Here is a 57,671-nt window from a genome sequence, read left to right on the forward strand (position 1 = left end):
TGACTTCGATCCACGGAGAAGGCAGACGATCCTTTTCGTCGTAACCAGTGGGAGAATTCCAGTGGTAGTTCACGTCGAAGCTGCCGCGGAGGCTATCCTGGCTAGGATCGGTGAATTCAGTAGCATCAGACCAGAGAATCGTTGCGAGGTTACCACCCAAGCGAACATAGTCACCCACGTGAGGAGACTGGCCACCACGGAGGAACAACAGCTTGACACGGCCATTGCCGTTCTTGTCGGTGCTGGTCACCGGAGCAGCGTTTGCTTCGATAATGGTAGAAGAACCACCGATTGCAGAGGCAAAACGATCCGTTTCAGCAAGTTCAATAGCGGAGTTCAGGTAGAAGTCCATCACGTTCTTGGTGTTGGCAACGCCTTCCAGGAGCTTGACAGGTTCAGACATGGTAATCACAAGGCTATCGAAGTCAGCCAAGGTACCATCCTTGTTCTTAAGAGAACGAACTTCGGCAGACAGAGGAATCGGGGCGATACGGTCAACAAGAGCGCCCTTGAAGCCCTGCTTAACTTCCTTGTTCTTGTCCTTGAACACGGCGTAGGAGTGAACGAAGCCGCTACCATAGGTCTTGGGAGAAACAGAGAGCTTTACATCGCTTACGGTAACAACCTGAGAGCAATAGCCATCGGCATCAGCTTCGCCAGCGGAGAACTTGGTGGTATAGGCGTTGCAGAGCAGTTCGGTATCCTTTTCCTGGTTAGAGAAGCCGAGCTCAACCGGGTTGATCTTTTCTGCAGAAGTGGAATCCCACAAGAAGCAGATCATGGTGGGCAGGGAGTCCTTATGGATGGGACGGTCGTAGTAGATTGCTACGGAGTCTGCAATACCATCCAGGTATTCCTGGCTCATGCTAAAGTAGGGAGACGGAATATTGAATTCGTATGCCGGAGTGGAGCCCTTGGTATCGAAGATATCAGCAAACTGCGGGAACGGTACAGGCGGCTTACGGAAGTAGACCGGGCTGAACACAGCCTTCATCAAGGGGTTTTCACCGACGATGACGATGCTTGCCGGATTGTGGATGGCAGGATCGGTATCCCAACGGAATTCCTTCTTGGAAGAACGGATGGAAATCTGAGCCTTACCGTCTACAAAGACCAGTTCTGTACCGGTCTGGGCTTCAAGACCTTCAGAGGTTTCAGAACCCAGAGAGAAGGTGAAGTTACAGCTAGAACCGCAGCTAGAGTAGGTACCATCAGCATTGGGCTTCAAAGCTTCCAAGTAGAAGTTGTAGTAGGTACCAAGCCAAAGTTCTGCATCGCCAAGGTAGGATTCCTTGAAGGTGCCATCACCGTTCGGTTCCATACCGCCAAAGGAATTGCCTTCTTCATCGACAAAGCTCAAGGTCGGCAAGAAGATGTTGATGTTTGCAATCTGGGCACCGCCGGTAACCTTCACAGGGAAAGTCTGGATCGGAGTGCTAAGAACCATGAGAGACACGTAGGCAAATACGGTATCAACACCGGTCTGTGCGCTAATGGAAAGCTTTTCGCCCGGAGTAACCATGACCAGGTTACCAGCATCATCCTTCTGGTAGATTGTCATGCCTTCGGGGATATCCAAGGTATAAGTCATGCCAGTAGCATCATCGGGCTGCATAACCCAGTTGCCGTTCTTATCCTTGTCGCCAGTAATTGCAGAAACATAGATAGGTACCATGTCATCGATAGTGGGGCTACCCGGCATACCCATGGCAGTACCCACAAAGGTGTAGGCGCCACCCGGAAGTGCAACACCAGCGGTATCGTATGCTACAGCATCACCCGGGACAACGTCAACCTTACCCTTGGTACGGAAGGTCTGAATCTTCTTATGCTTGCCATCGATAACAACGTACAGAGTATAGGTACCCTGACCAAGAACCAGCTTTTCTGCATAAATCTTGGGAGAGGTGGGGTCGGTCAAGTCAATGCCACCGAGGTTCATCTGGCCCGGAGTCAATTTACGACCGGCTTCAGCATCAAAGGCAGTTCCCTGGATAAGGAGATACTGGGTCTTTACACCGCATTTGGTTTCAATTTCAGAGCCACAGCAAGTGACGGCTTCGTCTGTGCCAGTCATTGCAGAAGCGCAGGAGCCATCGCCAGACTTGGTGTAGCACATTTCATAAATCTTGCCACCCTTAGGATCGTTGGGATCCGGCTTAGCCTTGGCCGTAATGTCCACCTTCTGCATGATGTACATGTTTGTCTTGATACGGACGTTAGACATGGTAGTACGACGGTCGCAGAAGAAAATGTCGAGGTCGTATTGATTACCCGTTTCCAGCTTACCGCTAAGGCCTTCAAAGTTATCCAGGTCAACATAGCCAGGAGCAGCAAGATGGGTACCACCCAGGTCCACAGCCAGCTTGTTATCAATAAACACCCAAATGTCATCGTCACCGCGGAAGTTGAACTTCAGGCCCGGCTTCTGGGTGAACTTAGCATGGGATTCAAAGCAGTAGTGCTGGTTACGCATACCGGACCAACGAGGAGAACCGGAAGCCATCTTGATCTGAGTGCTAGCCTTATAGAACTGCCAACCCTTGGGGGCTTTATCCGGGCAAGACCAACCAATAACGCATTCTGCAGCAGGATATGCCGTCTTAATGAAGGCATCAGTAGCATCACCATCAGCAAAGATACCAGAGCAGTCATAACCGCCCTTCCAGCCGGGGCCATTGCAAAGAAGGTCGATTACAGGAATGCCTTCCTTGGGATCATTTTCACGAAGTACCGGACCATAGAAGATTGCGCCTTCTGCAGCACGCTTAGTACGAGCGGCAGCAACCGGAGTCTGCGTGGGGTCAGCAGCCAAGATAGATTCGTCGGTGCTGTTTTCTACCGGGTAGAAACCACCAGCAAGAGAATCCGTAGCTGTTGCAGAAATCTGAATCAAGGTCTTGTTGAAGTCGGAGTCAAATTCCCACTTGCCGTCGGAAGAACGACTGAAAGGCATGTCATAGCAGCTCTTTTCGTTCACACCCTTGGTGTAATTGAACAAGGAGTTGAACAAATCATCGTTAATGAAGCACTGCTTACCGAAAGTACTCAGCTTAGGCTTACGCAGCTGCTGGGGAGTAGCAGGATCCAAAGTCGGTTCCACAATACCCGGAGTAACACCGATACAACGGTTAACCGCAGCCACAGCAGTAGCCTGATCAACACCAAGGGCACCAGTCTGGCAGCCTTCGTCACCCTGAGAGTAGCAGGAGAATGCCGGATGAAGCTTGGCATCGGTATCGTAAATAATAGCAGCCATGGTGTAAGAGCAGGTACCTTCTACACCTTCGGGGTATTCCATATACCAGCCTTCGTCGGCAGGGTCAAGCCACTGATCCACGTCAGGCACGAAGTACAGGGTGTTTACGCCATAGGTTTCAAAGAAGGTATTCAGAGGAATGGGGGTAGCCTCATCTTCAGAATTACCATAAAGACCAATCATATCGAGACGATCCGGGTCGTCGTCACGGAAAAGAACCACGTTATCAGAAATTTCTTCGTTGAACCATACGTAGGTATACCACCCACACTTGTCCGCATCTGCAGCTAAAGGCTTGCCAGTAACACCGCCATCCATACTAATCATGGGAACAGAAGACATCCAGTCTTCCTTATCGGGTGGAACCATTACGTACAGGTACTTGGCGTTAGGAGGATTGTTGCCATAAGCGGTCTTACCCGGAGTGGTGGGATCTTCGTAGATGTAAAGATCACCCTTTTCGAGGTCTTCACAGGTGAATGCATCGGTATTCAAACTTTCGTTATTGGCAATATCGTAACCACGACGGTCAATCCACTGAGCGGGGTAATGGGTACCCGCACTATTTACGCGGAAAGAAGTACCTTGACCAACAGAGGCTGCCTTAGCCTCGTACCAACCAGAGGTACCAACCTTAAGTTCCGGGAACATACCACCGGCTTCCAAAGTCACCATAGTCCAGGTCTTAGGAACCTTAATAAAAATGGTACCTTCGCACTGTAATGCGAACGCACTCTGCACTCCTGCAACCAACATGCAGGCACCCAAAATCCACTTTAACAAGGTGTTTTTTGTGTTTTTCATAATCTTAATATCCATCGATGGTTTTCCTTCCAACAAGGGCATAACAAAAAGACCGGCCTTTCTGAAACGCCACACCGCGCTAAAATTTATTCTTTTATTTTAGAAAATGCCAAACAATTTTGCGTGAATAAGTAAAAAAAATGGTTCCTGATGTATACAATTTGTGAATAAAACGGCAATTTGGTCATATATCACACGAATTTGCGTGCACCAATGTAAATTTTCGTTAAACATTTTGTTTTTCAAAGCAGTTTGCAATCATTTTCCCCGTTTTTTACGTGTAAATAATATGTAGGGCGAATCCGCCTTGCGCTATTGCGGGGGCGTTCCCGTTTTGGAATTATAATGGCAACTTTTGAAGAAAAAGTCGAAAGACAAGTCGAGATCATTAAACAGCATGCGTTCCTGGACCCGACCCGGGACAAGGTCTTCAAGGAAATCTTTTCGAAGGACGTTACGCTGATTCACTTTCTGAATGCGATTCTGCACCTGCCCGAAGAGCGCAAGATCGTCAGCATCGAACGCAAGAAGCCTGCATCGACGCTGACTTCTGCAATCGATTCGGAGGAGGTCCGTTTCGATGTACACGCCAAGCTCAACAACGATGAGTTCGTGGACCTGGAGATGCAGCGGGCGTCTCACGAGGATTTTACGGACCGTGTGGAACTTTATGCGGACCAGCTTTCCATCGAGTCGAAGATTCACTTTGACAGCCAGCGCACCGAGGCCGAGAAGGAAGACCATCCCTATCTGATGCCTACAACCTACAGCGTGTGGATTTGCAACTTCCCGGTTAGCTTTTGCAAAAGCTACCGCGAGGAACTGGGCCTCTTCCGCTTTTCTAGCATCGGTGATCCCGGCGCCTTGCCTGTATATGATAAAAAAAGGTATATTGTAATCGACTTGAGTAAGGTGGATGCGAAGGTCTTGAACCTGAACACTGCCGAGACGGAATGGCTGGAGCTTTTCACCAAGATGGCCTCTGCGAAGGATGCCCCCAAAACGAAGGATCCCGTCATAGCGGATGTTTACAGCCGTCTGGCGGTGAACGCCCTCGAGAAGAACTTTATCACGGAGATTGCAACAGGTATGGTCACAGAAGCTGAAATCAGCACACGCATCGGAACTGCCCGCCGCGAGGGCCGTGAAGAAGCCAAGCTTAGTGCTGCAGAAGCGCTTCTTCGGGATAATGATCCTGTGGAACGCGTTGCACGAGTTCTCAAGTTGCCTCTTGAAAAAGTGCAGGAGCTAGCGGACAAAATCGCAGCTAAAAAGTAAGAAAGCTATCTCGGTCATTGAGCAAAAAACGCCCAGATTTCCCCGAGCGTTTTTTTACTGTTTTTTCTAGGGTCTGGAGCCTCGTGCCTGGAGCCTTTTTTGTTAGATTTTCTGCTGCAATTTGGAGTCTATTATGCAGGATATGGATCAGACTATCGCAACAGGTAGCAATACCATCAAGTTTCCCGCCGTGGAGATGCGTCCCCATCTGATCGTCCTATACCCCCAGAACCTGTTCAAGCAGATTCCCCTGGAAAAAGGAACAGTCATTCTTGGCCGCGGAACCGACGCCAACATCAAGCTGGACGACGAACTGGTGAGCCGCAAGCACTGTTCCTTGACCTTCGACGGAACCAAGGTCATTGTCAAGGACCTTGGCAGCACCAACGGGACCTTCGTTGATGGCTCTCCCGTAGACTCCATGGAGCTAGATTCCGACAACCGCCTGCAAATCGGCAAGATGGTTCTGAAAGTGGATTTCAAGGACCCTAGCGAAGAGGCCTTTGACCGCGAACTTTACGAAGCCGCCACCATGGACCCGCTGACAAAGATCAGCAACCGCCGCACCTTTATGGACAGAAGCCTTGGAGAACTTGCCCTGGCACGCCGCAACGATTACTTCGTCCACACCATCATGGTGGATGCAGACCACTTCAAGCGAGTCAACGACACTTGGGGTCATCAATGCGGAGACATGGTCCTCAAGGAAATCGCCCGCCTCCTCAAGGAAGAAAAACGAGAATCCGACCTGCTGGCCCGTTACGGCGGAGAAGAATTCGTGTTGCTTTTAGCAGGCATTAGCCCCGAAGACGCAAAGAAGAGCGCCGAGCGCCTGCGCGCCGCCGTAGAAAAACATCGTTTCTGCTGGAACGACATTGTTATTCCGGTTACCATATCCCTGGGCCTTTGCAGCAGGCAAGGCGCCAATATTGGTAAAATCGAAGACATGATCGCCCAATGCGACAAGATGCTCTATGTTGCCAAGGAAGGCGGCCGTAACCAGGTGGCTACTGCGTAAACCTCAACAGAATCGTTACAGACAAGATTTCAATGGCATTGCCGGTGGCAGTGCCATTTTCTAAATTTGGGCGCCGAAATGACTCAGTTACATTCAGAACGTCTTAATTCATTCGGAACTGCAAGCATTCCAAAGCTGGTGCTGCAATTTTCCGTTCCCGCCATCATCAGCATGGTGGTCAACGCCCTTTATAATATCGTAGACCGTTTCTTTATCGGTCAGGGTGTAGGCAGCGTCGGTATTGCTGGCATTACACTCTGCTTCCCCATCGCCCTGTTCATTATGGCTATGTCCATGATTGTGGGCGTTGGTTCAAACACCCTGTTTTCCATCCGTCTTGGGGAAAAGAAATACCAGCAGGCAGCCATTATCCTGAACAACGCCTTCTTGCTGCTCATTATCATGGCCGTTGGCGCATTCGCCTTCGGTGAAATCTTCATGGAGCCGTTGCTTCGACTCTTTGGCGCCAGCGACCAGACCCTGCCTGTGGCCAGCAGCTACATGCGTATTATCCTGCTTGGAGCCATTTTCCAGACGGTAGCCCCGGGCATGAACCACTTTATACGTTCCATGGGGCATCCCAAGACCGCCATGTTCCGAGAAATCATCGGTGCCGTGACCAACGTGATCTTGGACTACATCTTTATCATGAAACTCAACTGGGGTATCGAAGGAGCGGCCTGGGCAACCATCTGCTCTCAGCTTGTAAGCAGCATTCTAATCACCCACTTCTTCTTGAAGAAGACCACCCCCATCAAGATTAACCGCCGCTACATGAAGTTGCGCTGGCCCTACGTTCGTAAGATCTACATTTTGGGTTTGCCTCCTTCCGTAATGCAGATTTGCAATAGCCTGATGAATGCAATTCTTGCATGGAGCCTTACAACTTACGGAAACCAGAATCTGGAATCCACGGAAACCCTGTCTGGCGGCGATATGGCAATTTCTGCCTTCGGCATTTTGAACAGCATTGTCTCTATTGTCGTACTCCCCCTTCTTGGATTCGTCAACGGAACCCAGCCCATTACCGGCTATAACTACGGCGCAAAGCTTTATTCCCGCGTAAAGGGAGTTGTCAAGTTCGCCTTTATCTACGCCATGGGATTCATGATTCTGGCATGGGCCTTGGTGCAATGGCAGGCAGAAGCCTTCGTGGCTCCTTTTGCTCCCGGGGACGCCAAGATGCAGGAGGTGGCCGCCTGGGCGCTTCGCAGCTTTACCTGCTTTATCTTTATGGTACCCTGCGGCATGATTCCTGGAAGTTTCTTCCAAGGTACAGGAAAGGCAGGTCGCTCCATGTTCTTGAACGCCTGCCGTCAATTAATCCTGTTTATTCCCTTCTTGCTGATTCTTCCCCTTTTCCTCGGCCTTGCCGGCGTATTTTACGCACAGCCCGTAGCCGATGTAGGAACTGCATTCATCGGCTTATTTATGCTAAGCCGTGAATGGAAAAAGATGAAATAAGATTGAAGAAAAAATACCTACGAAAAAAGCCACCTTAAAAATACAATCAACGTCTATATTAGTACAGTTTCTTTGCGTCGGTCAGTTCGCCACTCTTTTCGTGGAACAGAACCATGGTGCCACCGCCCATTTTCTTGAAGATTGCAGTCATCTTGGAAACGGTTTCCGGTTCCTCGAAGCCGATTTCGTTAGCAGCGGTTTCACCAATCACCAAACCAATCTGAACCATCTGAGGAGAAACTCGACGCAGGTAATTCAACAATTCCTCGTCACTATTGATGATATCCGTTGCAGTGGGCTTTTCGAGTTCAGCCGGATCACGGGTGCTAACCAGCAAAGGATAGAGGTCATCTGCCACAACCTGTTTTGCATTCAGGTACAAAGTGTTACCCACGAACAAGCTAATAGAATCGTTCAATACCTGGCGAACCTCAACCACGACATCGCACTGGGAAGACATTTCCTGAATTTCAAGCTTGGAAGGACCACAGGCAACAAGAGCCATGGTAATAATAGCAGCGCATGCAGCAAGAATCTTTTTCATAACTACTCCTAAATTGATTTCTATTGGGAATATAACTATTAAAAACAAAATATCAAAACAAAATCTTGATTTTGCCCATTTATCTACTAAGAATACCAAGAGCCTTTTCCACGATTTCCGGGGAAATGTCAAAAATACGACTCAAGGTCTCCACCTGGGCAACGGATTCAATCTTTTCCATGTGAGAGCCATTTGCATCTCGAGTAACCAGATTGCCCTTTTGATAGTAATACTGTATACCCTTTTCGCGATCCAGGCGGTTCAATACCGGATAGTTCATCATTTCGCGGTAGAAGCTTTCATTCCAGTGTTGCTTGAACTCCTCCACAGACACTCCCTCCACAGGATAGTCAAAGCGGAGCTTCATGGGTGCGCCAGCACCACCCGTCCACAGAGACATGGATTCCATATTAGGGCGATCCAGGCGGACGCAGTTGGGAACCAACGGGAAGAACGCTGTTCCTGTTCCAAAAGGCGGAGGCAGGGGAATCGGCAAAGGTTCAAAAATCAAGTAACCCGGATCAAAAAGGTATTCTTGAGACAGCGGCATAACGTCCGAGGAATCGTCCGGGAGAATCAATGCGCAATGGATATTTCGTTCTTTACGCTTATGGCCCATAACCAAGCGAGGCTTCATACCCATATCGCGCAATGCCTGGTACAAATGCCAAGTCATGCTGAAGCAGGTGCCACCGCCCATCCAGGCGTCCACATCGTTCTGGAAACTGTCGTCAAGTTTCTGTGCTGCAGAGGAACTTCCCGTCTGGTCTAGACGGATAATTTTCGTCAGGTTCTCGTAAGTGACCTTAGAAAGCCTATCGCAAAGTTCATTTATTTTTTTCCACTGTTCCGGCAACATATTGAACCTACAGCAAAGTGCCCAGACTATCTACGCCAAGAACCGTCACACAGGCCACAATGGCTACCACAACAAGTCCTCGGCCAAGTAAAGATGCAATCACTGCCGTAACCAAGGCCAGGGCTCCAGAAAGTCTGCTGTTTGTGGCGTAGAATATGGCAGGTACCGTCATGGCACTCAATACCGTGTAGGGAATATAAGCCAGGAAGGATTTCCAGAAGGGGCTCTTGAGGTCCTTCTTCAAAAGCACAAAGGGGACCGCCCTCAACAGGTAGGTTACAACCGTCATCACCGCAAGAAACTGGAAATAGGTTTTGAGATCGATCACTTTTCACCTCCGGCAGTTTCGGCATCCTTCACGGGGAAAAGAGCTGCGCAAAGCAACGATGCAACAACCGCACAAGTGATGATGGCAAAACCGCTACTTACAGAATTCAATACGGGCAAGTAGAAAAATCCAAGACTCATGACAATGGCGATCAGCACTGCAATCAGTACAGGCCGGCTAGACTTCATGGGAGGAACAACAATGGCGATAAACATGCCATAGAGAGCAACGCCCAGGGCATTCACAACGATGTCCGGAAGAATTTGGCCACAGACCGCGCCAGTCAAGGTACCGCCGCTCCAGCCCAAGTACGGCAACGTCATCAAGCCAAGGAAATAAAGCGGGTTCACTCGTTCTGACTGACTCATGGCCACAGCGTAAATTTCGTCTGTAATGCCGGTGGCCAAAAGCAGGCGCTTGGCAGTACCAAAGCTTGGAGAAACCTTCTGGGACAAGGATATCGCCATAAGTGAGTAACGCAGATTGATGAAAAGGCTTGCCACAGCCATTTCTACCAGGGTACCCGTTGCAGAAGCCATAATTTTGAGCCCTGCAAACTGGCCTGCAGACGTCACGTTCGTCATAGAGATAAAAGTTGCCAGGAACCAGGACTGAAGTGCAGCGCCGGCATTGATTCCAAAGGCAAAGGATACTGCAAAGTACCCAACGCCAATGGGAAGGCCATCTTTTACACCTTTTGAAAAAGTCATGGGCCAAATATAGGAAAGATATATAGAAAAAGCCCGCCAGTTTCCTAACGAGCTTCTTGTCTTAGAGGAATTTTAAACGAATGCTTATCTGAGTGTTACGCGCCTTACCAAGTTATTGGAACCAGCTCGAACTCGGACAATATAGCTACCGCTGGAAAGGCTTTCCAGAGAGACGCTATTTTGAACATTGCGGAAGCTTGCCATGGGACGGCCCTGCATGTCAAATACATCCACATTCACCAGGGTTGCACCAGAGAGATGGAGGTCTCGGCCAGAAACGACCATGGACAACTTCATATCAACATTTTCTTTAGCAACAAGAGGAATGTCATAATCATCTTCGCTGGAGCTGGAACTATCTTCCGTCATTTCACTGCTGGAAGAGCTTTCTGCCGGCTGCTCGCTGCTGGAAGAACTTTCCTCCGGCTGTTCACTTGAGCTGGAGACTTCCGGCTGTGAGCTAGACGAGCTGATTCCTGCAGAACTAGAAGAAGATTCTACCTTAGGCGCATCTACAACAGTCAATTCAACTTTAACAGTTTGGCCATTAACAGAGAACTTTTCTGTAGTCGTGCCACTCTGGAAGTACTGAGGCACTGTTCCGTAAACAGTCAAAGTGCCGTTGGTAACATTTGCTGTCAAGAAGTATGCGTTGTAGGAATCGCGAGTAAAGGACTTTACTCCGGTAATTGTAATTGTACCAAATTCATCATTCTTGGCAACGGTCTGAACCAGGTCTCCCGAGATATTCAAAGCTTCAGCAACACTGGAGCTAGAGCTTACGGGCTTGCTGGAACTGGAAGATGCTACGCTACTGCTAGACTTTGCACTACTGGAACTTGCCACAGAGCTGGAAGAAGGTATTGCAGAGCTAGAGGAAGACCAAACAGAAGAACTAGAACTTACAGGCTTGCTGGAACTGGAGGATGCTACGCTGCTGCTAGACTTCGCACTACTGGAGCTTGCCACAGAACTGGAAGAACGAATTGCAGAACTGGAGGAAGACTTGGCAGAAGAACTGGAGCTTGCAGGCGTTGCAACAACAGGCTTAATAGCCATACCGTCGCAGCGGACATCATCAATGTCGAGGTAGTTGGGAGAAGGCTGAGTTCCCTTAAGGTCGCCCTTCACTTCCCATGTGAACTTTGCAATGCGCTTCTGAGAAAGAGTCACTTCATCCTTTGTCCAGGACGGCTGATTCAGCATATCCCAAGGAACATTCACCTGAGTCCAGGAAGTGGAAGCAAGCTTGGAAATCTGATGGAATGCGTAATCCTTGACTGCGGTATCTTCAACCTTAAAGTTATGGGCAGCACCCTTATACTTGTAGGAAATAGTCTTGCAACTAGACAGGTCGTATGCAGATTCGTCAGCATTGAGCTTCAAACCGAGAGCAACATACGGTTCATACTTATTTTCACCCTGAACAAGCTTGATACCAGTAATGGCACCCATGCCCTTGGTGTTGTTATCGCCATTGACAACTACATCGTAGCCAGAATTTCCTTTAGCATCCTTATTAGGAGTATTGGTGATTGTGGAGCCACCAAGATCGTCCTTGTCGGTATAGGCATACCAAATGCCACCGGTAAATGCCAAGGAGTCGCCGTCTTCAAAGTCATCAATATAATCAGTGTAACCTGCCGGCAGAGAGCTGGAGGAACTTGCCACAGAGCTGCTAGATGCCGGAGTGTTGCCACCAGCAGAACATGCAGAGTAAGACTTAGGCAACTTGCTAAAGATGTTGGTATTTACCCACTGGCCACTTTCAGAGTAGTTCCATGCAGAACCACTGAAATAGGAAGCTGATTCATTCTTGTTAGAAACAGACCAGTTTGCACCGGAAAGTTTGTGCTGGTTCATCCAAGAAAGCCATGTTGCACTATTGCCGCTGTTGTAGCCACCGTTACCGGAAGCGTCAACTGTACCCCATTCGGTAACGAACACGGAAAGGCCAGCGTTCATAGCCTGGACAGCATTTGCACCTTCACTGCCGGTGTAATGGGAACCTGCGTAGTAGTGGAAGGTATAAGCGACGTTCTTATCGTTGATGGGGCTAGAAATAGCGTCGTTAGGATACTGGTCCCAGGAACGGTTACCAACAACAATCAAGTTATCGGAGTACTTACGAATTTCAGAAATCACCTGATCTGCGTAAGTCTTGATGGTACCCCAACTTTGGGAAATCGGCTCATTAAAAACTTCGAAAATGACGTTGTCGTACTTTCCCCACTTCTGGGCCATGTAGCCAAAGAAATCCTTAGCGTTGTTGACATTGTCGGAAGCCTTGTGGGAGTGGTAGTCGATAATCACATAAATGTCATTATCAATTGCAGCCTGAACAACAGTGTTCATGAGGCCCTGGTAGTAACCCTTGTTGGTAAAGTAGTTGCCGGAACCCCAGTCTTCATCAACACCCATGGGTGCGCGGATAATCTGGATGTTCTGCTTCTGAACAAGACCATTCACATAGTCTGCAGTCCAGAAAGGAGCTCCCACGTCACTGGAAATGCTCCAGAAAAGGCTCATACCCTGAACCTGCACTTCGTTACCGGAAGTAACGCCCTTACAGGCGCCATAAATTTGACCCTTGCCACTGGAGTTTTTACCAGCCTGCAGCTGGCCATACTGGCTCACAGGACCTACTCGGCCAAAGGCCATAGAGGCAAGGCTAAGGGACAGGATTCCTAGACCTAATACATTTTTACCAAACATTTTTCCTCTCTTGATGATTCCCAAACCCAATCAATTTTTTTCTCAAAATACATTTACCAAAAGAGGGGTGCATCATATTAAATACTTACCCTAGGTTACGGCAGTAACCACACAGGCAGTTCGTGACTTTCATCACAAAAAAGAATCGCAAAAAGACCGCATCCAGAATACAAAAAAGCCCTGCGGTTCTCGCAGAGCTCTTGATAGGGATTTTTCGGATTCCCTTAATTAGTTTTCGTTGTTGTGCATTTCCATCTGTTCACGGTCCATGGTATGCTGGAGGTATTCCTTAAAGTCACGGTCGATGTTCACACCGTCGAAGTCAAGGTCATCGTTTTCCAACACGAACACTGCAGACGGGTTATCGAGCCAGCCGACCACGTCCACGCCTTCCATCTGCATGGACTTATCACCAGCAGCCTGAGCGACGTATTCGATCTTGGACTTGGGTACCCAACCCTGACCGCAAGAACCCTTAACGAGCACTTCGGTATCGCCTTCCTTGACGATGGTCAATTCATCATTGAAGCCTGCGGTACAGACAACGGCACCGCCGTCTTTTTCCTTAGTCAGGTCCACATCGCCCAACTTGGACTTCACTTTCTTGCCAGCTGCGAAAGAAACGCTGACCATCAAAGCGAGAGCAATCACCAATACCTTTTTCATATCTCTTCCTTAGAAACAGGGTAAATTTTCAAAATGCAATAGGAATATACCTTTTATTTTTGCATTTCGGTATTTTTTCTTTTAAATTTTTGGCCTATGAAGAAGATTTTACTTTGTTTCGTGGTAATTTTGGCCCTTACGGCGGGTTTTGTATACAAAAATATCCAGTCTAGACTGGGTGAAACAGCCCAAAATAAGGAAACTGTGCTCCTGGAAGTGCCCAAGGGCAGCTCCCCCACCAAGGTGTTCCAGATCCTGCAGAAGAACGGAATCTGGTCCGACGAACTGGCTTTTAAGCTTGTTGTCCGCAAGACAAACCCGTCCTTGAAGGCCGGTTGGTTTGAAATTCCGGCCGGCTTGACCCTTCCCCAGGTTCTTTCCATCATCGAAAGCGGCAAGAATGCGGTAAAGCGCGTTACTATTCCCGAGGGTAGAGCCAGCTGGGAGATTCCCGCCTACTTGAAGAAGGCTTTCCCCGACTTGAACGAGGACCGCTGGAACGCCCTGGTCCAGGACCCCAAGTTCGCCCGCGGTCTTGGCCTTGAGGCAAACAGCCTGGAAGGATACCTGCTGCCAGACACCTACCCCTTCCCCATTGATGCTAACGAGGAAACCATCCTGAAGCAGATGGTTGCCGCCAACCTGAAGGTCCGTGACGAATTCCAGGGCAAGCCCGGCTCCATGTGGCAGACTCTGGGCAACTGGCATCGCGTGCTGACCCTGGCCAGCGTGGTCGAAGAGGAAACCGGCATCCCCAGCGAACGTCCCCAGATTGCAGGCGTATTCCATAATCGCCTACGTATCGGCATGCCCCTGGGGGCCGACCCCACCGTGAGGTTCATCTTCAAGAACCTGACCGGTCCCATCTACAAGAGCCAACTGAACAGCGATAGTCCCTACAACACCCGCAAGTTCAAGGGTCTCATGCCCGGCCCCATCTCCAACCCCGGTCGCAAGGCCATCGAGGCGGCCCTCTTCCCGGCCAAGACCGAAGCTCTTTACTTCGTGGCCAAGGACGACGGATCCATGACCCACTTCTTCAGCAGTAACCTGGCAGACCACAACAAGTACAAGGACGTGGCCGCCAAGAACCGCGGCGAAAAGTAAGGCTCAGAGAAAAGCGTCGAACTCCCATTCATGATCTTTGATTCAAGGACGGCCAGAACAAGCTGTCCTTTTTTGTCGAGCGTTGTGCCGATCTATTTTTCTGGATATTCCTGTAACCACTTAATACGTGAAAACATCTAGCAGGACTTCGGACCCATTTCTAAAATTGTCAAAAAATTTAAGTAGGCCCTATATGCGACCCAAAGTGCAAGTCAAAGATCGCTCCCTCCTGAGTCTCTCCTGGCCCCTGTTCATTACCTTCGGCATTGCTACTTGCCAGCCCATGATGGACAGCTGGTTCCTTGCACGTACTTCCGAAACCGCTGCCGCCGGCGTAGGAGCCCTCGGGCCAATCCTTGGAGCCATCTTCATGGCCATCACCGCCTTCTCCCAGGCGGGAGCAAGTATCGCCTCCCAGTTCATGGGAGCAGAACGTCCTAGGCAGGCAGGAACCACCCAGACCATGGTCCTGCTGGGAAGTATCCTTCTTGGTGTAGCCATCATGCTTATTACCATCCCCCTAGCGGGAAACATCGTCAGCTGGATGGGGCTTACCGGAGACGCTGCCAAGTACGGCTACGACTTCATGTACATCGTGTCCTTCGGCTTTGCTTTCAGGTCCCTGCAGACAACCCTCACTTCCCTGATTGCAACCCACGGGCTCACCGGCTGGAACCTGATTGGAAACATCATCACCATCGTCGCCAACGCCATCATGAATGTCATCTTCCTGAATGGTTACTTTGGCCTGCCTTGCATGGGCGTGAAGGGCGTTGCCCTCGCGACGCTTTTATCCTGGCTTATCTCCAGCATCGTTCTTTACGTCATCCTACGCTACAAGATTCATCACAAGGTTCGCAGCACAGACTTTAAGCGTTCCAGAGTCATCCTTCCGGACTGGATCCGCATCGGTGTTCCCGCTGCCATTGAACCCGTCAGCTTTCAAATTTTCCAGGTAGTGCTTACCGCCATCATCGTCCACCTGGGCATTACCGCCATGACCGCAAGAATCTTCAGCGCCAACTTTGCCATGCTTGCGGTGATTCTCAGCGTAGGCCTTAGCAGCGGAAACCAGATTCTTGTGGCCCACCTGGTCGGCGCCCACGATTTTGACAAGGCGAACAGACGCCTCCACCAGAGTCTTGCAGCCGGCTGTTCCAGCAGCCTTATCGTCGCCATCGTTGTAGCTTTCTTTGGTACAGAACTAATGTCCTTCTACAGCATTGACCCAGAGATTCAGCACCTTGGAAAAATCTGCCTGTGGTGCGATGTGGCATTGCAACCCTTCAAGGCCGCCAACATGACATTGACCGCAGCTCTTCGCGCCTCTGGCGACTCCAAGTTCCCCGCCATCGTGGGTTCTACCATGATGTGGACCTGTGGCCTCGGGACTGCACTACTTCTTGGTTTCGGATTAAAGCTAGGCCTTGCCGGCATCTGGCTCGGCATGGCAGCAGACGAATTCTATCGCTCCATCGTCAATTACATTCGCTGGCGCGGAGGCAAGTGGAAAGAACTGGGAGTTGTCTAGCTTGACCGCTACGGGGCAGCTGCCGCTGTGTTTTGTATATCAAGCAAGCATTTCTGTGCAGGATTCGCCTCCTAGTTGTTCTGGAGACAACGCACTGAGAAACCGTAGCCCTTACTGTAGCGGTTCATGCTGGCATCCTCGTTGCCGTAGATCAAGTACATGTAGTAGGCGTCGTAGCTAAAGTTCATGACCTGAGAGGCAGACCAGAAGAAGGCGATGTAGCCGGCATAGTAGAAATTGCCATAGTTGTCTCTGTAGCCTGCAGGGAGCGCGAAGAAGCCGTAGGCATCTGTTCCGTTGCCATTATTGTACCAGCCGCTGCTAGACTTGAGCGCAACTCCCGCCTTATCTTCTCCTCCAACACTGGCAAACAAAGTCTGCCATTCATCGTTTATCGGCAAATGCCAACCACTGGGGCACACGCCCTGAACAACAGCCGGCAGCGTACAATCCTTGCCGTAGCCGCAGGTCTGGGGATTGTCAGAATCATTTGCCAAGGCAATGGAGTCAATGGCTGCAGCCCAGGTGTAAAGGCGACCGATTACATCGCAGTTTTCAGCCTTATTGTCATAGCACCAGGAATTGCCCTTCAGGCTCGGCGTCTTTATAGAATCTGCGTAATTCAGGTTCTCGGCCATCCACACCTGAGTTCCGATTTTTACGGTCTTGTAGGTCTTATTGTCGCGTTTATCAATCATGGTGCCGTAGGTGATTTCCGGGTTCAGACGTGCTTCCTTCGGCACATCAAAAGTCCAGTCTCCCATCAGGCTTACCCAGCCCTTGCTAGAGCAGTAGTACTTATTTTCACCACTCTTGCCGATTTCGCCGGTGCGGTTGGTGGTGCAGCCCATTAGGTCCAAGCCCACATCATTCTCATTCGCTTCCTCCCACTTATCCAGGGCCTCGTCGTACTTGTACATCACATCGGAGGAGTCACCCTTCTTGATATCGCCATCGCTACCTTCTATCCAGCCCTGAGTATCAACGGTAATGTTGTTGGTGGATTCCCACTTACGGTTCTTGCAAATGTACCAGGTTCCATTCACCTTGCCCGTATTCAGAGAAATGTCGGCTTCGCGGGTTTCGGTACAACCGCCAAGGGCGATCTCTATTACGGATGCAGCGTCCCAAGCCTTTCTCACACCATCATATATGTAGTACTCTGACTGAGTTACACTGCCTAACCTAATTTCGCCATCTTCGCCGGCGGTCCACTGGTAGGTATCCTTATCAATGTCACTAGCTTCCAGCCAGGCTTCACCATTACAGTAATAGCGGGTTTTGGTACCATAGGCTTTAACAAGTTCATTAGTGGCTGCGGCAATTTCGCCCTGATTTTCGGCACCACATGCCTTAAGGCCATAGTTCGCGTACCAAAAGTTGCGCACATACTTTTCAAAGTACGGAACTGTAATCAAGCCCCAAGAGATGATATTGAAACGGATCAAAGAAAGATCATCAGCCAGGTCCTGTTCGCTAGCCCAGTCCGCAATCTTTGCCTTAGTGGATGCGTCATTCCATTCGCCATCCTTCTCGATGTCGGTTGCAAACTTGGTCAAAAGTTCAGTGAGTTTCGCTTCGCTACGGTCTCCCTGCATCAAGATACTCAAGGCCAAAAGAGCGGCATCGCCTTCACCCTCGCCAAAGATGTTCAGGTCTTCGGAGTTGGCAAAATCGCCCTGGATGCCAAAGGCATTGAAGATTTCCGCCTCGGCCTGTTTCTTAGCTGCCGAAACATTCACGCCGGTGCCCACCAAATAAAGAGCGCGTTCGTACTCCAGGTGAGTTAGCAAATTGATGTTCACCTTTTTACGGTCGCTAAGGTCTGTAAGGGCGTTCAAGGTAATGGTACCGCCCGACTTCTTGCCGCTGACTTCGTTACGGTAGTAGCCGCTGGCTTCAAGCAAGGCGTACTGACTGGCCAAGGTAACACTAGAAATTTCAAATTCACCGTAGTTGCTGGTAATCTTGCCAGTAAAACTCTTGCCAGTCTGTGCGTAAGTTTCGCCATCCAGTTCATAAAGTTTAACCGCAGAGCCCGTCACGAACGGGCCCTTCTGGCTAACGCCTGCGATGGACTTGTCCTTCACCTTCACAACATCGGGCTGTTCGTAGGCCGTGGAATCCTGCTCGTACTTAAAACTGCTACTGGACTTTGGCTCGTCTATCTTGCTGGAGGAAGATTTTGCAGAACTGCTAGACCCTTCGACTTCGCTCAGGGTGACACTCGACGAGGAATCGTCACCGTCCGTTTCGTCATCGGAAATCCATTTGCCGTCTTCGCAGATGTACGCAGTCTTTTCGTCCTTCACGTAGGCGGTAGCGCCCTCCCGCTTGTCGCTGCAAACAGGCAAATCATCGAAAGTCGCAACAACCAAATCGGATTCGGAAACAGAACCATTTGCGGATGATCCGGAATCAGAGTTACTATCACCGCAGGCCCAAAAAAACAGTGGTGCACAAAGCAGCGGAAGCATCAGCGAAATCATTTTACGCATATAAAACTCCTAGGGCAAAGCGGAGGCTGTCCGTATATAAATATACTCTATTATAAAGCTTTACGCAGCATGCGGAAAACACGCGGACATTTTTTATCTAGAACTCGTAATTGCCAATCTTTATAAAGTAGCTGTAATCGCCAAAGTGGGTCAGGTCCTTAATTGTCTCCGTATCCACGATGCGGTTCATGCCCGCATAGATATTCAGCGATCTGTACGCAAAGCGAATCGCCGGTTCCAGGATAATCTTGTCTTGTTCAAGAACAGCAAAAGGACTATCCTCAAAATCATGATAATAGGCACCAAAAAGCCACACTCCCAAATATTTTCCGTGGAGGCTTCCACTAGCACGAACCAAGGCGTACTCATGGGAGGACAGTTCTGCATTATACCATTCTGTAGACCAGGGGGTCACTTTGGCATGCAAACGATACACGACATCCAAGGGGCGATACTCGAAGGACTTGGGATAAACATACCCATAGCCCTCATCGTGGAAGCGTTCCATACCGGCAGCCGCTGCAACCGTAAAGGTAGCAAACCTACGGGGGGAAACCGTATAACGGGCGTCAGCCATGAGTTTCCAGTAAATAGGAATTACATCATTGATTCCAAAGTCAAAGCCAATGGATTCCATTCCGGCGTAGGCATTGAAAGCAATTCCATTTTCGGCAAACCAACTATCATCACACCCCTGCAAGTAAGCGTAGTGCAAAGTCGGGGCAACAGGATAAGTATTTATCTTCCGTTTCCCAAACCAAATGGGATCCAACTCAAATGTACGGTGACCGAACATGAATTCAGCAGAAACCGTCTGAGACGCATCTACTTGATACAACAGGGTAAGCCTCAAGTCGCTGCGTTCCTCATTGTACACTCTAAGGCTACGAGGAATCTCATTATTGAAGGATTTTAACGGCGTCAAGTTCAAGTAGTCATAGCCGAACCGAAGGCCCCAATGACGATTCCAAAGCTTCGAAACATTCAATCGAGGTTGAACGCCATAAGATGAAACTCCATAGAAGCCCGCCAAAACCAGCTGGATTTCCATTTGATCCACATAGAAAACACTTGCTTCAAAATAAGCATTAGGGCCGATAGCAGAGGAACCAAAACCTCCGACGGCCACATCAAAGACCGGATGAACTGCGGCATCGACCTGCAAGTCTCCATTCGGCAGCATATCAAAGGACAACGAGTCAAAGGCCGGTTGCTCCTGAAGGCGCTTGGCGAAATATTCGGGACCAAGCATTCCCGTATCGGACTCATCCCAATAAGTCTTTACAGAATTAAGAACTTCTGACGAAAGACTGTCGTAAGCCGGATTAAAACGGAACCAAGGTTTTGCCACAGCGCCATCCCTGTGATAGGCCATCCGACGACCCATAAGAGGAGACAAATCAGAAAGGCGTTGTTCCAATGCACTGAAACCGGACTGAATCCACATAGAACGGGATGTATCTAGAATTGTATGGGCTCGGACAATTACGCCGGGCTGATTCTGCAGATTGACCGCAGCCTGTTGTTTCAATGTGCGGGTACGAGCGTCACCTACGGGAACACTGCGCAACGGATCTGCAACAACGATGATGGGAAGTTCTAGAGGGTTATCTTCGGCAGGATAGGCAAAGTACGGGCAAACTTCGCCGGACACATGGGAATTATCTCCCGAAATCCTTCCCGACGACTCCCAAAGCGGAATCGAGCCAATTACATCTGCAACACTATTCCCTACTGTTGAACCATCACAGGAAAGAACAGAGAAAGGTCTCCTGTTCGCAACCGGCTGTCGATATAGGGCTTCCTGAAACCGTAACTTCGCCAAAGAGCGAACAAGAGCATTGGAATCCGGAGACAAAGAACATTTATTTCTTTTCAATCCGCCGGAACTATCCACAGCAAAGGTAAATCGCTGCCTCACAGAAGGAGCTCCATCAAGAGAGATGGGGATTTCATGCGGGTCTACCGTGGTCTCTGCCAACTTATTTTCCGCAGCAGAAAGATCATGGCCAACAAAGGGAGCAATGTATGAATCCAGCATGATTTTCTGGATTTCATCCGGAGACACTCCTTTGGACCATAGCGCGCCAATCCAGGCACCCCATGACGTGCCAACCACAGAATCTACAGGGACGCCATACTCTTCAATAGCATACAGTACGCCAAGATGAAACCAGGGTGAGCGATCTCCGCCACCAAGGTACAAAACCGATTTGAGTGAATCCTTCTGATTCTGGGCACCGGCAGCAAGTGCCGACGTGTCCAGAAAAACCACAGCGGAATCAAGGGACGGACTACTCAGCGAGCCTTCCGTAACAGGAACAGCAACTGCAGTATTCTCAAACAGGGAAAGAGAGTCTATCAAGGACAAACTGTCCTGCGCATCCCCTTGCTCCTGTGCAAAGACCAACGGCGAAAAAGCGGTCAATGCGACCGCCAGTTTTCTTAGCCCTTTCAAGCTATCCCAAGCGAGCTGGATTGACAGCATATCTTGCCGCCTCTTCCATGGTAACATAACCTGCGCTCACCATTTTGGCAAGACAATCATCCATCAGCAACATTCCCTCGGAAGAAGAAGCGGCAATAATGGAAGGCAAGGCAAAATGTTCTCCGGCCCGAATCTTTGAAGCCACATTCTGCGATCCGTAAAGGACTTCCCATGCAGCCACAGAGCCATTACCATCAGCAGCGGGAATCAATCGCTGGACAACCACAGCCTTAAGGGCAGAGGCCAGCATATTGCGGGCTAAGTCACGATTTTCCAGGGACTCAGAAGAAAGCAGGGCATCCAATGCGCCAACCACGTTTCCCGCAGTCACAGTCAAAACCACAAGAGCGCCAGCTTCTGCAGCCTTCAGCACGGGAATCAGAGAAAGCCCCTCAAAATCACCAAGCCAGAACAAGTCCGAACCGCTTCGAAGAGCCTGTTGGATCTTTTCAGGCGTTCCGCCATTGGTGTCGTTCAAGACAAGGCTTCCACCAACACTAACCTGCATACCTTCGTTAGGGTTCAGCAGGCTTACGCGAAGAATTTTAGACTGGCATAGTGCAGATACGTAGGAAGTCGCCGTTGTAGACTTACCACTGCAAGCAGGTCCCGCGAATATAACGAGACCGGAACTTAAGTCCAGAAGGTTTTCCATAACCTCGGGAGCACCGAGAGACGAATATTCCGGACAAGTTTCCATTACAGGGCGGAAAACAGCCGCATTGCCAAGAGCAGTTCGGTAATAGCGAACACGCCATTTCGCATTGCAGCAGGAGCAAAGAATCATTCCCGACTCTCCGTCCATGTTTTTAAGGAATTCACGCAATGCACCAGATTCTATGGCAGGAGCATCGGGAATAGAGCAAACCTTTCCGGCAAGGCGAACAGCAGAAGCTGCCCCCTCGGTGACAATGAGTTCGCTGGCACCCACATTCAAGGTGTATTCAAGCAAAGATTCGATTTCTGTTGCCATTGTTAACCTCTCCGATTCACCGGACGATACGATGCAAAACGTCTACTATCGTTAGCACGCTTCCATGCTTCAACGCCTTCGATGTATCCCGATTCCACACATTTTTGCAAGGAGTCATCCAAGGTGATGCCCTGGTCCTTTTGGCTGCTAATTGCGGTTGCAATCTGGGCAACGTCTCCCTTACGCAGCAAGTTTGCCATGGGAGAAGTCATCTTGGCAGCCTCTACAGCCAGAATCTGTCCTTGATTCTGCACAATCGGAATCAAATGCTGAACAATGATTCCCTTCAGCTGGTCAGCAAGGGAATTTGACAAGGCTCTGCGGTTCTTTTCTGGAACAGACGAAAGTAAACGAGACAGCAAGGAATGAATGTCGTTACCACTCGTAACCGCAAAGACAAGCGCGCCCGAATTGGCTGCCTGCAAAAGGGCATCCAATTCTTCCTTTGTCTCCATATGATCGAATAAAATCACATCGGCGCCACTACGGACTGCCAGTTCAACGCCTTCTACACCGGAACGAACGTGGAGCCCCACTTCACGCTGGGCTATGACACCTCGTTGCGCCTGGAGTAAACGTTCAATAGGTTTTTCCACGGTCTGAACATAGGCGTCACGATTTGCAGCAATGGTTTCCGCAAAGGTTGTCATGGTTGTAGAACGTCCACTTGCTGCAGGGCCTGCAATCAAGATCAGACCGCTGTTCAACTCCGCAAACTGAGCGCAGAACGGCGGCAAGTACAAATTCTCGAGAGTTGTTGATTCTGTGGGAATCACACGAATTGACACATTAGGTTTTGTTTCATCCCACGTTACAGTAAGACGGGCACGGCCAACCCCAGGAAGACCAATTGTCTTGCTAAAGTTTCGGCCCACCACGATGTTGTATCCATCAGAGAAGCCCTTTACTGCTTCGTTCAAACGATCGTTGATGCGAGTCAGTTCCAAAGGTTCTTCTGATGCAGAAAATAAAATCCCCGACTGGCGCATCACCAAAGGCATATCAGCAAAAAGATAAATGTCTGTGGCATTGTATTTTCGTGCAAAGGCAATCATCTGCGACAGGTTTGTCATGGGGAGGATTCTCTCGGGAGCCTCCACCGGCGTCCCCTCACCAGAGGCTATGGCGAAACGATTGGGAAGCTTGTCCCCACTTTCATCATCGCCTTCTTGCGGAGTCTCCGTTTTGACCTGGAATGTGCTGATGCTGGTAGCCTCTAGGCCTGCTACAGCCTCAACATCAACCGCCCCAGCAGAGGTTTCCCCATAAGGATTGTTACCTTCAAGCTGAATTCCTCCGCTAGATTCTTCTTCTGCAGGTTGAGATGCGGGACGAGGCTGCATTGTAGAAACAGCCGAGCGAACAGGCGCAGGCTGCGATGCTGCTGCAGGAGCCGCTGCCGGGGCCGGGGCCGCTGGCGCAGCGGGAGCTGCAGTAGCGGCATTCTTTGCCTCAAGATTTTTCACAAAGGCTAGAACCTTGGCATAGACACCCGATTGGAGAAGCCCAGCTTCTACCAACACCTGACCAATATCCTTTGTTTCGGAAACCTTGCCCCAATGGGCCTGAATCTGATCCTCGGTCACCATCTTGTTGTGAACAAGGACCTTTGCCATATATTGATTTCTCATAGGAAATCCCTCCGGCTAAACCACCAGCTTGCGATGGCTAAAAAGACGCCAATATAACCTACAGCATAGACTGTATTCCAGAACAAGTACATATCCGGAAGTGCCACGCCATGAACCACATAGTTCGTCACGTTAAAACGATAAAGTCCCGGGAACACAGCGTGGATAACCACAGCCGCCTTCTCAAAAATGGCAGAAGAGGTTCCGTTCATTTCACCCATACGACTGGCAAAACGAACCTGTTCCAAAAGCTGATTGCTCAGATGGCCGGCAAAGTACACGCCCAAGGTGAAGAGGGCGCTAAGAACCGTACTGCTGAAACTGCTGAACAGAAGTGCTACTGCAATTACCACAGCCATCTCGCAGAAAATCAAGTAGATTGCCGTCAACAAGCTCAAGGTCGGCTCAGATCCGGTAGCCAAGAGCATCAGGTAGTAGATAGCCGTCAATAACAGAAGGTGAACAGCCACCACCGCCAGCAGGCCAAAGTACTTGCCAACAATGAAAGACGCCCTGCTAATAGGCTTTGACAAAAGGGTCAAGACAGTACGTCTTTGAATTTCCTTTTGCACCAAGCTAATACCTACAAAGATGGAAATCAAAAGTCCGGACAAGCTCATGACAGAAAGTGTGGTGGACTTGATTACGTAGGCTCGGTCAAAGACAGACCATTCGCCAAGGACAATGCTGAACAAAGTCAATGCGATGGCCAGAAAACCGATATTGTACAGGATCTTGTCTCGAATAGACTCGCGGAAGGTATTGAGGGCAATGATGCCAATATGCTTAAGCGTCTGCACGGGCAATCTCCTCTGTCAAAATGTCTTCAAGGCTAGGACGCTTATGGTCCATACGTTCAATGGCAATTCCGTTGGAAAGGCAATAGGCCAGCAGACGATCGCGGGCGGCATCGTCGGCGCAGACACATTCCTGAGGATGACCAGCAGGTGTAACACCTTCGGGAAGCATCGCCGCAGGAATTCCCTGACGAGTGCGGACATGGTATTCCACACTGCAGGATTCCGTGATGTCTTCAACCGTTCCTTCACGAACAATCTTGCCATCTACTATCATGGCAACCTTGTGACTGATGGATTCCACATCACTGAGCAGATGGCTGGAATAGAACACCGTCACACCAGTGCGGTTCAACTCCTGAATCGCTTCTCGAACATCACGGCGACCCATGGGGTCAAGACCGCTCATAGGTTCATCCAGAATTAAAAGCTTGGGTTTGCTCAAAATAGACTGGGCAATTCCCACGCGCTGCATCATGCCCTTGGAGTAGGAACGAAGGCGGCGATCAATCCAATCCTTGTCTGCATGGAGCAGTTCAAGCGCCCATTGGATTCTCTTGTCAAGTTCGGCACCATCAAGACCAACCAGCTTGCCATAGAACTTCAAGAGTTCACGGCCTGTCAGGTAGTCGTAGAAGTAGGGCTGTTCCGGAGAGTAGCCGATATATTCACGACTCTTCACGTTGCGCGGACTGATTCCGTTAACAAGCACATTGCCGGAATCATAATTCAGAAGGCCCGTCAATACCTTAATTGTCGTAGACTTTCCCGCACCGTTGGGGCCAATAAATCCGTAAACCTGTCCCGGCTCTACAGAAAAACTCACATCCTTAAGAGCCTGCTTAGGTTTCATTAGGAAACCGCTGCGGTAGGTCTTATGTAAATGTTCAATTTTAATCATACAAACCCAAACTACTTATCCTGGCCATCTCGAGGGCCAAAGGCTCGTTCCTCGGCCTCTTCAATTTCACGACGGCGGCGGTCAGCTTTTTCCTTCTTGTTTATGAAGAAGTAAATAACCGCACCCACCAAGTACACGCATATTCCCGAATAGAAAATCGGATTAATAGACTGCCCTTCCAAACCAGGGAACAGATTCAAAATCACGCTATGGCCAAAAAGGCTGGCAAGAACCAGGACGAAGCCAAGAGCTCGCAATACATAGGTCACAATCACAAGTTTACGCATAGAGTTTCCTCAAATAACGTCTTATTACACTACGAAACAAAACCGCACCTTCCGGCACGCTCTTTTTTCCTTGAAAAATACACTTTTAAAGGCGAAAAGCAAAACGCAGAAAACAGAAAATAGGGGAAAAAGCAAACATTCCATGGCAAACCCGTCATATCAAGCAAAAAGTCCCGGCCCCCGGGAAAAGGGAGCCGAGACTTCCATAGATTGGAGTACAAAATATGCAGTTCTACATCGCAGTATAGAGCAGAATTGCCAACACCTGGCCGCTTAAAATTCTCAACAGCATAGTCAGGGGATACACAGAGGCGTAGCCCACATTTACAGCTTCAGAGTTAGAAAGCCCGTTGGCGAAAGCAAGAGCCGGAGGATCAGTCATGGAACCGGCAATGGCACCACAAAGACTCAGGTAGTTCACCTTGAACACTACACGACCTACAATGCCCGCAATCATCAAGGGCACGAATGTAATAAGAGCGGCGAGACCCATATAGTAGAAACCATCTCCATTCAAAAGCACGTCAAAGAAGCGGATACCTGCATTCAGGCCAACGCATGTTAAGAACAACGTAATGCCTAATTCACGCAGCATCAAGTTTGCACTTGCCGCCATGAAGAAGTTCAGCGGGCCAATCTTACGCTTGCGAGAAAGAAGAATGGAAACCACCAGGGGGCCGCCGGCAAGGCCAAGCTTCAGCGGGGTGGGCATTCCGGGAATCGCCATCGGGATGGAACCAACAATAATGCCAATGAAAATTCCCAGGAAGGCCGGGATAATTTCCGGATGGTCAAGAGCCTTCAGGGAATCGCCCATTTCCTTTGCCACAGCGTCAATACCTTCGGCAGGTCCTACAACCAGGAGCTTATCAGCGAACTTGATTCTAAGATCCAGGCGTCCGGTAAACTTGAATTCACCACGGACCACACGACTTACGGTAACGCCATAACGTTCCGGGAAGGCCAGGGCTCCAATGGATTTACCAAGCATCTTCTTGTTTGTCACCAGAATGGACCTTGTGGCAAGAGCACTGTCGGATGCCGTAATCGGAGATGTTAGTCTGGAACCGATAACCTTCTCCATGGTAGCAACAGCTTCGGGCATGCCCACAATATGGACTTTATCTCCTTCGAGGATGACAGTCTTTCCATTGGGCGTAGAAATCACTCCATTGCGAAGGAGTCTGGTAATAACCACACCATTGGAAATCAAGTCGGGAATATCCTTAACCTGTATTCCGAACAGGTTCTTGTTTTCCACCAGTAAGCTGACAGAGACAATTTCCTTTCGTGTGGATGCAATTTCTGCAGCATAGTCTTCGGCAGCCTTCTGCGGATTCTGTCTAAAAATCACACGAACAAGGATCATCACCAGGATGATTCCAATGACACCGAAAGGATATGCAACAGCGTACCCGATACCCGTAAGGGATGTATCTGCTCCGGCCGCGACAAAGGCTGAATTTGCGGCACCAAGAGAAGGTGTGTTAGTAACAGCACCGCAAAGCATTCCTATGAGCACGGGTACGTTGTTATGCATATCCGTAAAGAAGTAAAGACAAAGTGTAACGATAACGCCCATTAACACAATACTTACCGCAAGGACGTTCAGTACAAGACCGTTACGGCGAATGGAATCGATAAAACCAGGCCCCACCTGCATACCAATGGTATACACAAACAGAATCAAGCCAAATTCTTGCATAAAGTGCAGAACGTTAGGTTCTACACGAAGGCCCAAATGACCAAGGAGAATGCCAACAAACAAGGCGCCAGCACCACCAAGGCTAATGCCCTTCACCTTGATTTTTCCCACCATGAGGCCCAAGGCCGCGGTAATGGAAAGAGCCACAACCTGCTGAGCCACAGAAGATTTAGTAAAAAGATCTAAGAACCATTGCATAGGAAAAACTCCAGTTTGTAATTACGAATTACTAGTTACGAAGTACGAATTCCAATTAGGCGGCACAGCCGCGATTATGACTCTCGTAATTCATAACTCAAACCTCATAATTATTTTTTGATGCAGCGAACAGAGTAGGCAATGCTCTTGCTGAAGTGTTCGTAGGTCACAGAGCTATCACCGACGCGAACCATGGTGCCGCGGGCGTCATCGAAGGAGTCTGCGGTCCAGAAGCTAGCACTAATACCCTCATCGGCAAACTTACCGTTACTTGCGTAGCGATAGCCGCCCTTCAAGACATTGAGAGCCTTCATGTCAACAGCTTCAAAGTCTGCCTTGGAAGGAAGAGTCCAGCCTTCGGGGCAAATGGTGTTTGCTGATTCATAGGGATAGAGACGGCCATACTTTTCGCAGTTTTCATGATTGCTGCCATAGCAGAAACTGGAGTCAGAGTCAAAGGTGGCCAGATTTTCTGCCATCCAAACCTTGTCACCAATCTTTACAGTCTTGTATGCCTTTTCTACACAGGTAAGGGTATTTGCGGTTTCGTCGTAAGAGCAGGTATTAGCCTTATCGCAAGCGGTAAGAGCGAGTGCAACAGTTGCGGCGGCGAGGAGAATCAGCTTTTTCATTTTTTGTAATCCTTATTCAGCTATCGGATGTTTTTCACGGCGTCATTGACCGTTATTTTTGAGACGAGCCAAATCTAGATGGATTCATCACTTTTGACTAATATTTTGTTTTTATCGTATTGATAAATATTTTTGATTATTCTTTAAAAAAATAATCACTAATTTTTATTATTTAATAAAATTATTCTATAATTAACAATACTTGAGAATTCATAACATTTGCCTATATTTGAAATCATGGAACTTACGCAGCTCAAATACTTTCTCGAAGTGGCTAAAAATGAACACGTAACGCAAAGCGCTAAGAACCTTTGCATTGTACAGCCAGCTCTTACTCAAGCTATACACAAACTTGAAGACGAACTGGGAGTTTCATTATTCAAGACATCCGGTCGAAACATCAAGCTAACCGAAAGCGGTAAATTCTTCTACGAGCAGCTGCAACCCATTTATAACGAAATGACGGCACTTCCCAAAAGACTGCGGGAAATGGCAAATAAGCAAAACAACAATATCAAATTGAACGTTCTTGCCGCATCCGCCCTGATTACAAACGTCGTTATTGAATATAAGCAAACACACCCCAACATCAATATCGACATGGTGCAAAATAAAGAAACCGACCTGCACGACTTCTGCGTCCGCACCTTCAGCACCTACAAGCCTGAGCTAGACAGTTACAAAAACGACGAGTTGTTCGTCCGTTCCGAAAAAATTTACCTTGCAGTTCCCAACACCGCAAAATACAAGAAAATGTCGTCCATTTCCTTGTTCGATGTTGAAGAAAAGTTCATCCGCCTCTACGGTTCAAAGCAATACCGCACAATCTGCAACGAACTTTGCGAACGCGTTGGCTTCAAGCCCGAAATCACCTTCGAAAGCGACAGTTCCGCAGCAATCAAGGAAGCCGTCGCAGGAGGCATCGGAGTTTGTTTCTGGCCCGAAGTCACCTGGGGAAAGATGGACCACAAAAAGGTCAAGCTTCTTGAAATTACAGACTGCGACTTCAAGCGCGACATCGTAATTTCTTATCGTAAGAACAAGCAGGACAGCGCTAGTACAGACGAATTTTACAACTTCATGCTGAAATACGACCCCAAGAAACGCTGGCACAAGAAGCAAGCCCAGTAGGGCCCCGCCGCTGGTATCTTGGCTTACATAAATCAGTTGAGCGCAACAAAGATTCCGAGACGATGTCCCGTCTCGAAACCGAATAGCGTTCCTACATGCATCTCGTAATTCAAGCCAAGCGTTAAGGGTGCACGGCTCAGTCCATACCTAAAGCCTGCAAAGCGGTAACCCGTTTCTGCCGTCATTTTCATGCCATGGTAAGCGTCATCCATTTTGCGATAGGGCTTTTTCAAATTACGGTTTTCGGATTCCTGAAATCGAGCCTGATACAGAAACGTTTCGTTCACGAACCATCCCGAAATATCATCAGAATTCCAAAACGGTTTCCAGGCAATACTGAACTTCGCCCCGACTTCATCGCCAGGCATATAGTTTGCATCTTCAAGGAACGTATTATAGCGGACTGCGGTTCCTATCTGCAAATTCCGAGATACTTCGTATAGAGCGAATGGTTCCACATTCAAACGATGAAAACGGTTCTTCCGAGAACCTTCACCTGGCGGAAAACGCCATCCCAGGTTCAGTCCCACATTATTAAACAAATGCCGCGGCGCCATCATCTTGGCGCCAACGTAAGTCTCGTTAAATCCGTTTACATGAAGATTCGCATAGTTGTGGATATATCCATCACGAATTGAATACTCGTAGCTATAGCTCAGAAATCTAAAGGAACCATCACCATACAAAGAAAACCAAGGGGCGAGAGCAATTTCTGCGGATAGAACCATATCGGCGCTATAAACATCGTCATCTATTTCGGCAAAGCCAAACACACGCACGTTGCTGCGAGGTGCAGAAACAGGATGCACAATTTCTGTAGCCTGGGCAGCAAAGGCTCCAAGCAACAAAATAAAAAGCACTCTATTCACAACACCGAACATTGACAATTCAAATATATTATCTTATAAAAGATCCATGACTAAAAACATCCTAAAAACTTTAAGTCTAAGCAAGTCCGTCATAGCGGTTCTGTTAACCGTTTTGTTCAGCGGTTGTTTTTGGGAAGGTACCGATGATAATGTCGATTCATACCTGACAATGGACGACTCCGAATATCCGTACGCAGGGTTGCCTCGAATCGTTATCGAGACAAAGGATTTTAAGCAAATTAGGGATAGAGAAACAGAAATTCCCGCAAAGTTTCAAATCTACGACAAGGATGGGCCTGCCAGTGATGTATTTGACCTTACGGTTCGAGGACGAGGAAACTCCAGTTTTAAAATGCCCAAGTACGGCCTTAAACTTGAATTCGCTGAAAAACAAAATATGTTCGGCATGCCCGCAAATAAGGACTGGATTCTTATCGCAAACTATGGAGACAAGACTCATCTAAGAAACCACATGATCTTTCGACTATCGGAATGGCTGGGAGCAAGATACACGCCCAAGACTCAATTTGTAGAGCTCTACTTGAACAGGCGATACATGGGGCTTTACCTTTTTACAGAATCAATCAAGGCGTCAAAAGACAGAGTCAACATACCAAAACACGATTATTCCTTCCTTTTCGAAAAAGAAGATTCCAAGAAAATAGACGACCCTTACGTCGAAACAAAAAAGAGTCACTCGTTTCATGTCAAATATCCCAAAAATCCTAGCAAGGAATCATTGGACTTGTTAACCGATCATCTGGATGATTTTGAAAAGTATCTTGACCAGGGACGTTTTCACAACCAGGATAACATAGATACCTGGCTAGACATGAACGACTACCTAACCCAATACTGGTTGCAGGAATACTCCAAAAACGAGGATGGCCGATTTGCCCGAAGCATCTACATGACATGGGAAGATGGAGACGTAATCCACTTCGGCCCCATATGGGACTTGGACTTGGGCTTTGGAAACGAATCCCAACAGGAAAACAAGAATCCTGAAGGGTGGTTCATAAAGAAATATCTTTGGAACAAGTCCATCCTAAACGACAGCCAGAATTGGGCTCAGGCCGCCGAGTTCTGGAACGAAAACCGTTCATTATTCAAGGAATTAATTGACAGCATTCCCATTTACGTAAAACAGATTGAACCGGCCATCAAAAACGAATACAAGCGCTGGCCCATCATTTCAAACACGGAAAACTGGGCTCTCAAGGACCCCTACGATTCCTACGACGACGCCATTAAGGCAATGTCCAGTTGGATGGAAAAACGCTTTAAATGGATCGAGGAGAACCTATAAAAAAGCCTTCGTCGGAAATTCCGCGAAGACTTTTTCTAATGTCAAGGTTTAAGCCTTAAAGTGAATTGCCGAAGCAAATTCGGATAGCAGTTTAGGATCTTGAACCTTTTCCCACAGAGTGCCAGTTACAATAATGTTGGCACCAGCAGCCACACGAACTGCAGCCGTCTGGGGATCCTTGATGCCACCGCCGGTAATGATAGTCATTTCGGTAGCCTTGCGGGTGTAGGCGATATGTTCTACAGGAACGGGTTCCTCCGCACCGCTACCGGCTTCGAGGTAGACATAGCGCATGCCCATGAGTTCTGCAGCAATGGAGTTTACCATGCTGAGCTTGGGCTTGTTAGCCGGAACCGGCATCGTTCCGCTGATGTATTCCACCGTAGTACGCTTGCCACTGTTAATCAACTGGTAAGCCGTAGGAATTGCTTCCATATTCAAGGCGCGAACCAGAGCACCACCACGAACCTGTTCGTCAATGAGATAGTTGGGATTACGACCGCTGACCAAGGTCATGAACAGCATGGCATCAAAACCGGGCACAACCTGTGAGGCTCCGCCCGGGAACAGAACCACGGGAAGATCCACATTGGCCTTAAGGGCAGCCACCTGCTTCGGAAGAGTAAAGTTGCCCAGGTAGGAACCGCCCACCAGAAGCAGGTCAGCGCCGTTTTCAGCAGCCATGGCACCAGCCTTCACAAAGGCAGCCTCGTCAGAAGTATCCGGATCCAAAAGCACGGCAAACAAGGCACCGCGCTTTTCAATTTCCGCATTCAAACGAGCTTCAGTCTTTCCGATTTTCATAATACGCCTTAGTAGCTAAAGATATAGAATCAATATAGAACATTTTACCAAACGTCACGCAGTCTTCCACTAATCAGAACCTCTTTTGAGATTTTTAGCACACTATTTGTTATGTTTGTCCTTGAATTATGGACCTTTTGACAAAAATTAACATTTCCCAAGCCGATTTTAAGATCGATTACAACTCCAACCTATTTTTCATAGGATCCTGTTTTGCCGACAATATTTCCCGCAAGTGGACAGACCGCAAGTTTCAGGTTCAGGCAAATCCTCTTGGCGTAATGTACAATCCTCTTTCCATTGAAAGCTTCTTTAGAAAAATCTTAGATTGCAATAAGGATTCATGGGACCGCTGGGATTATCAAGGAAGTTTATCTGACGAAGAATTAAAAGAAATTATCCATTCAAGTCGCGAATACATCGCCAAGGCCGATGTCATTTTCATTACGCTGGGAACCGCCTTCGTTTATTTCTTGAAGGAATCGGGCAAGGCCGTAGCCAATTGCCACAAGGAGCCTGCCGAACTGTTCGAGAGGAAATTGATTTCTGTAGATGAGGCTGCAAAAGCACTGAGGAATATCGTGACGACATTGCGCCAAATCAATAGTCAAGTTCAGGTCGTCTTTACAGTTTCGCCTATCAGGCACCTAAACGATGGCGCCCATGGGAACAATCTTTCCAAGGCAACGCTACAACTGGCCGTAGATAAAGTCATTCAGGAATTCGCAGGAAACATCGCCGCAGGCTACAACGGCGTAGCATCGTGCAAACCGAACATCGCCGCAGGTAAGTCCAGCGCCGCGGTTTCCTACTTCCCCAGCTACGAAATCGTCATGGACGAATTGCGCGACTACCGCTTCTACGCAGAAGACATGACTCACGTGAATGCAGTCGCTGAGGATTACATCTTCGAGCGCATGCTGGAAACGTACTGCAGCGACTCTACCATCGCACACACAAGATACGTTGAAAAATTCATGAAAGGAGCAACGCACCGCATTGAAGATACGTCGTCCCTACGTACAAAGAATTTCGCCCAATTGCAAATTGAACGTGCAGAAAATTTGGAACACGTAATTAGTGGTCTGGATTTAAGCGAAGAGAAGGAATACTTCGGCAAGTTCATCTAGCCAACCGCCGACAGCGAGATATAAAAACAGGTCTCTGCAGAATTGCAGAGACCTTGTTTCTCATCACTGGATCCTTCGACTTCGGCTGCGCCTTCGCTCAGGATGACGCAGAGAGGAGCCACTCAGCTATTAGCCCAGTTTAGCACGGATCCAGTTGTTGGCATCCTTGATAGCTGCAGCGATCTTTTCGGGTTCGCGGGTACCAGCCTGTGCGCGGTCCGGACGGCCACCGCCCTTACCGTTACATGCAGCAGCCAGGTCGCGAACCATGTCGCCAGCCTTGATGCCCTTGGCCTGAACGTCCTTGCCAACGATCACTGCGATGGAGCCAGCGCCGTTTGCCTTGTTTGCAATGACAGCTACAGCGCCCTTGTCCAGCTTGTTCTGGATACCGTCCAGAAGTTCCTTGTACTTGTCTTCCGGCATGTCGAATTCGCGAACGTAGAGCATGACGCCCATAACGTCCAGACCGCCGTTCAGAACGTCGCCAGCGATCATGGTAGCCAGTTCCAGCTTTACGGACTGGAGAGCCTTTTCAAGAGACTGAGTCTTTTCGAAGGACTGCTGGATACGATCCAGGACTTCGGCATCCTTACAACGGAGACGGTCACGGAGAGCGTTCACGATCTGAGCGCCAGCACGGAGCATAGTCATAGCACCGCGGCCAGTGACGGCTTCGATACGGCGGACACCAGCAGAAACGCTGGATTCAGAAACGATCTTCACCATGCCAATGTTACCGGAATTGGAAACATGCAAGCCACCGCAAAGTTCCTTGGAGAATTCTTCGCCAGCGGCACCCATCTTCACAACGCGTACGGTATCGCCGTACTTTTCGCCGAAGAGAGCCATAGCGCCAGAAGCCTTAGCTTCGTCAACGCCCATGACATCGGTGTGAACCGGCAGGCATTCCATGATCTTTGCGTTCACGATGTCTTCGACCTTCTGAATTTCTTCAGCGGTCATGCCATTGAAGTGAGTAAAGTCAAAGCGGAGGGAATCCGGAGTCACCAAGCTACCCTGCTGCTGTACGTGAGTGCCCAGCACTTCGCGGAGAGCGGCCTGAACCAAGTGAGTAGCGGAGTGGTTGCGACGGATGTCCATGCGACGTTCGTCATCCACAGTTGCCATGAACACGCCACCCATGGTCTGTTCGTTAGCTTCACCCTTCACCACCTTACCGCGGCAGAGAGCGGTGTCGTTCACCTTCACGGTGTCGAACACGGCGATTTCAAGATCCTTGGAAACCAGCATGCCCTTGTCGCCAACCTGGCCACCCATTTCGGCGTAGAACGGGGAAGTTTCAAGAACGATGGAAAGAACGCCCTTGTCTTCGCGGTAGCGGACAACCTTGGTTTCGCAAGCGGACAGTTCGTAACCAACGAAGTTGGTAGAAGCTTCGGAGTACTGGGTCCAGCCTTCGGTACCCATGGTGTTGATGCCCTGCTTCATGTTGGCGCGGGCACGTTCCTTCTGTTCTTCCATGCACTTTTCGAAGCCGGCTTCATCGATGGTGAGGCCCTTTTCTTCGGCGAGGATGCCAGTGAGGTCCGGCGGGAAGCCATAGGTATCGTAAAGCACGAAGACCTTGTCGCCCGGCACAACCTTTGCAGAACCCATTTCAGCAACGATGGCTTCGAAACGTTCGAGACCTGCGTCCAGAGTCTTGATGAAGCGGTCTTCTTCGCTCTTGATGACTTCGGTAACGAAAGCCTGACGCTGACGGATTTCGGGGAAGGCTTCGCCCATGGTATCAGCAAGAACCTGGACCAGCTTGTAAATGAAGGCTTCCTTCTGACCGAGGAGGCGAGCAAAGCGGCTTGCACGGCGGAGAATGCGGCGGAGCACGTAGCCACGACCTTCGTTAGACGGGAGAGCGCCGTCGGCAATAGCGAAGGAAACTGCGCGGATGTGGTCTGCGATCACGCGGTGGGGAGTACCGTTTTCGTCATCGGTGTAAGGAACACCGGAAAGTTCTGCCACCTTGGAAATAATCGGGGTGAACACGTCGGTGTCGTAGTTGCTGCGCTTGCCCTGAAGGATGGCGCAGATACGTTCAAAACCCATACCGGTATCAACGTTCTTTGCCTTCAGCGGAATGAGGGAGCCGTCGCTAATGCGTTCGTACTGCATGAACACATTGTTCCAGATTTCGATGTAGCGGTCATTTTCACCGTTCACGCCCAGGATCGGGTCCTTGAAGGTTTCAGCCTGGGTAGCCAGGTCGCCGCGGTCGTAATGGATTTCGGAGCAGGGGCCGCAAGGACCGGTGTCGCCCATTTCCCAGAAGTTACTGTGAGCGTCGAAGCGCATGATGCGGTCATCGGGAAGACCGGAAACGTCCTTCCAGATCTGCCATGCTTCGTCATCATCCTGATAGACAGTTGCAAAGAGACGTTCCTTGGGAAGCTTCCAAACTTCGGTCAAGAGTTCCCATGCCCAGCTAATTGCTTCCTTCTTGTAGTAGTCGCCGAAGGACCAGTTACCCAGCATTTCGAAGAAAGTGTGGTGGTAGTTGTCGCGACCCACAACGTCGAGGTCGTTGTGCTTACCGGAAACGCGGAGGCACTTCTGGCTGTTGCAGGCACGCTTCCAACCCTTGGGATTGTCACCCAGGAAGATGGCCTTGAACTGGTTCATGCCAGCGTTGGTGAACATCAAGGTGGGGTCGTCGTGAGGAACCACGGGAGAGCTACGGACAAACAGATGGTCCTTGCTCTCGAAGAACTTAATAAAAGATTCGCGCACCTGCGCAGAAGTCATAGTAGGCATAATGTGTCCCTTTATAATTTTGCAGAAATTGCTTCGGCTCGGTCATGTCAGAAAGCATACTTTCTGCCGCGGCGCCCGCCTTGCAACTTTTTTTACGGCGGAAAAGATAGAAAAAAAACGTTCCGGGTCTTCCCCAGAACGTCCTGTTTATGTGGAGGAGAGATGTAAAATCAGTCTGCAACGCGAGTCATCAACATCTTGCAATAGCCATCTTCTACGACAACGTTATCAGGAGAAAGCATGACCTTTTCCATTTCCCAGTTGCCAGTGGCCCAATGGTCAGAGAGTTCAGTTCCTTCAAAGTCATCTTGCCATTCCTGCTTGAAGGTTTTGGACTCAGTATCGTAAGAGTACACGCGAACATAATCGATATACTGAGTCTGAGGACCTGCAGCCAGTTCTTCACCGGTGAACTTGCCTACCCAAGAAACACTCTTGGAAGCCCACAGGTTAAAGCGAAGACTCTGCTGTTCGGTCATGAACGCAACCTGGTCGTGCTTGCGACCATCGGGGTTGCCAATGACGTCACGACGAATTTCCACACTGTCAATTTCCCAGGAAATGTATTCCGGAGTCCATATCATTGCATAAAGATGGAAATCTTCCGTTGCGTCAAAACCAAATTCAGGCTTGGATTCAGAAGTAATCTTGGCATTCTTTTTTACAGTACCATCATCATTCGTCACATTGGGTTCACGAGTAATCAGATTTGCCTGCCAGAATGTGCCGCCCTTGCCCAAAACCTCAATATCAATTTCGTTCCATGGTTCCTCATCAAGTTTCCAAGAATCATCGTAGTAGAGGAACATGGAGCTGACGGAACCCGGAATGGAAACCATCTTCATGCGGGCTTCAAAACGACCATACTTAAACTGGTCTACGCCAGACAACTCCGCACCGTAATAGGTATAGGTAGCATTAGGATCAGTAACTACGGGCTGACCAGGATTTACAACGGGAACATCCGGATTTTCGACGGGCGTTTCGGGAGTAACATCTCCCCCGGGTACAGCAGGCTGGTTCGGATTAACAACCGGAGCGTTGGGATCAGCAGGGACATTCGGGTCCACCACCTCACCGCCGGGAATACCGGGCTGTTCCGGAGTTACAACGTCACCATTTTCACCAGGAACTACCGGCTGGTCAATTTCAGGATTGGAAGGCATTGCCGGGGAAGAACTGGAGTCATCGCTACATGCGGTAAACATTGCCATGGAGGCGACAACGACCATCGGGATAATAAACTGTTTTTTCATAGGATTACCTCTTTTCTGTTACGTGAGTAAAGATACTTTCAAGCAAAAAACATCGCAATAGCGCCAAACACAAACTCAACAAAACTGTATCAAGTGTATTTGAAAACATGTTTTCATGTTCTATTCAAAAAAAGGAAAGGCCGGTTTACCCGACCTTTCCTGCAAAGCAATTCGTTTCAAGGATTCTTTATCCCTTAACTGCGTCACCCATAGAGAACATGGGCATATACATCGCAATGAGCAAGCCACCCACGGCGCCACCCAGGAACACGATAATCAACGGTTCCATCATGCCCACCACGGCATCCACAGCGGCATCCACTTCTTCGTCATAGAAGTCAGCCAGTTTCAAGAGCATGCCGCCCAGGTTACCGGTCTTTTCACCCACACCGGTCATCTGGATCACCATGGGAGGAAAGATTCCTGCTTCTGTCATAGGTTCAGCAATGGACTTACCGCCAGCGATGCCAACGCCGATTCGTGTAATAGCACGTTCCACAACTTTATTCGAAACCGTAGAGGCAACCACCTTGAGGGAGTCCATCACAGACACACCTGCATTCAAAAGCGTACCAAGGGTTCTTGCAAAGCTTGCTGTTGCAGACTTAATCTGGAGATCTCCAAGCTTTGGCACCTTCAGCATTAGGCCGTCCCACGCAAACTTGGCCTTGGGAACCTTCATGGCCATCTTGTAGGCAACAATAAGAACAATAACTCCAATAAATAGGAAAGCGCCATTATCGCGAAGGAAATCAGAAATGTTCATCACAACCTGGGTCGGTGCAGGAAGTTCCGCATCGAGGGCAGCGAACTGTTCGGCAAAGGTCGGCACCACGAAAGTCATAAGGGCAACAACCACCAAGATACCCACGATAATCAACATCACCGGGTAGGTAAGAGCCTTTTTCACCTTACGTTTCAGACGTTCGCCGTTTTCCAAGGTGTCTGCAAGACGAGCAAGAATGCCATCCAAGATACCACCGGCTTCACCTGCTGCCACCATGTTGGTATAAAGAGAGTTGAAGACCTTCGGATGCTGAGTCAAGGCATCTGCCAAGGAGGAACCACCGTTAATGGACTGGGTAACCTTATGCACAACCTTCTTCAGTTCCGGATTTTCGCACTGTTCCTCCAGAATGTTCAAGCACTGGAGCATGGGCAGACCAGCAGAACTCATGGAAGAGAACATTCGAGTAAACCTAGAAATGTCGGCAGGTTTAATACCAGTACCAAACTTAATCTGGATTTCAGTAGGTTTTTTCTTGAGGCTTTCGATAATAAGACGGCGACGCATCAAGAGGGCTTCAGCTTCAGCCTTGTCCTTCGCCTCGATAGAGCCTTCAAACTTATTGCCCTGGCTATTTGTAGCCTTGTATAAAAATTCTGCCATCAGCTACTCCTACACGCCTTCCTTCTGGAAAAGCTGTTCCAGCTGGTCGGGGCTGGGAGAACGGGAAAGAGCTTCAAATCGGTCAACCTTACGGTTCTTGACCAAGTCGCAAAGACACATGTTCATGGTGTTCATACCGAACTTTTGGCCAATTTCGATCATGGATTCAATCTGATGAACCTTGTCATCACGGATCAAAGAACGGATACCCGGAGTCACGTTCATCACTTCGTATGCCATCACTCGACCACCGCCAATCTTCGGCACCAAGGTCTGACATATAACGCCCTGAAGTACAAAGGAAAGCTGGGTACGCACGGTCTGCTGTTCACCCTTAGGGAAAGCATCAACCACACGGTTAATAGTCTGTACACAGGAGTTGGTATGCAAGGTCGCAAAGGCCAAGTGACCGGTTTCTGCAATGGTCAAGGCAGCACGGATTGTTTCCAAGTCACGCATTTCGCCGATAAGAACCACGTCCGGGTCCTGACGAAGAGCCATCTTTAGAGCGGAGGCAAAACTGAAAGTATCGCTACCCACTTCACGCTGGTTGATCATGCAGTTCTGGTGCTTATGCAAAAATTCAATAGGGTCTTCCACCGTCAGGATATGCTCGTGACGTTCCTTGTTAATCTTGTCGATCATTGCGGCCAAGGTAGTGGACTTACCGGAACCGGTAGCACCAGTCACCAGTACAAGGCCAGATGGACGGGTGGTAAATTCCGCCATAATCTTCGGAAGGCCAAGATCCTTGAAGGTCTTAATTTCAAGAGGGATGATACGGAGCGCCAAGGCGACACAGCCACGCTGCAAATACGAGTTGGCACGGAAACGAGCCAAGTTGGCGATGCCGAAAGAGAAGTCACACTCCTTATTCTGTTCAAACGCCTTTTTCTGCTGCTCATTCATCAAGCTATAAGTCATACGCATGGTTTCATCCGGCTTCAGCTTGTCTTCGCCAAGGGGAGTCAATTTACCATGCAAACGAATAAGGGGAGGAGCACCAGCAGTAATATGCAAGTCAGACGCTCCACGCTTCACCATTTCAGACAGTAATTCTTGAATATTGTATGCCATGTCCATGAATATAACATTAAACCCGCACAAGAAATCACGATTTTCTTTCAAAATTCACTAAATAATCGCTATTTTAGAGTCGTAAAAATGAGAAAATCTTTGTTTTCGAAAAAAACAACTGCAATTTTTGGAGTATTGTCGATTCTTGCCCCCCTCCTGCTTTGCGCATGCGGTCAGGAGTCGTTCCAGACTATACCCGCCAAGATATCCAATTTCAAAGGGAAAATCGTGGACGGAGGAACATCGACCTACGAGCAACACAAAGGCCTAGCAACTCTTATAGTTCTCACGGCTTCCTGGTGCCCGACATGCAGAGCAGAGATTCCCCAGCTACACAACCTTTCTTCGGATTTTTACAACAGGGGTTTCAGGATCATCATGATCAGCGAAGACAACACCCCCTTCACAGCAGCCAAGTATAAGAAGGACGCACAAATTCCATGGTCAACCTTCCACTGGAACTATGAAATCATGAACGTCCTAGGAAATCCGGGAGTCATTCCCGTCAGCTATCTTATCAACGCAAAGGACAGTATCATAAAGGTCAATGTAGGCGTATTTGATGAGCAGGAAATGCGCGTCCTAATCGAAGATAACCTACCGAAGAATTAAGCTCGCGGACTAGGGAAGAGAATCACATCCGAAATACTTGGAACGTCCATGGCAAGCATGAACAGACGATCCAAACCCAGAGCTACTCCAGAGCACGACGGCATTCCCGCCTCCAATGCTGCGAGGAAGTTCTCGTCAATTGGAGGCAAAGGCTTACCCATCTGCTTACGGATTTCAAGATCTGCGTCAAAGCGACGTCGCTGTTCTACAGCATCGGTCAGCTCCGTATAGCCGTTACAAAGTTCTACCTGGTCCACAAAGAGTTCAAAACGTTTCGCCCAGGTCAGTCCATCTGCATCCACATAAGTCTGGGCAAGAGCCGCCTGGGAGGGCGGATAATCCAAGATGAACTCCGGACCATTACTAGCTAGGGCAGGTTCAATGATAAAGACCATCAGGTAATCCCACCATTCCTCGCGAGTCAAAGTTTCAGAGCCTTCTGGTACTGGGATTCCGCGAGAAGCGCAGGCTTCCGCAAAATCCTTCATTTCACAATTTACCGGATCAATTCCAGCATAATTCCTGAACGCGTCAATCCAGCGGGTACGGCGCGCATTTATGGGCTTTCCTAAGATTTCGCTCACAAGAGCTTCCACCTCGTCCATAAGCGTTTCCTGGGGCCACCCCACACGGTACCATTCCACCATGGAAAATTCATTGTTGTGATGATTTCCAAACTCATCCTTACGAAAAGAGCGGGCAATCTGGAAGATATCGCCATAACCAGCCGCCAACAATCGTTTCATATGGAATTCGGGGCTGGTCATCATAAAGCGAACCGGTTCCCCTTCCGCGCCAACCTGGAAATAATCCAGCTGAGGGTCCGTACCTCCCGCATTGGAAAGTGTAGGAGTCTCCACTTCAAGAGCGCCCCGTTCTACAAAGAACTTGCGGACCCTATTCATCAAACCTTGACGCTTAATCCAATTTTCTCTAGAACACGTAGGGGCAAAGCTATTTCCAGTTTTCATATTTAATCCACTTTACTCGGCAGCATTAACAACGCAACGAACAGACATGGAAAATTCCTTGTCTACAGGAATGGAAGAAACTTCCTTATCGGTGCTGAACAGTGATCGAGCGTACCCGCGACCATCGCCAACATCGGCGTCTGTCCAAAAATACGCACCTTCACCCAAAATCACGGAAATGTTGTTTTTGTTAGCATAACCACCAAACATTACCGTAAAAGCATAATCATCGGATCCATTGCTGCGAAGTTTTTCAGCGGCATTGTTAGCTCCACCCGCATAAACTTCAAGCATTTTCCAGTCATCGCTGGTAGATAGATGAGAGCCCTCTGGGCAAGCATTCTGAGCAGCATCAAATTTGTACAAGCGGCCAAAATTTTCGCAGTTTTCATCCTCACGATCATAGCACATGGACCGTTCTTCAATCTCGTAATTCAGGTTTTGAACAAACCACTTTGTTCCGTTGATTTCCTTGACCTTGTAGGTTTTTCCGTCACGGGAATCCGTAAACGTTTCAAAGACTGGGCAACGGGCTTCCAGTTCCTTAGCAGACAACATGGAATCAACCTTGGACTGCCACATGGCGCAGAAACGGAAAAGTTCTCTTCCAGGAAGGGCTGAAGAATCCGCCTTGTGCTTTTCAGCCCAGCGATCGACATAGGCCATGTTCACGATTCCAGAATCCGCAATGGAAAGAGCCTTGGCATTTTCCTGCAGAAGCTTGGCAAATTTTTCTGCCACAGACATGGGCGACGACCAGAAACTTTCTTGAATTCCAGAACGCAGCCTTTCGTACAAAGGTGAGGGTTTAGTCAATGTAACCACAGTTTCGATATAATGCGCAGGAGACGCTTCGCAATCAGGTTTATCTTCAACTCCCCTAAGCGTATCCAACTGAGCCCAGCATTCCTCGACACAAGACTGCTTATCCTTGCCCTTCTTGGGACAGGGAACCCACATGGTTGTGTCAACCTGTTCCTTAATCGGTTTTGCAAAGGGCTTTGTCTTGGCTACGGACTTTGTTACAGCACCCAAGGTTTCAATGGCATTTGTATTGCCGGCAACACCTTCGCCCAAGAGAAGATTCACCACCTTAAGACAGGACTCCATTTCCTTACCGTTGGAGCAAACCTTTGTACCATAACCATAGGCGAATTGGCTAGGACAGCTTTCAAAGGACTCACTAGGCATGGCCTTGAAAATCTTTTCGTAAACTTTTACTGCATCGTTTGCCGAAAGCTTACCACAATAAATTTCTTCGGCTTCGCCCTTCTTCACAATTTTTTGAGCTGTAGCCACATCACCTGCATCAATAGCTTCGCGCAGAGCATCCTGTGCAAAAACAGGCATCGAAAGCGCTGTAACTAAAAGTGAAATGCTTAGAAAATCTTTCATATTTGTTCCCTATCCAAATTACCGGACTACAATATACAAAACCGACCACAACAGGAGTTGTAAATTTTTCCTACATTTAACGCCATGATTGATGCAGAAAAAATCCGTAGCGAATTTCCTATGTTAGTGGCAGGCGACAAGGAAGCCAAGCCCCTAGCCTTTTTAGATAGCACCGCCACCACCCAGAAGCCCGCTTGCGTCATCGACGTAATGAACGACTTCTACCGAGAACATTACAGTTCCGTAAAACGTGGCGTGTACCGCTTGAGTGCTCGCACTACCGAGGCCTACGAAGCTACACGCAAGAACATTGCCAAGTTCATTAACGCAAAGTCCGAAAGCGAAATCGTCTTTACCCGCGGCACCACCGAAAGCATCAATCTGGTGGCCTGGAGCTATGGACGTAAGTTCTTTAACGCTAGCGACGAAGTTCTGATCAGCGGTCTGGAGCATCACGCCAACATCGTTTCCTGGCAGATCGTTGCAGAAATGAAGGGCGCAAAAATCAAGGTCATTCCCGTAAAGGATGACGGCGATTTGGATTTGAATGCGCTGCCGAGCCTGCTGACAGAAAAAGTGAAGATGGTGGCCGTGACCCACGTGAGTAACGCCGTAGGTACCGTGAACCCCATCGAAGAAATTATTAAGACGGTGCGTAAGTTGGCCCCTCAGGCAAAGGTCCTGATTGACTGCGCCCAAAGTTCTTCACACTTGAAGATCGACGTGCAAAAGCTGGACTGCGACTTTATCGCATTCAGCGGCCACAAAATGTACGGCCCTACAGGCATCGGCGTGCTTTACGGAAAGTACGATGTTCTGGATTCCATGCCTCCTTGGCACGGCGGCGGCGAAATGATCAAGAACGTCACCTTCGAAAAAACAACTTATGCCGACGTTCCCGAGCGCTTCGAAGCAGGCACTCCTGCCATTGCAGAAGTTATCGGACTGGGCAAGGCTGTAGAATGGCTGCAAGAAATTGGCCTAGACAACATCCGCGAACACGAAGAAAAGATTGTGCAGTACGCCTTGGAACAGCTGGCAACCATCCCGCAGATCAAGGTGCTTGGCAACCCCAAGAATCGCGGTGCACTCATCAGTGTAACGCTTGATGGAATCGCCGTCAGCGACGCCGCCATGATTCTTGACGAAGAAAACGTCGCTGTGCGCAGTGGCCACCACTGCGCTCAACCTGTCATGGACAGGTTCGGCGTAGACGCAACCCTGCGTCTATCCTTCGGCGTGTACACACTTGAACGTGATGTAGACCGCTTTATCGCAGGTATCAAGCGAGTTGTTAGACTGTTCGCTTAAAGCAATCACAACAATCGACAACATTTTCAAGCACCTTGTTCAAAAGGTGCTTCTTTATTATATTCGTAACGTATTAGACAATCCTGTTGACTGGGGCGTAAGCATCCCCGAATGGGCACACAAACCTTTTGCAAAAGACGCTGGATAGCTGACCGGAACACGACCGGTTCGAGTTCGCTACCTTGGGTAGCGCAGGTAACGCCAGAGAATACCTCTGCCATCGAACTTTGCAAATTATCCTAAAAGGAAACATTTTTCTACTTGAGCCGTAAAGACGGCTCCTTCCACGCATTCAGACAATGCGGTTTTCTTTGACATGGAATGATTATGGCTTTCTAAGTTGAGCGAACTACATGTATCTTGAATGTAAATAAAAAATATTGACACATAAATAAAAAATATTTATACTTATGTATGAAGTTGTAATTAAAAAGAAAATTGTAAAGTCAGTTGCATGCTGGGTTGAAACAGAGCAAGGAATACAAGTGGAGGTAACGTATGTTGGCAGTCGTGAGAGCGCCCCGTATGCCAAAAACTGAGCCAGCATGTTTCTCTATTCAAGGGAACGTGCCTGAATATGTGATGAAATATCTGCGTAGTAAGTTTAACGACGTTCAAGTTTTTGAGCCCGAATCATGCTTTACAGAAAACGATTCTGCAGAAGATGACGAAGAATTAATCCGTTGGGAAGATTCAGGACTTGAAGAAAAATTTCAATCCATGACAACCCCTGGCGAAAGTCTCAAGCTTCTTCGTACCAACTTCAAGATGACCCAGCGTCAGCTTGCCGAAAAAGTGGGCATTGCAGTGCAGGCAATTTCTGCCATGGAGCGCGGTCGCGCACCCATCGGTCGCAAGATGGCTCATAAGCTGGCCGATGCACTAGGAACAAGCTACAAGAACCTGTTTTGGTAAAAGCAGAAATAGCACCTATAAAAATTCCCCGGCACAGTGGTGTCGGGGATATTTTATAACCGATGCTGACCTTCGTCGGCATGACTCTTAGGCTAGAGTTTAATCCTTGATGCAGCGGAGTGCATGTGCCCCCATTTTGTACGAAGTCGAAATATGAGATTTACTAGATCCAAGTATCCATTCATAAGCAACATCGGCATTTTTCTGAGTTGCAGTCCACCACCAACCCGCATTACCAACTTGACCGAACATACCTTCCGAATCGCCCCAACCAGAGGGAAGAGCACTAAATCCAAAAGAGTCCTCTGTAGTGTGTTGCCACCCCATCTGCGACGGCATCAAGTAACGAGAATCATGCGTTTCAACATCAAGAGCTTGCCATTCCCCACTTGTCGGGACGTGCCATCCCTCAGGACAAATCCCCCTAACGTTTCCTTGAAACTCGCACAATTTTCCATAACCACATTTTTGCTGAGATTCCTTATAGATTTGCACAGAATCAATTACGGCAGCCCATGTATAAAGCCTTCCCGTAACATTGCAATACGCATTGTTATTCTCATAACACCAAGACTTTCCCTTTAGGCTAGGCGACGTTACGCTATCTCCGTAGTTCAAGTTTTCCGCCATCCAAACCTGTTCACCAATCTTTACTGTTCTGTAAACCTTACCGTCACGAGAATCCTTAATGGAGTCATACGCAATTTCGGGATTAAAATATGCATCCTTAGGAAGATCCCAACTCCATTTATCGTTTCTGTACCACTTCTTGTTGTAGCACAAATAGCGATTGATTAATTCATCTCCTTCATCAAAAATATTTTGCCATTCTTGATGACGTTTATGGGTGCAGCCATCAATTCCTAGAACGTAGTCGAACTCGGTGGTGGCAGCCCGCCAGCCTTCGCTTTCGTCAAACACGTAATAATTTTCGGGATGCAGGAACCCGCGGCGCCAGGCACCATCTACAGTATCATTCCAGCTATAGATATCGTCTTCGGTTGCAGAACCTGCCACCCATTTGCCGTAATAGCAGTAGTAGGATTTTCCCTGGAACACTGCAATGGAATCCTGCAAGCGGGTGCGGCAGCCTCCAATCGAGGCTTCCAGATCCGTTGCGATTTCCCAGCCCGCAAGGCTATCCTTGTCCGTATCCGCGAAGTCGCAGACATAGACATTTGCAGAATTGACTCGGCCCTTCAGCAGGTCGCCATCCGTTTCCTCGGTGCAGTTTTTGCGGGCTTCGTACGTATCGTTGTACCATTCGGGAGCATCCACCCAGCGGAATGCGGTGTCCACCAAATCCGCAGGATTTTCTGCACATACATAGTAGAGTTCCTTCAGCTTGACTGCGCTGGTGTCGCCGGCAACGGCAATTTTTCCATCGGCGGTATTTTTCTTTCCGGTGCAGGCAAGTCCGCCGTTCTTATAAAGCACGCTGTCCAGACGGGTGCCGCGGCGCCATTCCGAACCGTCAAACACATAGACGAACTTCGGATTTATGCGGCCATTACGCACATCGCCTTCGATAGCGTCGTCATAGCGGTAGGTATCGTACTGCGCCACCGTAGCCGTATCCCAGGAACCCGCCTTACAGATATAATAGACGGAGTCGATTTTACCGATGGAGTCCGCGATAGATTCCGTGCATCCGCCAAATGTCTGTTCCGCAAAGGAAGTCGTTCTCCACTTGGTCTTGTCAAAGACGTAAATGTTTTCGGTAACATCGCCCTTCTTGATTTCGCCGTCACGACCGTCGGCCCACTTGTAGGTATCCTTCTCGAAGTCCGTGGCGCGGCGCCATTCCTTCGTATCGCAAATGTAATGGACACTTGCGTTTTCGCTCAGTCCATTCTGGTTCTTCTTCACTTCGCCCTGACGTTCTGTAGTGCAAAGATCGAGACCGTAATTATACCACCAGAAACGCTTCACATACTTTTCAAATCCGGGAACATCGCCAAAGTCCCAGCCTTCCACGTTTTCACGAATGTGGGTTAGGCCCTCGGACAGGGATTGTCCTTCGGCCCAGTCAGCCATGGCGACCTTTGTTTTTTCGTCGTTCCATTCGCCGTCGGATTCCACATCGTTTGCGTAGTTGGCCAAAAGTTCGCTAAGCTCGGCCTCGGCACGATTCCCCTGCATCAGCACAGAAACAGCAAGCAGAGCCGCGTCGCCCTCGCCCTTGTTAAAGATGTTCAAGTCTTCAAAATTTTCCGCAATATTTTCAATGTAGAAGGACGCAAAAATTTCTTTCTCGGCCATGCGCTTTGCCGCAGCCACCTCCATGCCGCCCTTCACCAGGACCCGCATACGATCGTAGGCCAGGTGGGTCAGCAAGTTGATGTTCACCGTCTCTCGATTTTCCAAATCCGTAACCGCATTCAGCGTAATCTGGCTGGTAGATTTCTGACCGGAGACTTCGTTACGGTAATAGCCGTCCGCTTCCAGGAGCGCATATTGGGAAACAAGGTTGATCTCCGCCAGGGAGAATTCGCCAAGGTCGCTCTTGATCTTTCCGGTAAAGCTCTTGCCCGTCTGAATCAGGCCAGCATCCTGCAATTCGTAAAGATGCACCGAGGAACCGTTGAGGAACGGACCCTTCTGGGAAACGCCCGCCACTTCCTTGTCGGTGATGGCGATGCCCTTGGTCTCCTCGCTGGAGCCACCTGTGGTCTTATCCTTGTCATCGCTACCGCAGGCCGCAAGCAAAAGCAGCAGCGCAAGCAGCAGACATTCTAAAATCTCGATAAAATTTTTCGGACGGCGCTTCATTACTTTTCAATCAGTTTCGTCAAGGGGAACATCTGCAAATTTAGTCTATAAATCTGTTCCGTTTCATCGGACTCCGTCGCAATGGCGATAATTCGGCGGCGGCACTTGGCCAGTTCCGTTTCAATCTTTCCATAGACATTCTTGGGAATCCCCAAGGTGATGCCGCTAAAGTGCCGTTCCGATTCCGGCATGCCGTCCAGCGCCTGCAAGGCCAACTGCCCCATCTGACGGTGCATGCATTTTAACGTGGCGGGAACATTCTCGATATCCCCCGTCGAAATGGACTTACCTGTCTGATGATAGACGCCCTTCTTATCTTTTACCACGAGCCCGTGACGCAGCAAAAAATCCAGCGTGTCCGCGACCTCCTGCGCATCAACATGCTGCAGACACTGTTCCGCCATCTTCTCGAAGGACGCCCCCGGCATGGAAGGTGCAAGTTCCCGCAGCACAGGATTTTTCCAGGACTCAAAATAGCTGTAGATGTCGTCATCGATGACATGCACCCGATGCTTCATCCCCAGAGAAACCATCTCCTGAAAGAAAGCCTCCTTCTGGAAAGAATCCTTGGCGTTGTCATACTCCACCATCAGTACAAAGTAACGAAACTTGAAACTCACCAGCTTCATGGCCGTAGCCACCTGGGCGGCCCCCTCTGCAGTCAAACGGGTCTTGCCGTCGCAAACCAACTTAAGGTACGAACCCGAAGCATAGCCCGCAAGAGCCGCAAACTGACGCCACGTAAACTTGGCCTCTTGCTTGCGCTCCTTATAATAATCCAGAATATACTGACGGTAGTCCTGATACTCGATGATCGGTTTCATAAAAGGAAATATAAATCAAAAATCTTCTCTTGCATATTGCTTTTTTGCAATCCAATCATACCTAAACCGATACAAAACCTGAGACTTAAGCTCAGGATGATTATCAAAGAACTCCGGTTCTATATCGTATGAAAAACCGCAATGGAATTCATCATCCCAGTAGTCAGCCTGATTGTCTTCCCTGGTAAAGTCATACTGTCCCAACACCCGGAAAGTCACCGGTTCAACAGCCAGTATGTCGGAGCAATGGCTCCGAAGCGCACCATTTTCAAAAACTACATCATCAAAAATTGTGAGGTCATACCCGCAGTGAAGCCCTTCTTCGCCACCTACAATAGAATAAAGATGCAAAACCAAAATCGCAGGACAGTCGCCACCGTGTGCAGGAAGTACTATCTTACCTGCATAATGGCAACTATTCCCTTCAAGAGCTCCGCCAGACAGCAAGACACTGTTGGGAGCACTGCTAAAATTTGCATGAGCCATCAAATCGTATCGTCCCGTAGGCTTGTCGCAAAACGCAAATGCCGCCAGGAACAAAACAGCCAATATTACACGTTTCATTGGATCTCCTAGTTATAGCGTTATTAATAACGTCAAGGACTTTTGACTACAAAAACGAATACACGGTCCCCATAATTGCCGGCAATAACCTACGGCACATTTTTAATGCCGTAGGTTAATTCAAAAATCAAGTTGAATCCCAGCCAGTAACTAACTCATGAATACTGTAAATAGTTAATGCTGGATCGCATACACTATCAACGCAATGATTACAAGAACAGCAACAACAGCTAACTTGACAAGAAAACTTTTCGTTGCAGATTGAGTTGCTTCAGGATTATCAACACAACGGTCACAAAGATGCGTTCCCAAACCAAAAGTACGCCAATTGGGAGGAATAGAATTTTCACCCCGCGTATTCCAATAATTGCCATCATAGATTTCAGTTTTAAAACCGATTCCCTGCCTATGACAATGATGGCATTCATAATTGACACGAACTTCTCTTGTATCACCTTTAAACGGCATTTTGCATCTCCTTGTCTTTTCAGTTTATTCTGTTGCAGATTATCTGCATTACCTTAATGAAAATTAAATCTGAAAAACACCGTTTTGATATAAATGCAGCCAAGAATCAGCAACAAAGTTCTCTCATAAAACAAGATTTTCCGTTTTAAAAAACAAATCAATCTTCCTGCCAGATAAGGGATCCAACATAGCCATTTTCTAAGTCTTCTTCCGACAGTTTGATTTTACCTTCGCAATAATCCGACGCGTGTCCACGATACGAACTTTTCGCAGGACACGATGAGCTAAACATGAATACATTGCCCGGAGTCCATCTGCTAAAATCAAATAACTCGTTTGTTTTTGAGTCAATCTTTCCAGAGAATACTTTTTTACCGTTTATGGTATAAATAAATGAATAACCACGACGTGAGAAAATTTTCAAGCCGTCCAAGCGAAAAGGATAATTATTCGCTTCGTTGTATCTGGCGGCCAACTGCGATACAAAAGATTTCTCCTTGTGCGAATTCCACTTACATAGACTAGCAAAGGTATTCCGCAGCCATCGGGTAGTCGAGCCTTCAAAATTTTCATGCAACGATATCCGATAAGATAATTCCGCACCATCCAACAGAGGTTCCACCCGGAATTCCGTTTCCATTTTGAACAGCTTTGACGGATGAAAATCCATTTCGTACAAGGCATCAACACAGGCTGTCATAAGGGACCGTTCGTCGTTCACATTCTTCGTCAAGGAAAAACCATTCATCCGAATATCGTTTGTCACCTTGCCATAGAGTTCATCAAACGCGGGGAGTTCAACCTTGTAAAAAGTCTGACAGGTTTCATCCAGCACTTCAGTCAAGGAAATGCTTGCGCACCGGTCGTTTAGCCGTCCGATTCTCTGGGCGTTATTCCACAATTCATCTAGGGCAGCCCTATCTTTGTCGGAGAGATTCGGATCTTTTAGAAGCGACTTTACTTTTTGGCGTTTCGTGGCAAATGTATTGTCCCGGACAATATCCTGAACCTGTTGACTATAGGAAAGGGAAATGCCAAGAATTATTGGAAATAGAGATGATTTCATAAGATATTTCCGCCTAGTTAGAGGGTGCCACGGCGCCTACGCTCTTGCTCGGACACCTAGACAAACAAGTTTGTCTATGCATCGCTCGCAATCGTTTTAGTCCTGGAGACAACGAACCGAGAATCCGTTTGTCTTGTCGAGGTAGTTGACGAGCGCGTAGCCCTCATTGATGCTCAAGTAGTACGCATCGTCGTCATTGTAACCCGTAGAAGACCAAAAGTAGGCGTAACTGCCCAAATTGAGGAACTTCTTGTTGTTGCTGTAGTAGCGGCCAGCGGGGAGAGCAGAGAAGGTCCCTTCACCCCGTACTTCTTTTACTCCATACTCCATACAAATACTTTCTCCCTGTCCGCAGTTACACCGATTATTTCCTCGACATTCCCTAATTGTCGATCCATTCCCATAACTACAACCATACTGTTCACAGACTTGCTCTTCAGATACCCAACTACGTGCCCTAAGTTTTTTTGGTTCATCACCACCCACAGCGCCCAACAAATTTCTAAATTCACCCCTACTCGGCAAATGCCACCCGCTAGGACAGGCCTCCTGCGCATCTTCCCATGTGTACAGGCGACCATACTTACTGCAATTGGTGGCATCATTGTCATAACACATGCTACCGTTCATGTTGTAGTTCAGGTTTTCCGCCATCCAGGTCTCACCATCGGGCATCTTCACCGTCTTATACGTTTTTCCATCGCGAGGATCTCTAAAAGTGCCTGCCATAGCCTCATTCACACAGAACAAAGCCATAACACCCACCAAAACAATCTTCATTGCATTTTTCATTTTTTTTACTCCATGGTTGAAGAGTTGAATCGCCATTTCAGTATTTTATTGTTGATTTTTTCATCACAAATATAAGCAAAAACCTCAAAAACATCACAGATGTCTATGATTTACAAAAGAAAAACCATAGGCTTATAACTTGTATTCCGTCACAATCCTCTGTCAAAATAATAACAGAGGTCTGTATAGCCACCAAAGCTGGTAAATGCTAAAATAGAGGACGCGACGAACTCCCGTCAAATACTTTGCTTTCGGACTTGCAACAGCTCAATGACGACCGCTGCGCAGCCCCGCCGCCAGGCTTCCCACCTCCGGTGGGTGCCTAGTTAGAGGGCGCCACGGCGCCTACGCTCTTGCTCGGACACCTAGACAAACAAGTTTGTCTATGCATCGCTCGCAATCGCTTTAGTCCTGGAGACAACGAACAGAGACCCAACTTGCCTTATAGTAGGGGCCGACGGCCGCTTTGTAGCCATTAACGTACAAGAGGTGGGCGAGGCTGCTACCGTCCTCCGTAGAAGACCAAAAGTTGGCGGCCTCACCAAGGAACGCGAACTTCTCGGCGAAGTGTTCGTAGCGACCGGCAGGGAGCACAGAAAAACCCGACGCATTATCACCAACTTTGGTTGTCCAGTCGTATTTGAAGCGTAAATGTCTTGCTGCAGATTCATCATCTCCGTACGCATCAATGCCCTTAACAAAGGCCAGCAACTTTTCAAAATCAGTCTTCGATGGTAAACGCCACCCACTAGGGCAGGCATTTAATGCAGCATCCCACGTATACAACCGACCATAACCATCACCACAGTTGTTCTCCGGGTTACAATAACTATCTTCCATCTTGTAATTCAGGTTCTCCGCCATCCAGGTCTGCCTACCTATTTTCACCGTCTCATATTTTTTCCCATCGCGACGGTCTTTAAAAGAGCCTGCCATGGCCTCATTCACACAGAACAAAGCCATAACACCCACCAAAACAATCTTCATTGCATTTTTCATTTTTTTACTCCTTATGTTATTTTTACCAATTCAAATACTTTGGAAATTTCTCATTTTTGCATGCGTTCGGGTCAAAAAAGTCTGTCCGCAGCAACCCTTTTTCTCGTGCATAATTAACCAAATCAGCAAAAGGACAAATCATTTGATGTTGTGTTGAAAAATGCCAAATGTTGTACAAATAATTTTGAAGTTCACTATTTACTAGCGTACGACGGAACTCATAGTCAAACAGTTCTAGCTGTTCCTCGTCAAAAGCTTTTGCATGAAGCATATAAGCAGAAAAATTGAGCACAGACAAATAGGAATCAACCGTATGCTCTTCTACTATGCAAACGCGCCCCTCATCAAGCTTTTTGTTTCGCTTGTGAAAATTTTCATCGTACCAATGTTCCCCATAATCCAGCACATACATAAATTCTTTAACTTTATCAACCAGTCGTATATTTTTGAACATTTCATATACAGCAGCAATATTTTTTTCTCGTTTATCATTCCGCCAAACATTCCATGTAATCAAAGCTCCGACAAAAGCAATGACCACTCCACAAATTTGCGCCACGTTTGCGCAATCTTCTAGACTCATAACTATGCCTCCGTAAGGTTTTATTTTTTTAAGTCCGTCACAATCACCACCCTAGACCATACATCACAGTCTAATGTGACATTTTCTTTACAAATATAAGCAAAAATAACTCAAAACATCACAGATATATGTGATTTTCATAATGTTTCAGACAATTTGTGGATTTCATCACTCCTTATGTTACGCCAAAAGCTTTCCGCATCAAAATCCATGCGAACTTTAGACATTCAAAAAAATAACTAGGGGTCTTTTTTATTCGTGAAAAAACAGGCCAAAAATCTTTAGCCCTCGCCCATATAAAACAAGAAATCCCGTTATATAAAACAAAACGAGATTTTAAGGGTAAAATTTCAAAAAATGTCAAAAAGGCACAATAGAGGCGGAGCCTTAATTAGGAATTACGAGGTTTCTTCAGGAAGGGACTTCTTTTATTCAAGCAGGGTACATCGTAAATTGAATAGTTCAAAAAGAGCCCAACCTCAAGCGAGGCTGGACTCATCAATTATACCAAGATGGTTCGTTGAAATCACTTGCCGGTGAGGGCAGCGATCTGCGCCTTGAGGGCTGCAATTTCAGCTTCCTTGGCAGCAAGGTCAGCGGCTTGACTGGCAATTTCGGCATCCTTAGCCCGATTCTGCGCTTCAAGTTTGCGGCGATAATCACCGGCGCTTTCGAAGCCCAGCCTCTGACCGATGCTCACAAATCCCTGTTCCAGTTCCATGATCGCCTCCTTGCTAAGGAACTCTTCCAAATATACTTTAATTTTTTCTACAATCAAATAGCGGGTCATATTGGGGAGCTTCCGAAGCAGATCCTCCACGATAGGGAGCTGCACCTCGATTGCCTTGGCGTCGAAGGAGTGCTTCATGACAAGTGCGCCCAAGGCGGCCTCCGGGTTTTCCGCGGTAATGCAATCATCGTCCTCGATGTCCGCCATGTTCACCAGCACGCATTCAAAGGGCAGATCGTGGCCCTGAAACTTGGCGCGGTGCCCCCTGCGAAAGGCCGCCAGGGGGTCCCAGTTCTTGCGTCCGTTGTAGATGATAATCGCCTTGGAAGGCATCCAGGGGAATTTGGTGTCGTTCTTGTTGACCATCACGTTGAACATGTAGCGGTAAATCTGTTCGAGAACCGCGGAGTCGTCATAGGACTTGTGCTCCAGAAGCAGGCCTACATAGACTTCCTTGCGGTTTCCCTTGCCAACCTCGTTGCCGATGGTCTTCGCCTTGAACGCCACATCAGCCTCGCCCCTTTCGCCCACGTTGTTGTAGGCACTGGGCAAGCTCTCCAGTGTGCCCAGGTCCACGTTCGAAAGCAGTTCCGACAGGTTCTGGTTGCGCCTGGAGGCGATTTCCAGAAGGGAGCGGGCGTTTGCGGGAACAGAATAGAAGTACTTGAAAAATCCGTCGTGGTCACGGATTTCAAGGGAGTTGTCGTCATTGGTGTTTGTATTTTCCATACTTACCTTTTTTGTATGTGTAAGGCGGAAATGCCCTACTTATACTAACACGTTTGAAACGACCGATTTGATCAAAAAGAATTGTAAAAAGATTTTAACAGGGGACTCGGGAGACTTACCAAAAATCTCTTGAGCCTCACAATCACATTCCTCTGTAAAATTATAACAGACATCTATATACTTTCTTTTTAGGTTAAATGCTAAATACGGGATATGGCTAACCATATTCCGCAAACCAAGTTCCCGGACTTGCAGCAGATAGACGACGACCGCTTCGCAGCGGCCCTAGCCAAGGTTATCCGCAAGTATCGCAAGATTAAGGGGATTTCCCGCGACGGACTGGCCTTTCAGCTGAATCTGCATAAAAACACGCTCTATGGAGTCGAAACCGGAATCAAGCGCAAGAGCGGACACTTTAGCCATACCCAGCTCACCATGGTGAATTTCATCAAGATGGCGGCCTTTTTCGGCAAGCAGCCGGGCGACTTTTTACAAGAAGTCCTGGCCCTCATGAGCGACGCCGAGCCAACTCCCGCAAACGACACTTTAAAAGTAGAGCAGAAATAATTTTTTCAGTTCTTCTGTTTTTTTGACGATTTTCCTCTTCGTTTAAAATCTTCTTAAACAAAAATAAAACTCATCGTCATCAATTCCACGCTTTTTCAGCCCTTCGCAAGCAAGTCGCCCGCTCATAAAACAAAATTCTCTGCTATATAAAACAAGCTCATTCAATTTAGCCCATATACAGAAATTCCCCGGTACAGATGGTGTCGGGGATTCTTTTTTTGTTTTGTACTGCTAGATCCTTCGTGGCTTCGCCACTCAGGATGACACAGCGCGACTCTTATTAATAAATGAACGGGACATTTGCCGCCCTCCTTCGACGGGCGGCCATGATGTTCATTAATAAATGAACATCATTTCTCTATACTTAGGCAGGGGCCACATTTCGTCGGAGACAACCTTTTCAAGGGCGTCAACAATCTTGCGGGTTTCTGCCATGGCAGCGAGAATATCCTGATGTTCGCCGGCGAGGGCGGCTTCCATCTTGGAAACGGCGGCGGTCAAGTCGCGGCAGCCTTCACCCAGGGACTTTACGTAAACATCTACACCAGGGAAACCCTGGTTCAGAGCCATTTCGTTTGTCTTGAGGGCGCAGGAGTAAGCTTCCACAGCCTTGGGCAAGATAATGTTCTTTGCCATGTCACGGCAGATTTCGCCTTCGATACGGACGCGCTTGTGATAGTCTTCCACGTTCACTTCGTAACGGGATTCCATTTCCACGCGGTTCATGACGCCGTACTTTTCGAAGAGGGCGATGTTGGCTTCGTTCTTCAGAGCCTTCAGTGCTTCCAGGGATGTGCGGATGTTGGGAAGGCCACGGCGTTCCGCTTCGGCAATCCATTCGTCGGTGTAGCCGTTACCGTTGAAGATAACGCGCTTGTGTTCCTTCACGATCTTCTGAAGAATCTTCTGGAGACCGGAATGGAAATTCTTGTCGTCCAGCTTTTCCAACTGTTCTGCAATCATGTCGAAGGCTTCAGCCACGATGGTGTTCAGAACCACGTTAGGTTCGGAACAGGACTGGCTGGAACCCGGTGCACGGAATTCAAACTTGTTGCCGGTGAAAGCGAAAGTACTGGTGCGGTTACGGTCCGTAGCGTCGCGGGGCAGCGGCGGCAAACTGTCGGAGCCAAGCTTCATGGCACCGGCCAGCTTGCTGGACTTGGGAGCGCCCTGTTCCAGCTGTTCAATCACATCCATGAGCTGATCGCCCAGGTACATGGAGACGATTGCCGGAGGAGCTTCGTTTGCGCCCAGGCGATGATCGTTGCCAGCGCCAGCAGTAGTCATGCGGAGCAAATCAGCATGAGAATCTACAGCATAAATCACAGCGCATAGAGTGGTAAGGAACACTGCATTTTCGTGAGGGTTGGTACCCGGATTCAGCAAGTTTGCATTGCCGTAGGAAACGCTCCAGTTATTGTGCTTACCGGAACCGTTCACGCCAGCGAAAGGCTTTTCGTGAAGGAGGCAGACGAGGCCGTTCTTGTCGGCCACATTGCGAAGCACTTCCATGACCTGCATGTTATGGTCACAGGCCAGGTTCACTTCCTCAAACATGGGTGCAAGTTCAAACTGAGCGGGAGCCACTTCGTTATGGCGGGTCTTGGCGGGAATGCCAAGCTTCCACAGTTCCATTTCCACTTCGTTCATGAAGTTCAGAATGCGTGCGGGAATGGATCCGAAGTAATGGTCATCCATCTGCTGATGCTTTGCAGGAACAGCGCCGAAGAGAGTGCGGCCAGCCTGGTACAGGTCCGGGCGCTGCAGGTAGAAACGCTTGTCTATGAGGAAGTATTCCTGCTCGGCACCCAGAGTAACGGTAGTCTTCTTCTTGCCGGCCTTAAAGCAAGCCATCAGTCGTTCGGTGGACTTGGAAAGAGCCTGCAGGGAGCGGAGCAGCGGAGTCTTCTTGTCCAGAGCTTCGCCAGTGTAAGAGCAGAATGCGGTAGGAATGCAAAGGGTTGCACCGTTGCCATGGCGCTTGATGAAAGCGGGGCTGGTGGGATCCCAGGCAGTATAGCCGCGGGCTTCGAAAGTAGAACGGATACCGCCGCTGGGGAAAGAGGATGCATCCGGTTCGCCCACGATCAGGTTCTTGCCGCTGAACACCATGATGGCTTCGCAGCCGCCAAGACCATCGGGCTCCAGGAAGGAGTCATGCTTTTCGGCGGTGGAGCCGGTGAGGGGCTGGAACCAATGAGTGAAATGAGTGGCGCCGCGGTCCATGGCCCACTTCTTCATG

At 48.6% G+C, this 57,671-nt stretch carries 46 protein-coding genes (2 of these 46 only partly in view); 12 read left to right on the forward strand and 34 right to left on the reverse strand.

Annotated elements, in window-relative coordinates:
• A protein-coding gene (locus MJZ26_00685) for a fibro-slime domain-containing protein (protein ID MCQ2104283.1) crosses the window boundary here: on the reverse strand, positions 1-4,063 show its 5' portion. Its footprint begins 572 nt before the window's first position; the window shows 4,063 of its 4,635 coding nt (coding positions 1-4,063); it begins with the start codon at positions 4,061-4,063; its stop codon lies off the left edge, out of view.
• A 345-nt stretch (positions 4,064-4,408) separates the two neighbouring features.
• Here MJZ26_00685 and MJZ26_00690 point away from each other — a divergent pair, with 345 nt between their 5' ends.
• From MJZ26_00690 to MJZ26_00700, 3 genes are all read left to right on the forward strand, one after another.
• Entirely contained in the window at positions 4,409-5,341 is a 933-nt protein-coding gene (locus MJZ26_00690) for an Rpn family recombination-promoting nuclease/putative transposase (protein MCQ2104284.1), read from the forward strand.
• 133 nt (positions 5,342-5,474) lie between these two features.
• Positions 5,475-6,359 (forward strand): GGDEF domain-containing protein, encoded by an 885-nt coding sequence (locus MJZ26_00695; GenBank protein MCQ2104285.1) that lies wholly within the window; start codon positions 5,475-5,477, stop codon positions 6,357-6,359.
• A 78-nt stretch (positions 6,360-6,437) separates the two neighbouring features.
• Positions 6,438-7,823, forward strand: coding sequence for an MATE family efflux transporter (locus tag MJZ26_00700; GenBank protein ID MCQ2104286.1), 1,386 nt, complete (start codon positions 6,438-6,440; stop codon positions 7,821-7,823).
• Positions 7,824-7,881: 58 nt separating this feature from the next.
• On the opposite strand, the gene MJZ26_00705 is transcribed toward MJZ26_00700, so the two are convergent.
• The 6 genes from MJZ26_00705 to MJZ26_00730 form a co-directional block, all read right to left on the reverse strand.
• Complete coding sequence (locus MJZ26_00705; GenBank protein MCQ2104287.1) at positions 7,882-8,367, reverse strand: hypothetical protein; 486 nt, start codon at positions 8,365-8,367, stop codon at positions 7,882-7,884.
• Between the two features lie 79 nt (positions 8,368-8,446).
• Complete coding sequence (locus MJZ26_00710) at positions 8,447-9,226, reverse strand: hypothetical protein (protein MCQ2104288.1); 780 nt, start codon at positions 9,224-9,226, stop codon at positions 8,447-8,449.
• Between the two features lie 7 nt (positions 9,227-9,233).
• On the reverse strand, positions 9,234-9,554 hold the full coding sequence (locus MJZ26_00715; protein MCQ2104289.1) for an AzlD domain-containing protein: 321 nt from the start codon (positions 9,552-9,554) through the stop codon (positions 9,234-9,236).
• The gene (locus tag MJZ26_00720; GenBank protein MCQ2104290.1) at positions 9,551-10,264 is read right to left on the reverse strand and encodes an AzlC family ABC transporter permease; all 714 of its coding nucleotides are present in this window, start codon (positions 10,262-10,264) and stop codon (positions 9,551-9,553) included. The genes MJZ26_00715 and MJZ26_00720 overlap by 4 nt, the downstream gene beginning before the upstream one ends.
• 84 nt (positions 10,265-10,348) lie before the next feature.
• Positions 10,349-12,979, reverse strand: a complete 2,631-nt coding sequence (locus MJZ26_00725) for a cellulase family glycosylhydrolase (GenBank protein ID MCQ2104291.1) — start codon at positions 12,977-12,979, stop codon at positions 10,349-10,351.
• A gap of 228 nt (positions 12,980-13,207) precedes the next feature.
• The gene (locus tag MJZ26_00730) at positions 13,208-13,645 is read right to left on the reverse strand and encodes a hypothetical protein (GenBank protein MCQ2104292.1); all 438 of its coding nucleotides are present in this window, start codon (positions 13,643-13,645) and stop codon (positions 13,208-13,210) included.
• Positions 13,646-13,741: 96 nt separating this feature from the next.
• Between MJZ26_00730 and mltG the strand changes: the two genes are divergently transcribed.
• Together mltG and MJZ26_00740 are read left to right on the forward strand one after the other, a co-directional pair.
• Entirely contained in the window at positions 13,742-14,752 is a 1,011-nt protein-coding gene (gene mltG / locus MJZ26_00735; protein MCQ2104293.1) for an endolytic transglycosylase MltG, read from the forward strand.
• 193 nt (positions 14,753-14,945) lie between these two features.
• On the forward strand, positions 14,946-16,283 hold the full coding sequence (locus tag MJZ26_00740; GenBank protein MCQ2104294.1) for an MATE family efflux transporter: 1,338 nt from the start codon (positions 14,946-14,948) through the stop codon (positions 16,281-16,283).
• A gap of 71 nt (positions 16,284-16,354) precedes the next feature.
• Here the strand turns inward: MJZ26_00740 and MJZ26_00745 are convergent, their stop codons facing one another.
• The 9 genes from MJZ26_00745 to MJZ26_00785 all read right to left on the reverse strand — a co-directional run bounded on the left by MJZ26_00745 (position 16,355) and on the right by MJZ26_00785 (position 28,393).
• Positions 16,355-18,781, reverse strand: coding sequence for a fibrobacter succinogenes major paralogous domain-containing protein (locus MJZ26_00745; protein ID MCQ2104295.1), 2,427 nt, complete (start codon positions 18,779-18,781; stop codon positions 16,355-16,357).
• A gap of 97 nt (positions 18,782-18,878) precedes the next feature.
• Positions 18,879-21,269 (reverse strand): patatin-like phospholipase family protein, encoded by a 2,391-nt coding sequence (locus tag MJZ26_00750; protein ID MCQ2104296.1) that lies wholly within the window; start codon positions 21,267-21,269, stop codon positions 18,879-18,881.
• Positions 21,241-22,242 (reverse strand): Flp pilus assembly complex ATPase component TadA, encoded by a 1,002-nt coding sequence (tadA, locus tag MJZ26_00755; protein ID MCQ2104297.1) that lies wholly within the window; start codon positions 22,240-22,242, stop codon positions 21,241-21,243. Before tadA (MJZ26_00755) ends, MJZ26_00750 begins: the two co-directional genes overlap by 29 nt.
• 2 nt (positions 22,243-22,244) lie before the next feature.
• Complete coding sequence (gene tadA, locus MJZ26_00760; GenBank protein ID MCQ2104298.1) at positions 22,245-23,873, reverse strand: Flp pilus assembly complex ATPase component TadA; 1,629 nt, start codon at positions 23,871-23,873, stop codon at positions 22,245-22,247.
• Entirely contained in the window at positions 23,870-24,673 is an 804-nt protein-coding gene (locus MJZ26_00765; GenBank protein MCQ2104299.1) for an ABC transporter permease, read from the reverse strand. Before MJZ26_00765 ends, tadA (MJZ26_00760) begins: the two co-directional genes overlap by 4 nt.
• On the reverse strand, positions 24,660-25,571 hold the full coding sequence (locus tag MJZ26_00770) for an ABC transporter ATP-binding protein (protein ID MCQ2104300.1): 912 nt from the start codon (positions 25,569-25,571) through the stop codon (positions 24,660-24,662). The genes MJZ26_00765 and MJZ26_00770 overlap by 14 nt, the downstream gene beginning before the upstream one ends.
• A gap of 11 nt (positions 25,572-25,582) precedes the next feature.
• Entirely contained in the window at positions 25,583-25,858 is a 276-nt protein-coding gene (locus tag MJZ26_00775; protein MCQ2104301.1) for a hypothetical protein, read from the reverse strand.
• Between the two features lie 232 nt (positions 25,859-26,090).
• On the reverse strand, positions 26,091-27,761 hold the full coding sequence (locus MJZ26_00780) for a putative transporter (GenBank protein MCQ2104302.1): 1,671 nt from the start codon (positions 27,759-27,761) through the stop codon (positions 26,091-26,093).
• A gap of 110 nt (positions 27,762-27,871) precedes the next feature.
• Positions 27,872-28,393 carry a hypothetical protein gene (locus tag MJZ26_00785; GenBank protein MCQ2104303.1) on the reverse strand — a complete coding sequence of 174 codons (522 nt, stop codon included), beginning with the start codon at positions 28,391-28,393 and terminating at the stop codon, positions 27,872-27,874.
• A gap of 237 nt (positions 28,394-28,630) precedes the next feature.
• On the opposite strand from MJZ26_00785, the gene MJZ26_00790 reads away from it, so the two are divergent.
• Positions 28,631-29,524, forward strand: coding sequence for a LysR family transcriptional regulator (locus MJZ26_00790; GenBank protein ID MCQ2104304.1), 894 nt, complete (start codon positions 28,631-28,633; stop codon positions 29,522-29,524).
• A gap of 32 nt (positions 29,525-29,556) precedes the next feature.
• On the opposite strand, the gene MJZ26_00795 is transcribed toward MJZ26_00790, so the two are convergent.
• Entirely contained in the window at positions 29,557-30,384 is an 828-nt protein-coding gene (locus tag MJZ26_00795; GenBank protein MCQ2104305.1) for a hypothetical protein, read from the reverse strand.
• A gap of 55 nt (positions 30,385-30,439) precedes the next feature.
• On the opposite strand from MJZ26_00795, the gene MJZ26_00800 reads away from it, so the two are divergent.
• Positions 30,440-31,702, forward strand: coding sequence for a CotH kinase family protein (locus tag MJZ26_00800; protein MCQ2104306.1), 1,263 nt, complete (start codon positions 30,440-30,442; stop codon positions 31,700-31,702).
• Between the two features lie 48 nt (positions 31,703-31,750).
• Here MJZ26_00800 and MJZ26_00805 read toward each other — a convergent pair whose 3' ends face one another.
• Positions 31,751-32,506 (reverse strand): geranylgeranylglyceryl/heptaprenylglyceryl phosphate synthase, encoded by a 756-nt coding sequence (locus MJZ26_00805; GenBank protein ID MCQ2104307.1) that lies wholly within the window; start codon positions 32,504-32,506, stop codon positions 31,751-31,753.
• Between the two features lie 128 nt (positions 32,507-32,634).
• Here MJZ26_00805 and MJZ26_00810 point away from each other — a divergent pair, with 128 nt between their 5' ends.
• Positions 32,635-33,636 carry a GSCFA domain-containing protein gene (locus tag MJZ26_00810; GenBank protein MCQ2104308.1) on the forward strand — a complete coding sequence of 334 codons (1,002 nt, stop codon included), beginning with the start codon at positions 32,635-32,637 and terminating at the stop codon, positions 33,634-33,636.
• A 129-nt stretch (positions 33,637-33,765) separates the two neighbouring features.
• Here the strand turns inward: MJZ26_00810 and alaS are convergent, their stop codons facing one another.
• From alaS to MJZ26_00830, 4 genes are all read right to left on the reverse strand, one after another.
• Positions 33,766-36,408: an alanine--tRNA ligase gene (gene alaS / locus MJZ26_00815; protein MCQ2104309.1), complete on the reverse strand. Its 2,643-nt coding sequence runs from the start codon at positions 36,406-36,408 to the stop codon at positions 33,766-33,768.
• A 170-nt stretch (positions 36,409-36,578) separates the two neighbouring features.
• Positions 36,579-37,664: a family 16 glycosylhydrolase gene (locus tag MJZ26_00820; GenBank protein ID MCQ2104310.1), complete on the reverse strand. Its 1,086-nt coding sequence runs from the start codon at positions 37,662-37,664 to the stop codon at positions 36,579-36,581.
• A gap of 187 nt (positions 37,665-37,851) precedes the next feature.
• Positions 37,852-39,054 (reverse strand): type II secretion system F family protein, encoded by a 1,203-nt coding sequence (locus MJZ26_00825; protein ID MCQ2104311.1) that lies wholly within the window; start codon positions 39,052-39,054, stop codon positions 37,852-37,854.
• A 9-nt stretch (positions 39,055-39,063) separates the two neighbouring features.
• Complete coding sequence (locus tag MJZ26_00830) at positions 39,064-40,131, reverse strand: type IV pilus twitching motility protein PilT (GenBank protein ID MCQ2104312.1); 1,068 nt, start codon at positions 40,129-40,131, stop codon at positions 39,064-39,066.
• Positions 40,132-40,218: 87 nt separating this feature from the next.
• Here MJZ26_00830 and MJZ26_00835 point away from each other — a divergent pair, with 87 nt between their 5' ends.
• Positions 40,219-40,743: a TlpA family protein disulfide reductase gene (locus MJZ26_00835; GenBank protein ID MCQ2104313.1), complete on the forward strand. Its 525-nt coding sequence runs from the start codon at positions 40,219-40,221 to the stop codon at positions 40,741-40,743.
• Here MJZ26_00835 and genX read toward each other — a convergent pair.
• Entirely contained in the window at positions 40,740-41,714 is a 975-nt protein-coding gene (gene genX, locus MJZ26_00840; protein MCQ2104314.1) for an EF-P lysine aminoacylase GenX, read from the reverse strand. The two genes, MJZ26_00835 and genX, sit on opposite strands and share 4 nt — an antisense overlap.
• A 12-nt stretch (positions 41,715-41,726) precedes the next feature.
• A complete protein-coding gene (locus MJZ26_00845) occupies positions 41,727-43,109 on the reverse strand; it encodes a hypothetical protein (GenBank protein ID MCQ2104315.1) in 1,383 nt (460 codons plus the stop codon).
• A gap of 84 nt (positions 43,110-43,193) precedes the next feature.
• Between MJZ26_00845 and MJZ26_00850 the strand changes: the two genes are divergently transcribed.
• Together MJZ26_00850 and MJZ26_00855 are read left to right on the forward strand one after the other, a co-directional pair.
• Complete coding sequence (locus tag MJZ26_00850) at positions 43,194-44,420, forward strand: cysteine desulfurase (protein MCQ2104316.1); 1,227 nt, start codon at positions 43,194-43,196, stop codon at positions 44,418-44,420.
• 582 nt (positions 44,421-45,002) lie between these two features.
• Entirely contained in the window at positions 45,003-45,335 is a 333-nt protein-coding gene (locus MJZ26_00855; protein MCQ2104317.1) for a helix-turn-helix domain-containing protein, read from the forward strand.
• A gap of 99 nt (positions 45,336-45,434) precedes the next feature.
• On the opposite strand, the gene MJZ26_00860 is transcribed toward MJZ26_00855, so the two are convergent.
• From MJZ26_00860 to MJZ26_00900, 9 genes are all read right to left on the reverse strand, one after another.
• On the reverse strand, positions 45,435-48,107 hold the full coding sequence (locus MJZ26_00860) for a hypothetical protein (GenBank protein ID MCQ2104318.1): 2,673 nt from the start codon (positions 48,105-48,107) through the stop codon (positions 45,435-45,437).
• On the reverse strand, positions 48,107-48,931 hold the full coding sequence (locus MJZ26_00865) for a TIGR02147 family protein (GenBank protein MCQ2104319.1): 825 nt from the start codon (positions 48,929-48,931) through the stop codon (positions 48,107-48,109). Before MJZ26_00865 ends, MJZ26_00860 begins: the two co-directional genes overlap by 1 nt.
• Before the next feature lie 15 nt (positions 48,932-48,946).
• On the reverse strand, positions 48,947-49,495 hold the full coding sequence (locus MJZ26_00870) for a hypothetical protein (GenBank protein ID MCQ2104320.1): 549 nt from the start codon (positions 49,493-49,495) through the stop codon (positions 48,947-48,949).
• A gap of 174 nt (positions 49,496-49,669) precedes the next feature.
• On the reverse strand, positions 49,670-49,963 hold the full coding sequence (locus tag MJZ26_00875) for a hypothetical protein (GenBank protein ID MCQ2104321.1): 294 nt from the start codon (positions 49,961-49,963) through the stop codon (positions 49,670-49,672).
• Positions 49,964-50,120: 157 nt separating this feature from the next.
• Positions 50,121-51,029 (reverse strand): hypothetical protein, encoded by a 909-nt coding sequence (locus MJZ26_00880; GenBank protein ID MCQ2104322.1) that lies wholly within the window; start codon positions 51,027-51,029, stop codon positions 50,121-50,123.
• Between the two features lie 96 nt (positions 51,030-51,125).
• Complete coding sequence (locus MJZ26_00885; protein MCQ2104323.1) at positions 51,126-51,821, reverse strand: fibrobacter succinogenes major paralogous domain-containing protein; 696 nt, start codon at positions 51,819-51,821, stop codon at positions 51,126-51,128.
• A gap of 405 nt (positions 51,822-52,226) precedes the next feature.
• On the reverse strand, positions 52,227-52,784 hold the full coding sequence (locus MJZ26_00890) for a hypothetical protein (GenBank protein MCQ2104324.1): 558 nt from the start codon (positions 52,782-52,784) through the stop codon (positions 52,227-52,229).
• Between the two features lie 58 nt (positions 52,785-52,842).
• Positions 52,843-53,403 (reverse strand): hypothetical protein, encoded by a 561-nt coding sequence (locus MJZ26_00895; protein MCQ2104325.1) that lies wholly within the window; start codon positions 53,401-53,403, stop codon positions 52,843-52,845.
• A 526-nt stretch (positions 53,404-53,929) separates the two neighbouring features.
• Positions 53,930-54,862 (reverse strand): Rpn family recombination-promoting nuclease/putative transposase, encoded by a 933-nt coding sequence (locus MJZ26_00900; protein ID MCQ2104326.1) that lies wholly within the window; start codon positions 54,860-54,862, stop codon positions 53,930-53,932.
• A 213-nt stretch (positions 54,863-55,075) separates the two neighbouring features.
• On the opposite strand from MJZ26_00900, the gene MJZ26_00905 reads away from it, so the two are divergent.
• Positions 55,076-55,429 carry a helix-turn-helix transcriptional regulator gene (locus MJZ26_00905; GenBank protein MCQ2104327.1) on the forward strand — a complete coding sequence of 118 codons (354 nt, stop codon included), beginning with the start codon at positions 55,076-55,078 and terminating at the stop codon, positions 55,427-55,429.
• Between the two features lie 336 nt (positions 55,430-55,765).
• Here the strand turns inward: MJZ26_00905 and MJZ26_00910 are convergent, their stop codons facing one another.
• Positions 55,766-57,671, reverse strand: partial view of a glutamine synthetase III gene (locus tag MJZ26_00910; protein MCQ2104328.1) — the 3' portion only. 221 nt of this gene lie beyond the right edge of the window; 1,906 of the gene's 2,127 nt are visible here — the last part of the coding sequence; its start codon lies off the right edge, out of view; it ends in the stop codon at positions 55,766-55,768.

Origin of the sequence: Fibrobacter sp. (assembly GCA_024398965.1) — a bacterium.
In the GTDB taxonomy this organism is placed as follows: domain Bacteria; phylum Fibrobacterota; class Fibrobacteria; order Fibrobacterales; family Fibrobacteraceae; genus Fibrobacter.

What these genes read in the sequence shown, in the direction of transcription:
- MJZ26_00790 (MCQ2104304.1), top strand. Translation starts at nt 28,631, where the DNA reads ATGGAACTTACGCAGCTCAAATACTTTCTCGAAGTGGCTAAAAATGAA.
- MJZ26_00860 (MCQ2104318.1), bottom strand. Translation starts at nt 48,107, where the DNA reads ATGAAGCGCCGTCCGAAAAATTTTATCGAGATTTTAGAATGTCTGCTG.
- MJZ26_00710 (MCQ2104288.1), bottom strand. Translation starts at nt 9,226, where the DNA reads ATGTTGCCGGAACAGTGGAAAAAAATAAATGAACTTTGCGATAGGCTT.
- MJZ26_00695 (MCQ2104285.1), top strand. Translation starts at nt 5,475, where the DNA reads ATGCAGGATATGGATCAGACTATCGCAACAGGTAGCAATACCATCAAG.
- MJZ26_00885 (MCQ2104323.1), bottom strand. Translation starts at nt 51,821, where the DNA reads ATGAAAAATGCAATGAAGATTGTTTTGGTGGGTGTTATGGCTTTGTTC.
- MJZ26_00870 (MCQ2104320.1), bottom strand. Translation starts at nt 49,495, where the DNA reads ATGAAACGTGTAATATTGGCTGTTTTGTTCCTGGCGGCATTTGCGTTT.
- tadA (MCQ2104297.1), bottom strand. Translation starts at nt 22,242, where the DNA reads ATGGCAACAGAAATCGAATCTTTGCTTGAATACACCTTGAATGTGGGT.
- MJZ26_00845 (MCQ2104315.1), bottom strand. Translation starts at nt 43,109, where the DNA reads ATGAAAGATTTTCTAAGCATTTCACTTTTAGTTACAGCGCTTTCGATG.
- MJZ26_00740 (MCQ2104294.1), top strand. Translation starts at nt 14,946, where the DNA reads ATGCGACCCAAAGTGCAAGTCAAAGATCGCTCCCTCCTGAGTCTCTCC.
- MJZ26_00890 (MCQ2104324.1), bottom strand. Translation starts at nt 52,784, where the DNA reads ATGGCTTTGTTCTGTGTGAATGAGGCCATGGCAGGCTCTTTTAAAGAC.
- MJZ26_00745 (MCQ2104295.1), bottom strand. Translation starts at nt 18,781, where the DNA reads ATGCGTAAAATGATTTCGCTGATGCTTCCGCTGCTTTGTGCACCACTG.
- tadA (MCQ2104298.1), bottom strand. Translation starts at nt 23,873, where the DNA reads ATGAGAAATCAATATATGGCAAAGGTCCTTGTTCACAACAAGATGGTG.
- MJZ26_00770 (MCQ2104300.1), bottom strand. Translation starts at nt 25,571, where the DNA reads ATGATTAAAATTGAACATTTACATAAGACCTACCGCAGCGGTTTCCTA.
- MJZ26_00895 (MCQ2104325.1), bottom strand. Translation starts at nt 53,403, where the DNA reads ATGAGTCTAGAAGATTGCGCAAACGTGGCGCAAATTTGTGGAGTGGTC.
- MJZ26_00875 (MCQ2104321.1), bottom strand. Translation starts at nt 49,963, where the DNA reads ATGCCGTTTAAAGGTGATACAAGAGAAGTTCGTGTCAATTATGAATGC.
- MJZ26_00780 (MCQ2104302.1), bottom strand. Translation starts at nt 27,761, where the DNA reads ATGCAATGGTTCTTAGATCTTTTTACTAAATCTTCTGTGGCTCAGCAG.
- MJZ26_00855 (MCQ2104317.1), top strand. Translation starts at nt 45,003, where the DNA reads ATGAAATATCTGCGTAGTAAGTTTAACGACGTTCAAGTTTTTGAGCCC.
- alaS (MCQ2104309.1), bottom strand. Translation starts at nt 36,408, where the DNA reads ATGCCTACTATGACTTCTGCGCAGGTGCGCGAATCTTTTATTAAGTTC.
- MJZ26_00730 (MCQ2104292.1), bottom strand. Translation starts at nt 13,645, where the DNA reads ATGAAAAAGGTATTGGTGATTGCTCTCGCTTTGATGGTCAGCGTTTCT.
- MJZ26_00785 (MCQ2104303.1), bottom strand. Translation starts at nt 28,393, where the DNA reads ATGAAAAAGCTGATTCTCCTCGCCGCCGCAACTGTTGCACTCGCTCTT.
- MJZ26_00690 (MCQ2104284.1), top strand. Translation starts at nt 4,409, where the DNA reads ATGGCAACTTTTGAAGAAAAAGTCGAAAGACAAGTCGAGATCATTAAA.
- genX (MCQ2104314.1), bottom strand. Translation starts at nt 41,714, where the DNA reads ATGAAAACTGGAAATAGCTTTGCCCCTACGTGTTCTAGAGAAAATTGG.
- MJZ26_00810 (MCQ2104308.1), top strand. Translation starts at nt 32,635, where the DNA reads ATGGACCTTTTGACAAAAATTAACATTTCCCAAGCCGATTTTAAGATC.
- MJZ26_00825 (MCQ2104311.1), bottom strand. Translation starts at nt 39,054, where the DNA reads ATGGCAGAATTTTTATACAAGGCTACAAATAGCCAGGGCAATAAGTTT.
- MJZ26_00805 (MCQ2104307.1), bottom strand. Translation starts at nt 32,506, where the DNA reads ATGAAAATCGGAAAGACTGAAGCTCGTTTGAATGCGGAAATTGAAAAG.
- MJZ26_00850 (MCQ2104316.1), top strand. Translation starts at nt 43,194, where the DNA reads ATGATTGATGCAGAAAAAATCCGTAGCGAATTTCCTATGTTAGTGGCA.
- MJZ26_00705 (MCQ2104287.1), bottom strand. Translation starts at nt 8,367, where the DNA reads ATGAAAAAGATTCTTGCTGCATGCGCTGCTATTATTACCATGGCTCTT.
- MJZ26_00880 (MCQ2104322.1), bottom strand. Translation starts at nt 51,029, where the DNA reads ATGAAATCATCTCTATTTCCAATAATTCTTGGCATTTCCCTTTCCTAT.
- MJZ26_00820 (MCQ2104310.1), bottom strand. Translation starts at nt 37,664, where the DNA reads ATGAAAAAACAGTTTATTATCCCGATGGTCGTTGTCGCCTCCATGGCA.
- MJZ26_00900 (MCQ2104326.1), bottom strand. Translation starts at nt 54,862, where the DNA reads ATGGAAAATACAAACACCAATGACGACAACTCCCTTGAAATCCGTGAC.
- MJZ26_00700 (MCQ2104286.1), top strand. Translation starts at nt 6,438, where the DNA reads ATGACTCAGTTACATTCAGAACGTCTTAATTCATTCGGAACTGCAAGC.
- MJZ26_00750 (MCQ2104296.1), bottom strand. Translation starts at nt 21,269, where the DNA reads ATGCTGTCAATCCAGCTCGCTTGGGATAGCTTGAAAGGGCTAAGAAAA.
- mltG (MCQ2104293.1), top strand. Translation starts at nt 13,742, where the DNA reads ATGAAGAAGATTTTACTTTGTTTCGTGGTAATTTTGGCCCTTACGGCG.
- MJZ26_00725 (MCQ2104291.1), bottom strand. Translation starts at nt 12,979, where the DNA reads ATGTTTGGTAAAAATGTATTAGGTCTAGGAATCCTGTCCCTTAGCCTT.
- MJZ26_00905 (MCQ2104327.1), top strand. Translation starts at nt 55,076, where the DNA reads ATGGCTAACCATATTCCGCAAACCAAGTTCCCGGACTTGCAGCAGATA.
- MJZ26_00830 (MCQ2104312.1), bottom strand. Translation starts at nt 40,131, where the DNA reads ATGGCATACAATATTCAAGAATTACTGTCTGAAATGGTGAAGCGTGGA.
- MJZ26_00775 (MCQ2104301.1), bottom strand. Translation starts at nt 25,858, where the DNA reads ATGCGTAAACTTGTGATTGTGACCTATGTATTGCGAGCTCTTGGCTTC.
- MJZ26_00720 (MCQ2104290.1), bottom strand. Translation starts at nt 10,264, where the DNA reads ATGACTTTTTCAAAAGGTGTAAAAGATGGCCTTCCCATTGGCGTTGGG.
- MJZ26_00835 (MCQ2104313.1), top strand. Translation starts at nt 40,219, where the DNA reads ATGAGAAAATCTTTGTTTTCGAAAAAAACAACTGCAATTTTTGGAGTA.
- MJZ26_00865 (MCQ2104319.1), bottom strand. Translation starts at nt 48,931, where the DNA reads ATGAAACCGATCATCGAGTATCAGGACTACCGTCAGTATATTCTGGAT.
- MJZ26_00800 (MCQ2104306.1), top strand. Translation starts at nt 30,440, where the DNA reads ATGACTAAAAACATCCTAAAAACTTTAAGTCTAAGCAAGTCCGTCATA.